Source organism: Chromobacterium sp. ATCC 53434 (assembly GCF_002848345.1).
In the GTDB taxonomy this organism is placed as follows: domain Bacteria; phylum Pseudomonadota; class Gammaproteobacteria; order Burkholderiales; family Chromobacteriaceae; genus Chromobacterium.
In genome coordinates, this window is sequence record NZ_CP025429.1 from 2,867,788 (window position 1) to 2,925,458 (window position 57,671).

44 protein-coding genes (2 of these 44 only partly in view) are annotated in these 57,671 nt (G+C 61.2%); 16 read left to right on the forward strand and 28 right to left on the reverse strand.

What is annotated here, in order from left to right:
• Nucleotides 1-877, forward strand: partial view of an N-acetylmuramoyl-L-alanine amidase-like domain-containing protein gene (locus CXB49_RS12925; RefSeq protein ID WP_199406682.1) — the 3' portion only. The gene continues 68 nt to the left of window position 1, outside the view; 877 of the gene's 945 nt are visible here — the last part of the coding sequence; the start codon falls outside the window, past its left edge; its stop codon occupies nt 875-877.
• A 166-nt stretch (nt 878-1,043) separates the two neighbouring features.
• On the opposite strand, the gene CXB49_RS12930 is transcribed toward CXB49_RS12925, so the two are convergent.
• A complete protein-coding gene (locus CXB49_RS12930) occupies nt 1,044-1,718 on the reverse strand; it encodes an OmpA family protein (protein WP_233492800.1) in 675 nt (224 codons plus the stop codon).
• Between the two features lie 373 nt (nt 1,719-2,091).
• On the opposite strand from CXB49_RS12930, the gene CXB49_RS12935 reads away from it, so the two are divergent.
• Nucleotides 2,092-2,565 (forward strand): single-stranded DNA-binding protein, encoded by a 474-nt coding sequence (locus tag CXB49_RS12935; protein WP_101708780.1) that lies wholly within the window; start codon nt 2,092-2,094, stop codon nt 2,563-2,565.
• 39 nt (nt 2,566-2,604) lie between these two features.
• Here CXB49_RS12935 and CXB49_RS23960 read toward each other — a convergent pair whose 3' ends face one another.
• Nucleotides 2,605-2,892, reverse strand: a complete 288-nt coding sequence (locus tag CXB49_RS23960) for a hypothetical protein (protein ID WP_199406920.1) — start codon at nt 2,890-2,892, stop codon at nt 2,605-2,607.
• On the opposite strand from CXB49_RS23960, the gene CXB49_RS12940 reads away from it, so the two are divergent.
• A complete protein-coding gene (locus CXB49_RS12940) occupies nt 2,800-3,708 on the forward strand; it encodes a LysR family transcriptional regulator (protein WP_158300821.1) in 909 nt (302 codons plus the stop codon). The genes CXB49_RS23960 and CXB49_RS12940 overlap by 93 nt on opposite strands.
• A gap of 6 nt (nt 3,709-3,714) precedes the next feature.
• Here the strand turns inward: CXB49_RS12940 and CXB49_RS12945 are convergent, their stop codons facing one another.
• Nucleotides 3,715-4,266 carry a heme-binding protein gene (locus CXB49_RS12945; RefSeq protein ID WP_158300822.1) on the reverse strand — a complete coding sequence of 184 codons (552 nt, stop codon included), beginning with the start codon at nt 4,264-4,266 and terminating at the stop codon, nt 3,715-3,717.
• A gap of 268 nt (nt 4,267-4,534) precedes the next feature.
• On the opposite strand from CXB49_RS12945, the gene CXB49_RS12950 reads away from it, so the two are divergent.
• Nucleotides 4,535-4,945 carry a hypothetical protein gene (locus CXB49_RS12950; protein ID WP_101708783.1) on the forward strand — a complete coding sequence of 137 codons (411 nt, stop codon included), beginning with the start codon at nt 4,535-4,537 and terminating at the stop codon, nt 4,943-4,945.
• Between the two features lie 181 nt (nt 4,946-5,126).
• On the opposite strand, the gene CXB49_RS12955 is transcribed toward CXB49_RS12950, so the two are convergent.
• From CXB49_RS12955 to CXB49_RS12970, 4 genes are all read right to left on the reverse strand, one after another.
• A complete protein-coding gene (locus CXB49_RS12955) occupies nt 5,127-6,239 on the reverse strand; it encodes a pyridoxal phosphate-dependent aminotransferase (protein ID WP_101708784.1) in 1,113 nt (370 codons plus the stop codon).
• A 473-nt stretch (nt 6,240-6,712) separates the two neighbouring features.
• Complete coding sequence (locus tag CXB49_RS12960) at nt 6,713-10,708, reverse strand: RHS repeat domain-containing protein (RefSeq protein WP_233492801.1); 3,996 nt, start codon at nt 10,706-10,708, stop codon at nt 6,713-6,715.
• Between the two features lie 228 nt (nt 10,709-10,936).
• A complete protein-coding gene (locus CXB49_RS12965; protein ID WP_101708786.1) occupies nt 10,937-12,208 on the reverse strand; it encodes a hypothetical protein in 1,272 nt (423 codons plus the stop codon).
• A gap of 359 nt (nt 12,209-12,567) precedes the next feature.
• Nucleotides 12,568-12,990, reverse strand: a complete 423-nt coding sequence (locus tag CXB49_RS12970; protein WP_101708787.1) for an Lrp/AsnC family transcriptional regulator — start codon at nt 12,988-12,990, stop codon at nt 12,568-12,570.
• A 185-nt stretch (nt 12,991-13,175) separates the two neighbouring features.
• Here CXB49_RS12970 and ctlX point away from each other — a divergent pair, with 185 nt between their 5' ends.
• The 5 genes from ctlX (at nt 13,176) to CXB49_RS23550 (ending at nt 15,866) form a co-directional block, all read left to right on the forward strand.
• Complete coding sequence (ctlX, locus tag CXB49_RS12975; RefSeq protein ID WP_101708788.1) at nt 13,176-14,120, forward strand: citrulline utilization hydrolase CtlX; 945 nt, start codon at nt 13,176-13,178, stop codon at nt 14,118-14,120.
• Nucleotides 14,121-14,625: 505 nt separating this feature from the next.
• A complete protein-coding gene (locus CXB49_RS12980) occupies nt 14,626-14,934 on the forward strand; it encodes a phage holin family protein (RefSeq protein WP_101708789.1) in 309 nt (102 codons plus the stop codon).
• A complete protein-coding gene (locus tag CXB49_RS12985; protein ID WP_101708790.1) occupies nt 14,934-15,323 on the forward strand; it encodes a M15 family metallopeptidase in 390 nt (129 codons plus the stop codon). The genes CXB49_RS12980 and CXB49_RS12985 overlap by 1 nt, the downstream gene beginning before the upstream one ends.
• Nucleotides 15,320-15,685: a hypothetical protein gene (locus CXB49_RS12990; RefSeq protein WP_101708791.1), complete on the forward strand. Its 366-nt coding sequence runs from the start codon at nt 15,320-15,322 to the stop codon at nt 15,683-15,685. Before CXB49_RS12985 ends, CXB49_RS12990 begins: the two co-directional genes overlap by 4 nt.
• Before the next feature lie 4 nt (nt 15,686-15,689).
• Nucleotides 15,690-15,866, forward strand: coding sequence for a hypothetical protein (locus CXB49_RS23550; RefSeq protein WP_158300825.1), 177 nt, complete (start codon nt 15,690-15,692; stop codon nt 15,864-15,866).
• Nucleotides 15,867-15,945: 79 nt separating this feature from the next.
• Here CXB49_RS23550 and CXB49_RS12995 read toward each other — a convergent pair whose 3' ends face one another.
• The 7 genes from CXB49_RS12995 to CXB49_RS13025 form a co-directional block, all read right to left on the reverse strand.
• Nucleotides 15,946-18,573 (reverse strand): reprolysin-like metallopeptidase, encoded by a 2,628-nt coding sequence (locus CXB49_RS12995; RefSeq protein ID WP_158300826.1) that lies wholly within the window; start codon nt 18,571-18,573, stop codon nt 15,946-15,948.
• 319 nt (nt 18,574-18,892) lie between these two features.
• On the reverse strand, nt 18,893-21,454 hold the full coding sequence (locus CXB49_RS13000) for an autotransporter outer membrane beta-barrel domain-containing protein (protein WP_158300827.1): 2,562 nt from the start codon (nt 21,452-21,454) through the stop codon (nt 18,893-18,895).
• 116 nt (nt 21,455-21,570) lie between these two features.
• On the reverse strand, nt 21,571-23,166 hold the full coding sequence (locus tag CXB49_RS13005; protein WP_101708794.1) for a hypothetical protein: 1,596 nt from the start codon (nt 23,164-23,166) through the stop codon (nt 21,571-21,573).
• 59 nt (nt 23,167-23,225) lie between these two features.
• Nucleotides 23,226-25,370 (reverse strand): hypothetical protein, encoded by a 2,145-nt coding sequence (locus CXB49_RS13010; protein WP_158300828.1) that lies wholly within the window; start codon nt 25,368-25,370, stop codon nt 23,226-23,228.
• 61 nt (nt 25,371-25,431) lie between these two features.
• Entirely contained in the window at nt 25,432-26,433 is a 1,002-nt protein-coding gene (locus CXB49_RS13015; RefSeq protein WP_101708796.1) for an Ig-like domain-containing protein, read from the reverse strand.
• Nucleotides 26,434-26,451: 18 nt separating this feature from the next.
• Nucleotides 26,452-28,974 carry a hypothetical protein gene (locus CXB49_RS13020; protein ID WP_158300829.1) on the reverse strand — a complete coding sequence of 841 codons (2,523 nt, stop codon included), beginning with the start codon at nt 28,972-28,974 and terminating at the stop codon, nt 26,452-26,454.
• Nucleotides 28,975-29,305: 331 nt separating this feature from the next.
• Nucleotides 29,306-31,900, reverse strand: a complete 2,595-nt coding sequence (locus tag CXB49_RS13025; RefSeq protein WP_158300830.1) for a hypothetical protein — start codon at nt 31,898-31,900, stop codon at nt 29,306-29,308.
• 439 nt (nt 31,901-32,339) lie between these two features.
• On the opposite strand from CXB49_RS13025, the gene CXB49_RS23555 reads away from it, so the two are divergent.
• Nucleotides 32,340-32,798 carry a hypothetical protein gene (locus tag CXB49_RS23555; protein WP_158300831.1) on the forward strand — a complete coding sequence of 153 codons (459 nt, stop codon included), beginning with the start codon at nt 32,340-32,342 and terminating at the stop codon, nt 32,796-32,798.
• A 236-nt stretch (nt 32,799-33,034) separates the two neighbouring features.
• On the opposite strand, the gene CXB49_RS13030 is transcribed toward CXB49_RS23555, so the two are convergent.
• Together CXB49_RS13030 and CXB49_RS13035 are read right to left on the reverse strand one after the other, a co-directional pair.
• The gene (locus tag CXB49_RS13030) at nt 33,035-36,058 is read right to left on the reverse strand and encodes an ATP-binding protein (protein WP_158300832.1); all 3,024 of its coding nucleotides are present in this window, start codon (nt 36,056-36,058) and stop codon (nt 33,035-33,037) included.
• Nucleotides 36,059-36,103: 45 nt separating this feature from the next.
• Nucleotides 36,104-36,772 carry a response regulator transcription factor gene (locus tag CXB49_RS13035; RefSeq protein WP_158300833.1) on the reverse strand — a complete coding sequence of 223 codons (669 nt, stop codon included), beginning with the start codon at nt 36,770-36,772 and terminating at the stop codon, nt 36,104-36,106.
• Nucleotides 36,773-37,691: 919 nt separating this feature from the next.
• On the opposite strand from CXB49_RS13035, the gene CXB49_RS13040 reads away from it, so the two are divergent.
• The 4 genes from CXB49_RS13040 to CXB49_RS23560 are packed head-to-tail and all read left to right on the forward strand — an operon-like array spanning nt 37,692 to nt 40,873.
• Entirely contained in the window at nt 37,692-38,198 is a 507-nt protein-coding gene (locus tag CXB49_RS13040) for a cupin domain-containing protein (RefSeq protein ID WP_158300834.1), read from the forward strand.
• A 6-nt stretch (nt 38,199-38,204) separates the two neighbouring features.
• Nucleotides 38,205-39,056: an alpha/beta hydrolase gene (locus CXB49_RS13045; protein WP_101708802.1), complete on the forward strand. Its 852-nt coding sequence runs from the start codon at nt 38,205-38,207 to the stop codon at nt 39,054-39,056.
• Between the two features lie 21 nt (nt 39,057-39,077).
• Entirely contained in the window at nt 39,078-40,190 is a 1,113-nt protein-coding gene (locus CXB49_RS13050; RefSeq protein WP_101708803.1) for an SDR family oxidoreductase, read from the forward strand.
• A gap of 44 nt (nt 40,191-40,234) precedes the next feature.
• A complete protein-coding gene (locus tag CXB49_RS23560; RefSeq protein WP_158300836.1) occupies nt 40,235-40,873 on the forward strand; it encodes a hypothetical protein in 639 nt (212 codons plus the stop codon).
• A gap of 50 nt (nt 40,874-40,923) precedes the next feature.
• On the opposite strand, the gene CXB49_RS23565 is transcribed toward CXB49_RS23560, so the two are convergent.
• A complete protein-coding gene (locus CXB49_RS23565; protein WP_158300837.1) occupies nt 40,924-41,253 on the reverse strand; it encodes an Hpt domain-containing protein in 330 nt (109 codons plus the stop codon).
• 176 nt (nt 41,254-41,429) lie between these two features.
• Between CXB49_RS23565 and CXB49_RS23570 the strand changes: the two genes are divergently transcribed.
• Complete coding sequence (locus CXB49_RS23570) at nt 41,430-41,807, forward strand: hypothetical protein (RefSeq protein WP_158300838.1); 378 nt, start codon at nt 41,430-41,432, stop codon at nt 41,805-41,807.
• A 217-nt stretch (nt 41,808-42,024) separates the two neighbouring features.
• On the opposite strand, the gene CXB49_RS13055 is transcribed toward CXB49_RS23570, so the two are convergent.
• The 8 genes from CXB49_RS13055 to CXB49_RS13090 all read right to left on the reverse strand — a co-directional run bounded on the left by CXB49_RS13055 (nt 42,025) and on the right by CXB49_RS13090 (nt 54,193).
• Complete coding sequence (locus CXB49_RS13055; protein ID WP_158300839.1) at nt 42,025-43,533, reverse strand: FGGY-family carbohydrate kinase; 1,509 nt, start codon at nt 43,531-43,533, stop codon at nt 42,025-42,027.
• A 519-nt stretch (nt 43,534-44,052) separates the two neighbouring features.
• Nucleotides 44,053-45,249, reverse strand: a complete 1,197-nt coding sequence (locus CXB49_RS13060; RefSeq protein ID WP_101708805.1) for an MFS transporter — start codon at nt 45,247-45,249, stop codon at nt 44,053-44,055.
• Nucleotides 45,250-45,451: 202 nt separating this feature from the next.
• The gene (locus CXB49_RS13065; RefSeq protein ID WP_101708806.1) at nt 45,452-48,691 is read right to left on the reverse strand and encodes a transglycosylase domain-containing protein; all 3,240 of its coding nucleotides are present in this window, start codon (nt 48,689-48,691) and stop codon (nt 45,452-45,454) included.
• Nucleotides 48,692-48,880: 189 nt separating this feature from the next.
• The gene (locus tag CXB49_RS13070) at nt 48,881-49,207 is read right to left on the reverse strand and encodes a hypothetical protein (RefSeq protein WP_101708807.1); all 327 of its coding nucleotides are present in this window, start codon (nt 49,205-49,207) and stop codon (nt 48,881-48,883) included.
• Between the two features lie 9 nt (nt 49,208-49,216).
• The gene (locus CXB49_RS13075) at nt 49,217-50,095 is read right to left on the reverse strand and encodes a hypothetical protein (RefSeq protein ID WP_101708808.1); all 879 of its coding nucleotides are present in this window, start codon (nt 50,093-50,095) and stop codon (nt 49,217-49,219) included.
• Nucleotides 50,096-50,304: 209 nt separating this feature from the next.
• Nucleotides 50,305-52,008, reverse strand: a complete 1,704-nt coding sequence (locus CXB49_RS13080) for a putative 2-aminoethylphosphonate ABC transporter permease subunit (protein ID WP_101708809.1) — start codon at nt 52,006-52,008, stop codon at nt 50,305-50,307.
• Nucleotides 52,002-53,102 carry a putative 2-aminoethylphosphonate ABC transporter ATP-binding protein gene (locus CXB49_RS13085; protein ID WP_101708810.1) on the reverse strand — a complete coding sequence of 367 codons (1,101 nt, stop codon included), beginning with the start codon at nt 53,100-53,102 and terminating at the stop codon, nt 52,002-52,004. The genes CXB49_RS13080 and CXB49_RS13085 overlap by 7 nt, the downstream gene beginning before the upstream one ends.
• A gap of 68 nt (nt 53,103-53,170) precedes the next feature.
• Nucleotides 53,171-54,193 carry a putative 2-aminoethylphosphonate ABC transporter substrate-binding protein gene (locus tag CXB49_RS13090; RefSeq protein ID WP_101708811.1) on the reverse strand — a complete coding sequence of 341 codons (1,023 nt, stop codon included), beginning with the start codon at nt 54,191-54,193 and terminating at the stop codon, nt 53,171-53,173.
• A 218-nt stretch (nt 54,194-54,411) separates the two neighbouring features.
• Here CXB49_RS13090 and CXB49_RS13095 point away from each other — a divergent pair, with 218 nt between their 5' ends.
• Nucleotides 54,412-56,019 carry a diguanylate cyclase domain-containing protein gene (locus tag CXB49_RS13095; protein ID WP_233492802.1) on the forward strand — a complete coding sequence of 536 codons (1,608 nt, stop codon included), beginning with the start codon at nt 54,412-54,414 and terminating at the stop codon, nt 56,017-56,019.
• On the opposite strand, the gene phnN is transcribed toward CXB49_RS13095, so the two are convergent.
• The 3 genes in view from phnN to phnF are tightly spaced (each overlapping or abutting the next) and all read right to left on the reverse strand, a layout consistent with a single transcriptional unit that may run on beyond the window.
• Complete coding sequence (phnN, locus tag CXB49_RS13100) at nt 56,009-56,551, reverse strand: phosphonate metabolism protein/1,5-bisphosphokinase (PRPP-forming) PhnN (RefSeq protein WP_101708813.1); 543 nt, start codon at nt 56,549-56,551, stop codon at nt 56,009-56,011. The genes CXB49_RS13095 and phnN overlap by 11 nt on opposite strands.
• Nucleotides 56,541-57,239: a DUF1045 domain-containing protein gene (locus tag CXB49_RS13105; RefSeq protein ID WP_101708814.1), complete on the reverse strand. Its 699-nt coding sequence runs from the start codon at nt 57,237-57,239 to the stop codon at nt 56,541-56,543. The genes phnN and CXB49_RS13105 overlap by 11 nt, the downstream gene beginning before the upstream one ends.
• On the reverse strand, nt 57,236-57,671 hold the 3' portion of the coding sequence (gene phnF / locus CXB49_RS13110) for a phosphonate metabolism transcriptional regulator PhnF (RefSeq protein ID WP_101708815.1). 287 nt of this gene lie beyond the right edge of the window; only the last 436 of its 723 coding nucleotides appear in the window; its start codon lies off the right edge, out of view; it ends in the stop codon at nt 57,236-57,238. Before phnF ends, CXB49_RS13105 begins: the two co-directional genes overlap by 4 nt.

Here is a 57,671-nt window from a genome sequence, read left to right on the forward strand (position 1 = left end):
GCGGCAACAACTGAACGAGAGCCCGATCATGAGAAAAACGCTATTGGCGGCATGGCTCCTCTTTCCTGGCGCGGCATATGCAGACAACAACATTGATTTTCACAATATAAAAGAGCAAAAACTGATTGAGATATTCCAGCAAAACGAAAAATCTCCGCCCGGCTGGAAGATAAAAATCTTTTCAAGCCTTTTCCTGGGAAACGCCTACTTCCCCAGCAGATTGATAGGCTCGAATCATGCCGATGAAAAACTGGTGGTGGACTTCGGCAGGTTGGACTGCTTCACTTATCTGGATTATGTCGAGTCGTTGCGGCGCTCCTCCAGCATCCATAATTTTGTCGAAAATGTGATGTTCACCCGCTACGTCGAAGGGAAAGTCAGTTATCTCTCCAGAAAGCACTTCTTCTCCGACTGGGTCAGCACCGAGCCGCGCTATGTGAAAGATGTGACGCAGTCCATCAGCAGCCTCGCCATAACCGTAGTCAAACAAATCAATCAAAGGGCAGACGGCAGCCCTTACATTGCCGGGCTGAAAACGAAGCGCCGAAACATCAGCTACATACCTGGCGAAAAAATAGACGACGACGCGCTGAAGAGATTAAAGGACGGGGACTACATCGGGATTTACGCTGAGGCCGCGGGACTGGATGTCACGCATACCGGCATTTTCGTCCGCCAGCCCGACGGCCCTATGTTTAGAAACGCCTCAGCGCTGTCCAGCAATATGAAGGTTGTGGACTCGCCCTTTCTCAACTACGTGAAAAAATGGCCCGGAATCATCGTCTATCGGGCCATCGATGCGCAGTCATCGCCAACGTCGGGCACGCCTGATGCCGAGCGGCAAACCGCCGGACTCAACGCGAAGCAAACGCTTTGACTCGCCGCGCCGGCTCGATGGCCAGTAGTCGTCGGCCAGGCAAACACGCCGCCGGCCGAACCGCAAGCAGGCCCGAGCCTCTTCACCGAGTTTGACATTTGAATGCGGCGGAGGCCGCGCCCCGCCATCGCGAAACGCAGCCTCCGCCGCCTATGCCTCCAACAACTTATTTTTGCGGCTGCGCCGGCTCGGCCACGTAGATCTCGACGCGACGGTTCATCGCGCGGCCGGACACGGTGCCGTTGTCGGCCACCGGCTCGCGCGAGCCGCGGCCATCGATGCCGATGCGGTTGACGTCCACGCCGCGCGACGCCAGATAACCCTGCGTCGCCTTGGCGCGGTTGACCGACAACGGGTTGTTGATCGCGTCGGTGCCGGTGTTGTCGGTATGGCCGATGATGTTGACCGAGGTCACCGGGTTCTGCTGCAGCGTCGTGGCCAGCTTGTCCAGCACCGGTTTCAGGCTGGGCTTCAGCGCGTAGCTGCCGGTATCGAAGGAGGCGTCGCTGGGGATATTGATCTTCAGCCGGTTGTCGGCGGTTTGGCTGACGCCTATGCCGGTTCCCTTGGTCGCCTGCTCCATCGCCTCTTTCTGCTTCTGCATGTGCTGCGACCACAGATAGCCGCCGCCTGCGCCCAACAGGCCGCCGATCGCCGCGCCGGTGGCCGCGCTGCGTCCGCCGTGGCCGCCCGCGGTCAAGGCGCCGATCGCCGCGCCCACGCCGGCGCCGATCGCCGCGCCGCCTCCGACGCCCTTCTGCGTGTCGCTCATATTGGCGCAGCCTCCAAGGCCCACCACGCTCGCCACCAGCATCGACACCACCGCGTTTTTCATCATCATGCTTGCATTCTCCTCACAAAGATTCAGGAAAGACCGCGCCCGACCTGGCCGGTTCCCGCCATGACTGGCGGCGCGCAAACCGGCGCCAGCCGCGCCAACGACGGAATGCTACAGCCTACGCCGAAACATCCGCCCCCGCACCCTCCGGTTTTCACGCGAGCCGCCCGCGATTGCCGTGTATAATGTCGCCCAATCGTTCGGCCCGCGCCCGGCCGCTCGGGTTCCGCCGCCCCGGCCTTTTCGGCAGGTGGCGGCCCGACGCGGCGCGCCGACTTGGATACCACGGGCAAATCCGACGGCGCCGGCAGCCGGCGCCCGACCGGGCCGCCGTCCCGGCGCAGGCCAAGCAGTATGAACTTATCCGGAGAATCGAATGAACAGCATCACCTTTGACGGCCGTCTGGCCGCCGACGCCGAACTGCGTTACACCCCGAGCGGCGAGCCCGTCCTGTCGTTCCGCGTGGCCAGCGACATCGGCTTCGGCGAGCGCAAGAGCACCAACTGGTTCAGCTGCCAGGTATGGGGCAAGCGCGGTGAATCGCTGAAGAACTACCTGGCCAAGGGCCAGCAGGTGACGGTCTACGGCCAGCTGACGCTGCGCGAATGGCAGGACAAGGACGGCAACAAGCGCGTGTCGCCGGACGTGCGCGTCAACGAACTGAGCCTGCAGGGCGGCCGCAACGAGATGGGCGGCGGCGCCTCCTCCGGCGGCATGGGCGGCGGCATGGACGATGGCTACGGCTACAACGCGCCGGCCCAGCGCCAGGAAGCGCCGGCCGCGCCGCGCCGCCAGGAGCCGAAGCCGGCTCCGCGCATGGACGACATGGACGACGACATCCCGTTCTGATGGTCACCTGACCTGACAATGTAAACAAAACAAGCCGAATCATTGATTTGATTCGGCTTTTTCTTTATTCACATTTAAAAACACCATTGGCATTGCCGATGACATGCGCCTGTCTTTAACATGCTTCTGCCCCGAATCGGCGCGCCCTTCCCCCGCGCGCCTCCTCTCTGCAAGCGGCTCCGGCCGGAATGAGGCCGGCCGGCCATCATGTGGAATTTTCGGCAACCAGGACTCATGACAAAATTCACCCTGCAGGATTTCCAGCTCTTTGTCCGGCTTGCCGAATCTCTGTCTGTCGCCGCGGTGGCGCGGGAGCGAGGCGAGCATCCGAGTCGGATATCGCGCATGCTGTCCCATATGGAGGCGGAATGCGGACTGCGCTTGTTTCACCGCAGCACCCACGGCTTGTCGCTGACCGACGACGGCTGCATTTTTCTCGAACACGCCAAGACCATCACTCGCGATGCGGACGCCCTGGCCGACGACCTGGCGGCGCGCAGCAATCGGGTCTTCGGCCTGGTCAGAATCAGCGCGCCATGCATCCTCGCCGAATACGTGCTGATTCCGCGTTTGCGCCAACTGGCCCACCGTCACGCCGACCTCAACATCAGCCTGCACATCTCCGACCGGCAGGTCGATATGTCGACCGAAGGCATAGACATCGCCGTCAGAGCGGGCATCTCGCCGCGCGACACCCATGTGGCGCGCAAGCTCGGATCGCACCGCAGGGCCTTGTACGCCTCGCCCGCCTATCTGGCGGCGCGCGGCATGCCAGAAACGCCGCGGGACCTGGCGCGGCACGATCTGATCGCCAATGCCGCGGTCAGCGCTCACAATCAATGGCCGTTCGACGAAGACGACGCCTTGTCCGTCCTGCCGGTGGCCGGGCGGATACAGGCCGACAATACCGCCGCCATCGTCTCGTTGGCGCAGGCGGGCCTGGGCATCGGCCGCATCAACAAGGTGATCGGCCAGGAACTGGCTGCGCGCGGGAGCCTGACACAAGTCCTGGCCGGCTACGAGGACCCGACCGAGTTCGAAATCTCGGCCGTGACCCTCGCGCCGCGCAACCGGGTGCCCAAGATATCGGCCTGCCTGGATTTTCTGGCGGAATGCTTCAGCGCGTTCAGAGAGCCTGCCTGACAAGCACTAGAGACGGCCCTTGATCTTGTCGATGCCGGCCTGCGCGCAGGCCTCGTCGTCCAGGCTTTTCGGCGCGCCGCTGACGCCGATCGCGGCAATCGCCTGTCCGTTCTGCTTCAGCAAGACGGCGCCCGGCAGCATCAACAGAATGGACGCGCCATTGCTCGCGGCGGGCGAGACCTTGCCGATCAGCGCGCTATTGCTGTCCACCCCCTGCATCGGCCCCATGCTCATCACGGTGTAAGCCTTGCGATAGGAAAACTCCTGGGAGTGGATAGGGCTGCCGTCGCCGCGCGCCTGCAGCTTGATCACGCCATCCGGATCGACGATCGTGACGGCGACTTTGAGCCCCTTGGCCTCGCACACCCGCACCGTCTCGCCGACGGCGTCCATCGCCAGCGACAGCGGCAAACCGCCCGGCGCCGGGAGCGTTTGCCCGCATGCGGAAACCGACAGCGTCGACGCGATGCCGAACCATGCCAGCCCCATCGTCGCTTTGCGCAAGAAACCGCGTTTCACCGCGCCATCGCATTCGATCTTCATCGTTCGCACACTCATCTCAAGCTCCATGACAGTACCGGCATCCGGATGGCATGACTATCGCAGTTCGCGCTTGCGGCAGAAACCGGACGAGGCGCAATTCGGTATTGCAGAACCGGCACGACGGAAAACGGTCCACCCTCTACCCACCACCGGCGACGCCGATAGGAAATATCCGACAGTACCCTCGGCATCGCCGTCGCCGGTCTCGCCCGGCGACAATGCGCGGCGCGCGGTTCCGGCTTCGGCATCCGGCGCGCCCTCTGTCACCTCATGGAGTCGAACAATGAAAACCCTGATCGCCATCGCGCTGGCAAGCACCAGCCTTTCCGCCATCGCATGCGCCGTCCCCGAACAACTGGACGGCAAGACCCTGATCAATGTCGCCGATCCGGCATACTCGCCCGGCAATCCGAATGCGGGGACCATCATGAAGCTGCGGTTCGGCAAAGACGGCTACGAAAACAAGATACTGAGCAAGGGCCTGCTCGTGCGCGGACAGTACCGGTATCGCAAGTTGCACGACACGGTCGGCCTGATGGAGGCCAACGAGCTGTACGACGGGCGGGCCACCCGCTATACCCTGGTGCTGACCTGCCTGAACGACAACTCCGGCACCGCGGTGTTCACCCAGACCCAGGGAGCCATCCCGCCCGACAACCGCCAGAACACGGTACGCTACACGATAGATCAATAAGCGTCGGGCGAGCCGGCCCCGCGCCGGCGGAACGCCGTCCGCGCTCCGCCGCAAGTCCCAGGCTCTTAGAGCCGTTAACAAAACCTCGCAGAATACCTGAGCCAAGGCGCGCCCGACGCAGGCAGTACAGAGAGTACGACAAGGAGGCGCAACGCAGGATCAGGGGTTTTGTTAGCGGGTCTTAGAGTTGCTCGCGAATGGCGGCGGAAATGCTTGCCAGACCATTCCGAAGCTCGCCCTCCTCAGGCCAGCCGAAGCCGATTCTCATATAATTCCTGGGCATTTCAAACCAGTCCCCCGCCCCAACATATGCATGGTGATTTTTCAGCAAGGAATCATAGAATTTATCCAGATTGAATCCAGCCGGAACCTTCAGCCGCGGAAAGCAGACCACGCCGGCCGAAGGCTCAACCCATTCGATATAAGCCTCGGATCGGACCCATTCCCGGACAATGGCGAGCCGGCTGAGATTCGTCTTATTACTGATGGCAAGCCAGTCGCTCCGCTCACGCAATACCGCATAGCCTATCGCCTCATCAACGACAGAGCCGCAGATTCCGATTTGCTCCTTGGCCGCCAAGAAAAGCTTATAAAGCTCGGCGCGGCGCGTGATCAACCACCCAAGACGAATGCCAGGCGTGCCATATGCCTTAGACAGAGATGAAACCGAGATGAATCGATCGCTGATGGCCGCCGCGGTGGGGTAAGGCGATGAATAGGCCAGATCACGATAGGTCTCATCGACCAATACCAGGCAGTCATGCTTCTCCGCAATCGCGCCCAGCCGCGCGAGGTCTGCCCAGGACATGACCGTGCCGGTAGGATTGTGTGGGCATGTGACGCTGATATAGACAGTATTCGGCCGAATGGCCTTTTCCACCTCGCCCAGGTCAATCCTGAACCCGTCATCGAACTTCAAATCAATATATGTTATCTCGCACCCGATTGCCCTCGGAGTCTCGATATTGGTCGCATAATTAGGCCTGATCACGACCAAGTGCGAATCCTTGTCGAGCAAGGAAGTGGCAATGATAAACAGCGCCCCGGCCGCTCCATTGCAAATCAAGACATCGTCTTCGACGACAGTTTGGCTATCACTCTGCTTGGCGATCAAACGGCGGAGGCGAGCCTCTCCACGATGCTCGCCATACAGCAGGGTCAGATCATCCAAATCCATATCAAAGTCTTTAAATTTCCGATCAGAGACGGAGCTCTCGGAAAGATTGAATTTGATTTTCCCGTAGCCAAGCTCTTCCGGGGACTCTGCCTCAATAAGCATGCGTGTATATTTCATCTTTAGCGTCCCATTGAAATTTAAAATCACGGCTTACATAACAGGCTCCCAACACGACGCGCCGACGACAGCCGGCCCGTTTTCCTCCCCCTCCTCGACCGTTCGGCCGACACCGCCCCAATCCCCGGGGATGCCCAAGGCAATCCTGGCTTGCCAGGGCGGACCGGCGCGACCGCATCCGGCAATGCGCGGCCATACCGTCGTATTCGGCAGAGGAATCGCACAGCGTCCGGCCGCGGTCCGCCAGGGAAAAGAGGAGAGGCCCAGCCTAGCCGACCGGCATCGCGGCAGGACCGGCGGGGCGGAATTTAAGAAAGATCCGACTTCATCCGGACCGCTGCGGACAAGACCGGCATGGCGCGGGAGCTTGACCGGGGAATCATCGGTCCATCAAAGCCGGGAATACCCGCTCATCCGCGAAGCCGGGCTGGCGCGCAGCCCAGAAAAGCCGGCGCCAGCCGGCACCGCGCGCATCAGCGCGACGACCGATAACCGTAGGGGGTATAGCAATAAGTTTTCGTCTGGCCGTCCTCCTGCTGCGAAACAATGCTGCCCTTGCCGTCCGCGCCGGTCAGCGATGTCGTCGAAGTTTTGCCGTCGTCGTTAACCTGGGCCGCGCAGCCGCCGGCCCCGTACACCAGCCGCACGCGGCTGTCGCCGTCCGCCGGCTTCTGTCCGGACCGGGTCATCCACTCGTTGACCAGCCTGTCGGCCTGGTAATAGAGACGGTGCTCCATCCCGGATTTTTCCACCGACTGGCAAACCAGGCGGTCGTGCGCGTCATAGCTGTAGCCGGCGTTGCCGGCGGGACCATCCACCCGCGACAACCTCCCCAGCGCGTCGTAATGCAATGTCCGGCCGGCCTCATCGCGCACCAAGCGGCCAGCCTTGTCGTATTTCAAATCGATAGCGGCCGGATAGTCGCTGGCGGTATGCGTCACCTTGCTCAGCTGACACGGGTCTGCCTTGTTCTCGAACAGATATTCCGCCACGTCCTCGCCGCCCCCATCCAATAAGGTCGTGCATTTGCGGATATTGCTGAACGCGTCGAACTCGAAGCGCTGCCCGAGCATCGCCTTGCCATAAGCGTCGCGCGGCAGCAGCGAACCCGACGCCGTATAGGTTTTCAGCCGATTGCGGGCATCGTAGGCAAAGGTCTCGTCGCACAACAACTTGCTTCCGCCAAAGCGCTGCCGCTGATGCAGCTGGCCATTCGGATACCAGAACTGCAGCAAGGTATCGATCTCTCCGGATTTGGCGGCCAGCGTTCGCTTGATTTCGCGCCCCAGGCTGTCCCGCTCCACGGTCGTGGTCAGCGCGTGCCCCTGCTTGTCTTTCGCCGTCCAGGCGGAAAGCTGCTGCAAGCCGTTGTACTCCAGCGTCACGGTGACGGCCTCGTCGGCGATCTCTATCAGCTTGCCGATATACGCCGCCGCGGTCTGGTAAGTGCGGGCCTGCGCTGCGCCGTCGATGCCGACGCCGCTCTGCAAACTGCCGGTCAGCGAATAACGGTAACTGGCCTTCTTCCGTCCGCCGGAGCGGATGTCCTGCCCCTCTTCGCGCAGCCGCCCCGACGGCCATCTATTCCATGTCGACTGGGCGCCGCCGGCCTCTTCCGCCGTCTGCAGCTGTCCCTGCGGCAGTCGATAGGAATAGGACTGCGTGATGGCCGGCACCGCGGGCTGCTGATCCGGGCAGGTCGCGGTGACCGACTTCAGCGCCTCGTTCAGCTTGTCGTCGACCGCGTGGACCCGGGCGCGGCCATCCGCGCCCGTCACCGTATGTGGCAGCGACGCGGCGTCGTTCGCATATTCGAACCGGGTCGGTCGTCCGCCGCTGACGGTCTCTTTCAAGCGCCCCAAACCATCGAAACGCTGCGTGCCGGCCACGGTCTCCACGTCGTGCTCGACGACGCCGATCCGCGTCGGCAGCGCCGTCTGGCTGAACGGGGCGTATTGCTTGCGCAGCGCGGAGCCGTCCGGCAGCACGGTTTCCACCATCCGCCCCCAGACGTCATAACGGTATTGCGTGTGGTTCCCCATCTCGTCGGTGCCGCGGCGCAGCCTGTGCGCGCCGTCCCAGACCGATACGGTGGCGCTGTACGGCTTGTCCTCGACGTCCCATGAACGGCTTTCCCGGTGGTAGGCCAAGACGATGCGGCGCGTCGGATCATGACTGGCCTTGCTGTAGAACTGCTTGCCCTTCGCGCTGCAGCGGTCCGTTCCGACCAGCCACGATGTGACGGTCAGGCCGATCGGGTCGACCTCGTGGTGCGATTCCAGGCCGGTTTCCAACACCCGCTCGACGCTGAGCTGCCCCCACTGGTCCCAGCCTCGCTCTACCGTCTTGCGCAGCGTCACCGGCTTGTTGGCCCGGTCATGCACGACGTCGGTCATCGTGACGCGCGCCGCTCGGCCGGCCTCGTCGTATTGATGAACCGCCACCGTCTGCCAGCCCAGGCCGTTGTCCCTGTCGCACACCTCCTCCCGGACCACCCGGCCCAGTCCGTCATGGCTGCTGCGGCTCTGGTTGCCCAGCGCGTCGGTATGGATCAGTTGCGCCGGCGCGTCGGCCGCGGGCCATCGATAATCCCAGCGCTCGGCGCTGCGATATTCCGCCAGATCCGGATGGACCGTCTGGGTCTGCAGCCGGCCCAGCCGGTCGTAATGGTACGACACCGTATTGCCCAGGGCGCTGGTTTCGGACAACAGACGCCCGGTCAATGCCGACTGGACCTGGATGGACGACACCGTCTGCGACCCGCCGGCCTGCTTGTCCAGCGGATCTTTCTTGACCGTCAGGCTGACGGTCTGCTTCAGCGCGATATCGTGGTTGCCGCTGTGCGTCGGCTCGAAAGTGAAATGCTGCGTCGCCTCGTAAGGCGTTTGATCGGGGCCGTAGGTGGTGACGGTCCGGGTCTTGATTCGCCCATGCTCGATCTGCTCGGGGGCATCGAAATAATCATAGCGTTCCTGCGCCATCCGCTGCGGACGGTACGCCGTCCACGCCGGCTTTCCTCGCTGCATCGCGTCGCGCGCCTCCGGACCCGGCGCCCCGACGTAATAGGTCGCCGTCTTTTGCAACGCCGCTTCCGGGTGCAGGCTGCCGGCGCGCGTCCTGGCCGCCTGGAAAACGTATTCGGTGCGGCTGGCCGTTTCGTCGCCGAACTCGGCGCTTATCGGAGGAAAGACCGTCTTGCTCTTGATATAGCGGCTGAATCCTTCCGGTTCCGCCGGACACCGCCCCGGCTCGCCGCCGCGCGGGTAGTACTCGATAACGGTGATCGAACCGTCCGCGGCGGTTTGCTTGACCAGTTGCCCGGCATCGTCGTACTCGAACGAAACCGACTCGGTTCTGGCCCGGCCGGCCGTCTCCCAGCTTGTCGTCTGCCGGATCGGCAGCTGGAACGTCGCCGGCTGCGCCTGGTACGACTGCCCCTCCAGCGCCGGATAAGCGGTCTCCTGCCGGAAAACGCAATTGCCCTCGCGAACCTCCTCCGAGATCAGCAAGTGGAAGTTATTGTACTTTCGGGTCGTGCTCCGGATGGCGCTGACCGGATTCAACGATTTGTCGAGCAACTTCTCGACAGACTGATAGTGGTACTGCACCTGGATATCGAACAATTCGTCCGCGCCGCCTTGCGAACCGTTGAAGCGGGCGCCATGACCCAGATAATTGGCGGCGGAGTACTCATAGTAGGTCTGAATCGCCGGCTGTTCCACGCCGGGGAGCAAGGTATGCATGACCACCGCCGGCAAGCCGATGCCGTCTCCCCCGTCTTGCAACTTCATCCGCAACGGCTCGTACTTGACGCGCTGGATCAGCCCGGTCGGCGCGCTCAGCTCGTTCAGCAACAGGCCGCCCACCGCCGCCGTGATCTTCTCATCCGCGTCATATCCCAAAGTCCAGACGATGCCGTCGCCGCCCAGGCTTTCATTGATGATCCGTCGCAGATAGCCATTTTCGAAATGGAGCGCCAACTCGACTTTCTCATCGGCAGAATCCGGCCATTGCGTTATCGCGACGCTCTCGCCGTCGACCGGCGGATAATCGATCCGCAACAGCGCGCGCTTTTCTTCGTCGAACACCTCCTTCAAGCGCAAATGCCCGGCGCCGGGAGATTCCCAGCGAAGGTGAAGCGCATGTCCCAGCGGAGATTCGATTTTTTCTGGCACGTAGACATCCGGCCCCCATGGCGCGACCAGATGATGAATCTCGCCGCTCTTCAACGCGACGCTGTATTTCCGGACGCCATCGGCTATCGTGCGATGCACTCGGACGGTATCCAGCTTCAATTGGCAGATGGTCACCGGCATCGTGTCTTCATCAATCAAGCGGTAGCGTTCTCCCGATGCCAGAATCAACAGACGCCGCAGCCGGTCGTACTTGACAAACCCGTTCAAGGAAAAGCCCTTGCCCAGGCCATCCGTCGCCTCCCCGGCGCCCAATGGAAAGTAGTTCAAGCGCAAGGGCAACGCCGGAGTCAGGCCATGATTACCTGACAGGATACCCAAGTCGAAACCAAAGGAAAAAAGACCTGTTCGCGGATCCACGCCGCCATTGACAGCGCTCTCGAAATTAAATGCTTGGGAATAAATTTCAGTCTTACCAACCATTTTCAATACTCTCCCCATAAATCTGGCTATCACAGGAACAATCCGCGAACAGGCCTCATCCCCTCAGCTCATGCTTGAAAATCAGCCCAAAACTGCCTCGCTGATAACCGATGGGATTTGCAACATGCCGCTATTCCCATAGACATCTTTTATATTCAGCTTCACCTCGACCTGACGATCACGCCACCCTTCCTGCTCGGTATTATCCATATCGAAATCCAGATTCCACACATAGATGGCAAAACCATCCGGCGGATTGCCATCGACAGGAATGTTTTGATCATGAAGCTGGATACGATAGCGATGATTGAAAGCTTGCAACGGAACGACTTGCGTTACACCAGACAAAAATCCGACATGACTGCCATATGGAGAAACAAAAACAGCATAGACATTTGATCTTCCACCACCCTTGAAATACACGGCCACGGCATCGGTCGCCAACGTTATATCCCCGGCAGTATATTCAACGTCAGAGTCAACCGGGATGGTGTTGAAATGATTCGAGAGATCGTACACACTCTCCAGTGCAAATCGGGAGTTCTTCTGGTACGGAATGCTTTTGACGATAAACTTGGCATACCGGGATTTGGCTTCATAGGAATGATCATGCAGCGGGCCGACCCAGCCCTTTTGCTTCGATTTGATCTCGACCGTGCTCTTTATATTCCAGTGAGTTTCGGATGAGCTGGTTGGAAATTGCCAGTTAGAAAGCACGCTGTAATCTATCGGCGGAACCACATCGACAGCCAAAATACTTTTCAATGCCGCATTCGTTTTTCCGGAAGTATCAAAAATAACGCCATTATGCGCAGGATCAGGCTGCCACACCGCATAGATTTCCCGGCTGCCCAGAGCCGCCCCTTTTTTGGCTTGAAAATAGATATTCATCCAAAAAATCCCTGACGCGGGATCGTTACCCCACTCGAGTTCGTCAGCATAATAAGTATCCGGCTGGCTGGCATAATTAGCGACAGGCATCGCCTCTTCCATGCTCTGCACTACGGATGTATCGTCAGCGACGAGGACTTCTTCCTGATAGAAAGCACTGACCGGCAGATCCCGATAATACTGCGTCTTGCTTTTATGCTGCACCAGCGGGCCGCTATAGTCAGTTCCCGGATCCTTGTCATATCCGAAAAACGGTATGCGCAAACCAGAGCCCAGATAGGCGAAGGTCAAGCCGCCAATCGTGTCTGGACGAAAGTCCTTGATCACCTTCCCGCTGCCGTCCACGCCGCGCAGTCGGACTGTGATGCCGACCTGATGCGCATCGTTGGCAAAGAGCCCTTTCTTACTGGTGCTGGAATCGTCTTTGAACTTGATTTCCAGAAAATTCGCCGTTATAGCCATTTCAACCTCCACTAGGTTTACAGTTAAAGAATCAATCAACCATGTGAAGAATTAAAATCCCTAGCGAATACATCCGCCTTAATCAAGCTGCAATTAAGACTTCTCCGACCAATTAATACCACAAAGTAAAATCCTAACAAGAACCAATTATCATTGATCGATTTCACGCACTAAGAAACGCTGACAAAATCCCGATGCCGGATCGAAGGGGAATACGGCCAGCGCGGCGGAATAGACAGTCCGGTCCGGATTGCCGCAATCGGATCGCGGCGGAGCAGCCGACCGGCGGCCAGGCCGAGGCGGCGGAAAGCATGGGAGGAGAGGATGTGCGGCGAGCGACGGCTAGGCGGCCGGCGGCGCTATGTCTTGTGCGTGGACAGCAGAATGCTGGTTTCGCTGGCGGCAATGCCTGGAATCAGGCGAACGCGCCCCAGCACCCGGTCGAATTGTTCCAGCGAGTCGGCGCGCAGTTCAGCCAGGATGTCCCAGCGGCCGTTGGTCGAGTGCAAGGTATGGACATTGGGATCGCCGCGCAGCGCCTGCATCACGGCCGCGGCCTTGTTGCCGTCGACGGCGATGCCCATCCAGGCCCGGATGCGGTGCGCCTCGGCTTCCGGCTTCAGGCGCACCGTGTAGCCGACGATGATGCCGCCCCCCTCCAGTCGCGCGATGCGGTTCTGAACCGTGGCCCGCGACACGCGCAGCTTCCGCGCCAAGGCGGTGACGGACATGCGCGCGTCGTCGCGCAGCAGCGCCAACAGCTGCCTGTCGGTATCGTTCATGTCAAAACGCCAAGTTGATCTAACATTTTGTAAAACAGTATAAAAAAATTGTAATGTTTGCCAGCTTTTTGATAAGTCGCCGGGCGTGCAAAATAGCGCTCACCATTGACACACATCAATACCGGTCCAGATGTCGCCGCGGACAGCGCCGCGGAAAGGTGCCGGATTAATCGAAAACGAAACGCATGCAAACCACCAGCCATGTACTGATGATCCGGCCCGTCCGCTTTCTGTCCAATCCCGAGACCGCCGCCAGCAACGCCTTCCAGCACCGGGAAACGGATGGCGGCGCCGCCCAGCGCGCCGCGCTCGAGGAATTCGACGCCTATGTCGACGCGCTGCGCGGCTGCGGCGTCGATGTCATGGTCGTCGACGACACCGTGGAACCGCACACCCCCGACTCCATCTTTCCCAACAACTGGCTCAGCCTGCACGCCGACGGCAAGGCCGTGCTCTACCCGATGGCGGCGCCGAACCGCCGGCTGGAACGTCGCGCCGACATCCTGGACGCCATAGGCAGCCGCTTTCGCCTGAGGCAAGTCGTCGACCTCTCCGCCTTCGAGAACGACGGTCATTTCCATGAAGGCACCGGCGTCATGGTGTTCGACCACACGCATCGAGTGGCCTATGTCTGCCGCTCCTCGCGCACCAGCCCGGCGGTGATGGAGGCGGTAGAGCGGGAAACCGGTTATCGGCCTTTCTGGTTCGGCGCGGCCGATCGCCGCGGCCGGCCGATCTTCCACACCAATGTGATGATGTGCATCGGCCAAACCCTGGCCGTGGTCTGTCTGGAGTCGGTGTGGGACGCCGGCGAGCGCGCGGCGCTGGTGGATACGCTGGAAGCCGGCGGAAAACGCATCATCGACATCGACTACGACCAGCTGGAACGCTTCGCCGGCAATGCGCTCGAACTGCGCTCGCGCGACGGCGAACCGGTATTCGCGCTGTCCAGACAAGCCTGGTCGGCGCTGACCGCGAAACAGCGCGAGCTGCTGTCCTCATACGCGCGAATCGCGCTGGCGCCGATAGACACCATCGAGCGCCTCGGCGGCGGCGGCGCCCGCTGCATGGTGGCGGAAATCTTCCTGCCTCGACACGTCCCCGCCGCGACGCCGCCGGACAATGACTGACGGCACGGCCATGCCCCCCACCCCTCATTCGCCCCTCCCCGCCCCCCATCTCCCCCCATCGGTCGGACAACTCTGATTTGCGCCGCGCGGCCCCGCCGCCGGCGCGCCGCCGCGACTAGCATGGCGCCCAATTCAGACCAGCAAGCGATATTCCAGATGAAACGCGTCGCCGATCGTTTCGCCCGGCTCGGGCCGCCAAGCGTGGCGGCCTCCACGAAACGCCGCGCCGCATTGCCATCCGACGCCCGATAGCCGCCGTGAAAATGCGGCGCCCGGCGCCGGCCAGGCGAATCATCGCCCGCCGGTTCCGCCCCGACGACGACGCCCGCACGCCCAAGCGGCGGCGGCTTCCGGAGCGGAAGCGTGGCGCCCGTTCGCCGATGACAGGAGACGATTCAATGCTGCACCCCAGTTGCACCCGCGCCCGGCCGAATACCGGCCGGCGCTGATCCAAAGCGCCACGCTGCTGGCATTTCACTTCGGCAAACACCGTTAAGGACACATCATGGCTTTCATCACGCCCAACAATGTACAAGTCGCCACCTGGGTGGTCATAGGCGGATTTTCAGCCTGGGGCGGCCTGGTTCGCTACATCATCGAGGTGCAGGGAAAAAACAAGGCCTGGGACATCGTCGGTCTGCTCAGCCAGATCGTCGTATCCGGTTTCACCGGACTGCTGGGAGGACTGCTCAGTTTCGAGAACGGCGGCAGCCACTACTTCACCCTCGCCATCGCCGGCCTGTTCGGCACCATGGGCAGCGCCGCCCTCGCCTACCTGTGGAACCGCTTCTTTTACACAAGGGAGGAAAAGTGATGTCGGCATTTTCTTTCAGCGAACGCAGCCTGCGCTTGATGGACGGCGTGCATCCGGACTTGGTCAAGGTGGTGCGCAGGGCCATGGAGAACACGCCAAGCGATTTTGTCGTTCTCGAAGGCGTGCGCAGTCCCGAGCGGCAACAACAGCTGTTTCAGAACGGCGCCAGCCGCACCTTGAACAGCCGGCACCTGACCGGCCATGCGATCGATCTGGCGCCATGGATCGATCAGCAGATTCCATGGCAGGACTGGCCGGCCTTCGCCGCGCTGGCGCAAACGATGAAGCTGGCGGCGCGCGAGCTGGGCATTCCGATCACCTGGGGCGGCGACTGGAAAAATCTGAAGGACGGCCCCCATTTTGAACTGCCGCGCGAATCCTACCCATGAGCTGGCTGCTGATGTTGAAAAAGCTGTCATGGCCAAGCGGAATCGGCCTGGCCATGCTGGCGGTCTGGTGGCTTCAGCACATGCAGGCCACGCAGGACGCCCTGCAGAAGGAAAACACGGCGCTGGGCCAACAGGTCCGGCAATACCGGGATCAATTGGAGAAACAACAGGCGCAATTCGCCAAGCTGTCGCAAACGCTCAGCCGCAACGAGGCCGCCAAACGCATTGCAGAAGGAGAAAGCCATGCCATCGAGAAAAAACTGCGCTCGCTCCAGACAATGGACCACTGCGCTCGTCAGCCTGTGCCTGCTGCCATTATCAGCCTGCAGCGAGATGCGATTCGAAAGGGCGCCGCCGATTGAGGCCGTGCCGGCTGCATTGCTGCAGCCGTCGGCCGCGCCGCCATTCAATGTGGTGCACTGGGGCGACTACCCGATCTATGTCGAACAATTGCATCTGGCGCTGAAACGCTGCAATGCCGACAAGGCCGCCATCGCCGCCCTGCTCAACATCAAGATCAGGATAGACCGGCTCGGAGAATGACGCGGCACGGATTCATCGGCATGTTCATCCTGGCGGCGCCGGCGATCATCAATCGCCGGCGCCGTTTCCCTGCCCCCGCTTATGACTCCCCGCCGGCCGGCTCCGCCTTGATCAGAATGGATAGCGGCGGGGCATCGGCGGCGCGGATGGTGAGCCGCGCGGTCCCCGGCGCGCGCGCCGGACTCAGCATGGCGAAACCGATGCCGGCGCCGAACAGGCCGGTCTCCGCCTCCAGCAAGCCGATGCCGGTCGTTCCGCCATCCAGTTCCAGCGTCGCCCGCACGCCGGCTAGTTCGGCTCCCAGGGGCTCGAGCAGGAATGGCAAGGGCGCGATACGCTCCCCCACCGTGACCGCGCGCTTGTCCTCACAACGTATCTGCAGGCTGCGCGGCAGCACCGCCAGTCTGGCCGACGCCGACACCCGCGGCCCGCCCGGCAAGGTCGCCCTGGCCCGCAACCGCGCCAGCCCGGCGCCGCGCGCCTGACCGATGAAGTCCGCGACGGCGACGCCATCGGAATCGGTGGTCAAGCGCGCATGCCGCAGCGCCAGTCCGGTCTTGTCGTTGTCCTCCAGCGTCAGTTCGATATCGATGCCGCGGACCGGCACGCCCGACTGCCGCAACTGGAACGCCACCGCCCCCGGCGTCTTGCCCTCGACCAGACCGTCATTGGGATGGGTCTTCACTCTCAGGCACTCGGACTGGAGCAGGCCGTAGACGACCGCCCCCACGCCCGGCTGCTCGGTAGACGAGACCTTCACCACCACTTCGCCGGCCAGATTGCCGGCGTGGATGGGCAGGCGGGCGCGGCCGGCAAAATCGGTCGTCGCCCGCGCCGAGGCCAGCCGGGTGCCGTCCGGCGCGCTGATCAGCGCGAAATTCAATCCGAAACGGGGCAGGCCGCCATACCGATCCGACACGGTCAGATTCAGCTGGCCATCGACGCCGGTCTCCAGCACGCCGGCCAGCCTGTCCACCTCGATCGCGACGGCCGATTCCTGCTCGATGGCGATTCGCGCCGCGCCGGGAATCACGCCGACCGTGTGGTCCTGTTCGATGATGAAATTGAGCGGCGTCAGGGCCGGGCCCAGCAAATGGCCGTCCACCACCCAGGTATGGATGGTTCGCGGCGCCACGGCCGGGCCGGGATGCCAGGAGACGACGACTTCGGAGCCGGAGGCGAACTGCGGGCCGGCCGGACTGGACAGGATGACGCCGTCGGGTCGCGCCTTGCCAAGGCCGTTCAGCGACGGCTGCGGCCCCGGCACCGGCGCGAAGACCGCCGTCAGGCTGCGGGGCCGGTCCATCGTCACCGACAGGGCGCGCGCCGTCGTTTCGGTCTTGCCGTCCACGACCCAGTGGGCGAAGGAGAACCCGGCTCGCGCCTGGCCGACGACGGAAACGACAGCCCCCTGCGGATAGGGGCCCAGCCCGTTGACGACGATGCTGCCGCCGGTTTCGGGACGGCATTCGGTCGCCAACGCCACCGGCGGCCAGCGCGGGGTATTGCCGCCGCGATAAGCGGCGACCACGCGGGTGCTGAGCCGGAACAGGCGGGCGACGTCGGAGGCGCCCGGCTGCCCCAACGGAATGCCTAGCGGCTGCCCGTTCCAGGTTTTGTCGGCGCTGGAGAACGCCGGCACGCGCCGGTGGTCTCCCTGCTCGTAACCCATCACCGTCACGAACGGCGGCGTCTCGGAAACATAGCCATGGGCATAATCGTATGCCGGACTCAGCCCCCCTCTCGTCGGGCTGGTCCTCCTGTCATGCTTGCCGCCCAGCAGATGTCCCAGCTCATGGGCAAACACAAAGCCATCGGTGGCGAACATGCTGAACACCGCGACGTCCAGCGCCGACGAGTCGTAGCGCGCCGGCTCGGGAATGCAGCTGGCCTGGCCGGCCACCCTGGCGAAGGGATTGTCGGGAACCTGCGTCCCCATGGCCGCCAGCAGCACCACCACATCGGCCCCGGCCTCGTCGCGGGCCGCCCGCACCGCCTCCCAGGCCGGGCCGCGCGCGAAGCTCCATTGATGCGTCGCCGGGTCCAGGCTGGACTGCACCACCTCGTACAGCAGGCCGGTGACGTCCTCCCGGGTCAGGGCCGGACACTCTCTCACATCGACGATATCGACGCGCGCGGCGATGCCGCTGTTGCGGAAGATGTCGTTGGTGGCCGCCCGCTCACGGGCGATGAAGGCGCGGACCGCCGCGACGTCGCCGCTGAAACCCCGCTTGACGGTAGCCGTCGGATACAACACCAGCACATCGATGCCGACCATTTCGCCGGCGGGCGCCTCCTCGTCGTACCAGGCGTCCACATCCGCGCTGGCCGGCGCGTCGGCTTCGGGGTTACCGCAGCCGGCCGCCAGGAGGCCTACCGCCTGAACCCTAACCCGGTTCCTGCCGGCCGGCTGCAGACTGTATTGCTGGCCGTTGATCGACAACAGGCCGGACAGGGCCACGCCCGCCTCGTCGCCCAGCCCGGTCACCCCCAGATAAGCGCGCACATCGGCCAACTCGGCGCAGCTTCCGTTCCAGGTCGCGCCGTCCGCGCCGAAAGTTTCGACATAATCGGCGCGCAGCATCGGCGCCACGCCCTGGCACAGATTGAAGACCAGCGCCGGCGTGCCGGCGTCTCCGGCATGCAAGGCGGCATGCAATACCTCGACATCGATGGCGCAAACCCGCCCATCCGGCGGCAATGCCATTGCGTCTTCGCCGTTGTCGGCCAAAAACAAACGGGAACGGGTCAAACAAGTCATGACTAGGCTCTCCTCAGTGGTCCCGGCCGGGCGCGGACCATCGATCCGCCCCAGGCGCGGCTCCGCCATTTCGCGCTCGCCAACCGGGTCCGAAATCGTAGTGGGCATCGCCGTTCCATCCCAGCCGGCGCCGCCGCATTTAAGAGGGCTCTTAGAGCCTGTTTACGATCTTTTTACGAGCATCGCAGCCCAGCCGTCATGCCCGGCCGATAAAAAAATCCGGCAGCACGCTACCGGACCAAGGGAGCTCCACCAGAAGAGCGACTTACCACTGATAACGCAGGCCCGCGTCTATCATGAACGGCTTTTCCAGCCGGGGTCCGGTCGCATAGGCGTAGTCGAGATGCGCGCTCAGCCGCTTTCCCAACTCGCCGGACACGCCGACGCCGACCTCCAGCCGCGAGCCGTCCAAGTCGGCGTCGAAGGCCTGCCCGTTGACCATCACATTATTGTTGCGGATAAACTCGTGACTGACGGCCAGCCTCAGATAGGGTTCCAGCGCGCCGCCGCCCGCTGTGTGCAGCGTCTTGCCCAGACTGGCGCCCAAGCTGCCCTGGATCGAGGCCACGTGGTTGGCCTCGGCGCGCAGGCCATTGTCCAGCGCGACGCTGGCGCCGTTCATCCTGACACCGGCCAGTTGCGCATACGGCTGGACGAACCAGTCGCGCGGCAAGGCGACCCGGCGGCCCGCCTCCAGCGAGACGCCGACGCCGTTCTGATGGTAGCTTCCCGACGCGCGCACGCCGTTGCTCATCACCGCCTGGCCTTGATCGCGGAACTGGTTCAGGTTGGCCAGACCATGCAGATAGAAGCCGCTTGGGGCCAGCCATACGCCGTACATGCCCACGGAATAGGCATCGACGCTGCCGCTGGCGCCGACGCCGTTGTTCAGCGACGCGCTGCTGTAATTGAACACGCCGCCGAGGTAGGCCTTGCCGCCGCCGAAGGCGAAGCCCTTGTCCGCCCCGAGCGCGATGCCGTTCTGCCTTTGCTCGACCGTGCCGCCGGTCACGCTCTTGATCCGGTAATCGCTGGCGTAGGGCCTGGCCCAGGCGCCGCCCTGATCCCGCTCGAAGCGCAGCTCGCCCAGCCGGGACTGCAAGGTGCGGACCTGCCCGTACCAGATGGTCGGGGTCGTGGAAACCAGGTTCAGCACCGATGTGGCCGACGCGCTGTAAGGCTGTGTCGTCAGCGGTTCCAGATTCCAGTTGGCGCCGTCCCGCTTCAGACCGTATCGGTAGGCGCCCAAGTCCACCGTGCCGTTGACCAGCGTGAAGTCGGCGCCGCCGCCGCCGGTTTTCACCACTTGCAGACGCCGCGGGTCGGCGATCGCCCGGCCGGTATCGGCGACCATCAGCCTATGGTCGCCGGTCGCCTGCCCGCTCACCACCACCTTGTCCCCGGCCTGACCGGCCAGATCGGTGTTCAACGCGAAGTTGCCATGGCCGGAAAGCGTCTGCGCGGTCAGCGTATGCGTGCGGCTGCCGCCGTTCAAACCGACGGTGCCGCCGTTCAGGGCCAGCCGTCCGATCTCGGAGGAGTCGTCCATCGTCCATCTTGCGCCGTCGTTGACGGTGACGGCGCTGACGCCGTGCATGTCTCCGTTCCAAGCGCCATGCTCGCCCAGCGTGATATCGGTCGAACCGCCATTGTTCTGCGCGCGGCCGTTGATCACGGTGTTCTCCACCGTCAGCGCGGTGCGGCTGCCCCTTTCCGTCTGCAGCGCCACGCCGTTGCCGGCATGGAGCGTGGTGCCCCGGCTCAAGACAATGTCGGCCTGGACGTCGCGGTCGACGCGGATCGCGGCGCCGCTGCCGCCGACGACTTGCGTGCCAGCCAACTTCAACGTGGCCAACTGAGACGGATCGGAATAGACCGAATACCGATTGACGACGATGCCGTCCCGGTCCCCCCGGATGACGGAGTCGCGCACCGACACGTCGAGCGGCGCCCTGGCGGCTTCGACCAGCAGACCGGCGCTGCGCGCGCCCCGCGCCTGGATCAGCGCATGATTGGATATATCGACCAGCAGCGACGCCTCGCCGCTTACGTCGGCCAGCGCGAAAAGACCGCTGTTGTCGACGTCGCCGTGTGCGTCCGCATGCGTCCCCAGCGAAGTGATCTGCCCGCCGGACACCATCACCAGGCTGTTTTGCGACGCGGTCAGGCCATGCACGCCGCCGGCCACATCGGCCCCGTTCAGCAGCAGCTGCGACGAGCCGGCCGTTTGCACGCCCGACCGATAGCCCTCGATATGGGAGCCGTCCACCACCGCGGAAGACCGGTGGAGCAAATCCATACCGTCTCCCCACGGCTCAATGGACTTGACGCTCGTGTTGGCGGTCATCGTCACCGCGGCATTGTCCTGCAGATGCAGCGCCTCGCTGCCTTCCTGCGCCGAACTGCGCACCTGGATATTGTCCAGCCGCGCCACCGCGTTCTGTCCCATCGCCAGCCGGTAGCTCTGCGCCTGCGGCCCGGGACCTTCGCCGAAGCGGCCGACGGCCCCGTCCGTCATTTCAATCCCGCCCAACAGCCGCGCGCCGCTGCCCACCGTGGAGAAACCGTTGTTCTGCCGTAGCGAAATGCCCAGCGCGTCCTTCCCCAGCACCGTGCCGGGCACGATCGTCGCCGTTCCGCCGCCGATCTCCACGCTGTCCCCCGAACGGTCGCCGTTGACCACCTGATGCTGCCCCTCCGGCATATACAGCACGGCGCCGGCGGCGCCGGCGCTGCACAGCCCAACCGCGACGCCGCCCCACAAGGCCGAAACCAGAACGCTGCTCAGCTTGGGCTGGAACGACTCAACCATGGTAAAAATAGACATTAGAATACATCCTCCACTATTACAGACGCGGATGGCGGCCCGATTGCCGCAGCCCTGTCCCATGCGGCGCACAACCCGATCCCGATCTCGGGAAGGCCTGAAACCGACGCTCCGCCTCACGGCTCATAAGCAATGCGGTCGTGCGCGAAATCGACAGCCACGGCGGGCGCGTCCTTGCCCGTCAGCTTCTTGTATTGATCGACATACCCCCTCGCCAGGTTTTTCGCCCCGGCATCGCCCTGGAAATAAAAGAAGGCCTCGATTTCCGGCACCGCCGCCTCTCCCCCCCACGGCTTCAGCAGCAACTCGTTCCAGTCCATCCGATCAAACATCTTGTGGTTGTATGCCGTCGCCAGAATCCCGGCATAAAACTGCGCCGCGTCCCGCGTGCTGAATGAACACTGCGCCGCCACGTCGCGGTCGTATTTGGCGTGAAAGCGATCGGCCATTTCATTGCCGGACAAGCTCGAATTGGCGACACCGGCGGCGTGGCATGAGCTGTAGTCGCCATCAGAGGCTTGGTAGGGGGTCAGGCTGGGGATATTGCAGTAGTAATGCTCGGGGACGCGGCCATGCGCATTGACGCTATCGGCATCCATCGGATACAGGCAGGCCATCGTTGCGCCCAGCCCGAGCACCGGCTTCAATACGATGCCCTGGCTTTTAAACAGATTCTGGCTGCCGGCGTCCTTGCGCAAATAGGAAAACGAGGCAACCGGATTATTCGGCGGCACCGTGAACGGATGGCCGGCGGTCGCTCGCATGATCAGGCCGGAACACTGCCAGGCCGGCCCGCCGCCGGGGCAGTGGGCGGAAACATCGTCGAAGCGGCGCTGCAAGCGGGCGGCGACCCGATCGCCGCGCGAGCCGCTGCGCTCGCCCTCCGGATTGTCCTGCCTATTGAAGACGAAAGCCTGCGATGCGCCCTTGTCGAAGGCCAGCACCGGCAGCAAGTGCCCGGTTTCCGCCGCGAACTCGTCGCGGTCGTCGATGGCCGCCACCTTGCCCGACGCGCTGAAATAGACAAAGGCCGCGACCGGCAACTTGGCCGCCGCCGGCCAGCCGCGAAACCACAGCTGCGGCGCCCGTTGACCGGCGCCATGGCTGTTGATGTGGAGCGCGTCGGCAAAACGGCCGGCCACCAGCGCGCTCAGCGAACAAGGCTGCTGCTGCGAATCCTCGCCCTTGTAGCACCTCAGCCACTGCTTGCCGTCGCGCACGCCGATCCCGTTGCAGGAACTGGAGTCGCTGGCGGCGGTTTGGGTCGGCTCGGCGGCCAGCGTGCCGCAACCGTAATCGTTGCGCGCCTTGCTCACGCTGACCGCATAGGGCCAGACGCAGGCGCTGGTCAGCCCCGACGCCTGGCCGATATCGGCCAGACTGGGCAAGGCCACGCCGTAGGAAAGCTCGGACAGATGCAGGTCGCGCCGCAGATACAGCACGCCGACGCCGCGCATCCGCGACTCCTCCGCGCCCGGCAACCAGCTTGGCAGGCCGGCCGCGCCGGCCGGCCTCAACAGCACGCCGGCGCAGGCCGGCGCGGCATATTCGCCGCCGTTGCAGCTATCGACCACCTGGTTGTAACGCTGACTCAGCGCCGCGGCGGCCCTCGGCCCGCTCTCGCTCAACAGCGGCGCGGCGGCGGCAGGCAGCGCCCCCAGGGCGATAATGGCGATCCAGACGCCGCGGCACAGCTTGGCAAATGAATTCATGAATGGCTCCCCGCCTGACGGCGCTCCAAGGCCGGCGGCGGCGGCCGCCGGCCGCCTCGCTAGGAGGCGATGACTATGATCGGCTGGCTCGCCCTGACCTCGGTGGTGAAATCCCCCCTCAGATCCACCGCCGCCTGGAACTCCAGCACCAGCGTGCCGACCGAGCCGGGAATCACCATTTCCTCCGGCGGCAAGCTGGCAATTCCACTGTCATCAGACATGATGAGCCGCTCCTTCGTGCCATTCGTTAGCGTGTTGTCCGGAAACCGGACGCCTTGTTTGAACGACTCGTCGCCGATCAAGACTCGGATCCGCCAGTTGGTGATCAACACGTGTTCGGAGTCGGGCTTGTCGAGTTCCTTGTAGCCGCGAACCCCGAAAGTGATCTTGCCCAGCTGCGACGCCAGATGGGTGTTGTGGAGGGTGCCGGTGAAATTGCAGCCGATGGACCGGGGCACCGGCACCACCTCGACCTCCAGCTTGCCGACGGCCTTGTCGCTGGTCGCTGTGACCATCACCTTGCCTGCGATCTTGCCGGCGGTGATGTCGGGCAACAGCGCGCCGTCCTTCACCGAGCGCTTCGCTTCCGGGTGCGTTTCGGTACCGAAGAAGGCGCCGTCGCCGATGGCGACGTCGACCATCCGACCATCGTTCAGATCAGTGGACAGCCTGACTCGCTCCGACGAGGAAATGGAGTCGCCCTGCAGCACCCGCAGCGGTCCCGGCGGATCAAACTTGATGCTGGTGGTGGCGACATGGGTGGTGCCGATGAACACCGCCTTGTCGTCCAGACCGCGACCGCCGGCGATCAGCTTCAGCTCATTGGGCTTGTCGCCGGCCGTCAGGTCGGTCAACATATAGCCGGCGACCGGAATGGCGGCGTTGCGGTGCAGGCCGTCGCCGCCCATGTGGCCGCCGGAATCGTCCGGTTCCACCCGCAGATGAACGCCCGCCGCGACCGGCGCATTGCCCGTCTGCGTCGACTTGGCCTGCAGCTTGATGCCGCCCGGCGCGACGAACACGCCGCCCGGCGCGGCGGTGCCGGTGTCCGGCGTGGCGGAAACGGTGTAATTGGCCTTGCCGTCCGGACCGATAGGCCCGAGCGGCCCGCCGTCCATCGCCACCTGCATCACCCGGCCGTTGTCGTCGCCATCGACCACCAGAATCGAGTCGTCCTTGGCATACCAGACCAGCGCGCCCGGGCGCACCTCGGTGCTGCCCTTGCTCAGACTGAAGGCGGCCGCGACCTCGCCCTTCGGCGTCAACGCGTACAACAGACCCTTGGCCTGGCTGTCGGCGGCCCATAGATAACCGCCGCCGTCGACGGCCAGGTGCAGAATCGACGCCGGCGTCTCCAGCGTGGCGAACGCTTGCGGCGCGCGGGTGGCCGAGCCGGCGTCTATGGTCCGGATCGTGCCGAGCATGTCCCCGGCATACAAAGTGTTGTTCCGGATCGCCAGCGACTGCGCATACGGCAACGCCGACGATTTGCACTCCTCCGGCTTGACGCCGGCTTTCGCCGGCACGCTGATCAGCATAGTCGCCCCGCCGGTCTTCCCGCCGATCACCGTCTGATAGTCGACCAACAACAACCACAGCGTCGGATTGGCGCCCTGCTGCAGCACCGGCGCCATCAGCGCTTTCACCTTGCCCTGTCCCAGCGACAGCTGGACCAGCGGCGCGGCGCCCAGCTCCGCCGCGGCATCGAAGGCGTACACCATGCCCCGGTTATGCTCGCTGACCCAGATCAGATCCTTCCCGCCGGTGGCGGCCGACTTGGGCTGAAACGCCAGGCCGCCGAACTGGAAAGGCGAGCCGCCCTCGACATGGCCGTTCACGCCCTGATAAAAAATTTCCGCCTGTCCCTTGCTGCCGGACAGCTTGCTCGGATCGATGCGATAGACGATGCCGTAGAAGCTCTCGGCGACCCAGAGCTTGCCGGAGGCGTCGGCGCAGATGGCCTTCGGCCACGGCGCGGGATTGTTCTTGTCCGGCGTCTTGATATAGGACGGATAAGGCAGCAGCACCGTATTCTTGGTGCCGGCGGCCTCCACCTGATACACCTCGCCAGGCAAGCCTTGCGCCTGCCCCTCCCGACCGACCCAGACCGAGCCGTCCGGCATAGAACATAGCGAGATCAGCGCGGCCGTGTTGGCAGGCAACTTCCAATCGGTCTGCTTGGCGGCAATAGGTACGATAGCCATGATGAATCCTTTGCAAATGAATCAAGGGGGAAAACGTCAAGGTCTCCAGCAGCCCCCTCCGCTAGTTGGCGACAACGGTCAGATTGACGACGTCGGTCAGAACCTTGCCGTCCAGCTCCACTCGAAACTCGACGCGGCAGCTGCCGAAACTGGTATCACGGCTGGTCACCGCCTGTGTCGGCGGCAGCAGCATCCCGTCGGCATCGCTCAGCCGCTCCGCCCCCGGCGGCGACAGCGACAGACAGGCGTCCTGCGCCCGCACCTGGCCGCGCGCATACGCCCAGCCCTGCGGCGGATCGCTGTCCCGGGTGCGCAACTGGGCATAGCAGAACACTGAACCGCCGCGGACGATGCTGGCCTCCCGCGGCCACGCCACCAGTTCCAGGCTGGCCGTCTTGGGCGCCAGCGTCAGGTTGAAGATGACGGGCGCGGCCCCGCCGCACTGGGCCGTCACCGCGATCGGTCCCGGCGTCCTGCCCGCCAACAGCTGCGCCGAGGCCACGCCGTCGGCTCCGGCCGGCGCCGGATCGCCGGCCAGCACAGAGCCGGTGCCGGGAGACACCGAGAACCTCACTCGCGCACCGGGCACCGGCTGCGTGTTGCCGTCCAGCGCCTTCACCCGCAGGGCGGCGAAAGCGCCGCCGATCACGACCAACTGCTGGTCGCCTCCCGCCTTGATCAGCCTGACCGCGCCATGCGTCTCAACGCCATCCTTCGGCTGCACCGGCAGCGAGATCCGCTCGTTGCCGTTATGGCCGCCATCGATGACGATGTTCAGCCTGGCCTTGTCCCGGCTGCTGCCTGCCACGATCCAGACCGCCGCGTAGCCGTCGTCGTCGGTATCCATCCCCAGCGTCCCGTCGCCGGCTCCCCCATCGGTACTGGCGCGCAGCAGCCCCGGCGACACCCCCTGCTGGTAGCCGGGAATGTAGAACCCCACCCGATGGCGCGGCACGCCCTTGCCGTTTGTCAGGTCGGTCACCTTGATCTGCAGCCGCGAAGGTCCGCCGGCGTCGAACTCGTAGACATCGCCGACCCCGACGACCGAAAGACTGTTTGCCATGCCCAACTCCTCTCCCGGCTAAAAGCTGGCGATGGTGTAGTTTTTGGATTGGACGAGCAGCACGATGCCCTGCGTCGACACCGTCGCCGTCACCGAGAAGCCGCCGGGACTCCCGCCCAGCCGGATGTCCGGCAGCAGCGCCCGCCCATACGGGCTGATAGACGCCGTCGCCTGCAAGGCCGGCTTGCCGCCGGCCTGCACGAAACGGCTACCGGTCTTGCCCGAGTCGTCCAGCACGAATTGCACCGTGCCGCCATGCAGCGTCTGGCTGCGCGGCAGGTCGGCGTACACCGTCACGTAGTCGGCCTTGAAGGCCTGGCCCGGCGACAAATGGCCGTACTGGTCGTCGCCGAAGACCAGCAACTGCGCGGCCAGCGGCTGTTCGACGCTGAAATGGAAAGTGCCCAGGATGTGGGGATTGCCGGCCAGATAGACATCGACACGAAACTTGCCGGGCATGGCGCCGGTCTGGATGTCGGGCAGCGCCGCCCGACCGGCGGCCCCGGTCTTGACCGTGCGGCTGCTCCTTTCCGCCGCCGTGCCGGCATCGGCGAACTCGGCCAGCGCCTCCCTGTCTCCGATCAGGTGGAAGCTCACCGGGACGCCCGCCTGTTGGCCGTCGACCAACACGTAGCAGCCGCTCAGGGTGATGGCGGCGCTCCAGTCGACGACCAGCGGCACCGCCTGGGTCGCCACGCCATCCGGCAATAGCTTGGCCGACACCGCCCGCTCCTTGACCTTCACATTCAGAATGCAAGGCCGCGCGCCCGCGGCGCCGGCGCTGAAACGGATATGCAATACCTTGCCGCCAGATTCCGCGCCCAATTGCAAGGCCGACAGCACCGCCTCGCCGTTGCCGCCAATTTTCAAACTGCCGGCCAGTTGCTGCAGATTCCCCTGCCTCACCCGCAGCGAACTCTCGCGCTCCTGAACCTCGAAATCGATGGCCTCCGGCACCGTCTCCGGGACCGGATCGAAGAACACGTGGACCGCTTGCTTGTCGTCCAGGCTGTCCGGCAGCAACTCCACCTCTTCAGGCGCAACCCTCAGCTGCGGCACGCTGACGCTGGTCTGCGCGGTCAGCGCCACCGGCAACGGCGCGGCCTGCGCCGCGGGGTCGGTCTGGAACACCACATTGGACGTGCCAAGCACGGTCGCCGTCGCCAGAAACTCGGCCATGCCGCTGCTGGCCAGCGCCTCTTTGGCGTGGAACATCATCTTGGCGCCGTCATGCTGGGCATCGATCCTGGCCGTGACTTTGACCTCGGCGGCGGTCGGCGTCTTGCGCACGGCGTCCAGCACCCGGATCTGAACCAGCTCCTGCCGGTTGACCGCCAACTTCCCGCCGCCCGGCCGAGCCAGTTCCAGCTGGTATTTGCGAGCATTCGCCGCGACCACCTCCAGCTTCAGCGCCACTTGCGCATTGGAGGCGGCATGCGTGATCGTGATCGTCGACGAGCCCGACCTCGCCGCGACCAGCGGCAACTGCGCCTGACCATTCGCCAGCGTGGCGATCTCGACCGGCACCGTTTCGAACGGCGAGCGGGCATCGACAGTCTTCTCCGCCACCAGCAAGGTCTGATGGCTCTGCGGATCGCCGTGGTATGTCAACGTGAACACGAATAGGAATGATCCGCCGACATCCAGCGCCGTCTCGGGCTCGCCCGCCGTCAACGCCAGTTTCCAACCGGCCTTGGCCGTTCCGCCGGCGACCGTGATCGGAAACGTTCTGGACGCGGCGCCGACGTTCACGCTCAGCGAAAGCGCGCCGCCATTGCCGCGCGACAACACCGTTCCCGGCGCCAACTCCACCTGGCCCAGCTTGATGACGGCCTGCCAGGATTCGCCCGGCGCCTTGCCGGCGAAATGGATGTTGTCGCCATTCAAGCGAAAATTCGCGGCGCGGCCATCCGGAGACTCGCCATCGCCGCTGACCCGGAACATCCAGGCGTCCACGGACCGCGCCAGCCCGGTCTGGCCATCGTAAACAAGCTGCAAGGACTGGTTCAGCTGTTGGATATCGTTTTCGGAAGACGGCGCCGACGCCAGCAGCGAGACATTCGAAACAACCGACCCGTGCTTGGTTTCAGGTTTTTTCTCGGTGAAGGAAACATAATATTCCGCCGTCGTCTTTGGCTTGAAAATCAGCGCATTCCCTCTCCAAGCGGATTCGGCGATATAAATTTTTTCAAGCCCGGAATTCGACAATTCACCCCGAAATCCAATATCGATACGAACCGCGTAGGAATCCGGCTCCGTACTACCATCGTGATGATCCGCGATATCGCACCATCGGAGCACGCATTGCTGGCCGGCATTCAATGTTCCCAATGCATGGTAAATCTGACCGGGTGCCGAATCGACGCATAAGCGAACACCACCAGCCACTTCGATTCCATCAGGGAAGTTGGCATCGCTTGGAACGGCATGATTAAATATATTGAAAACCCATACACCACGCCCCATCTCCCCCACTACCCAGCCATCCACCTTCTCGCCAGGCTTGACATTGAATCGGTATTCATTCTTCTCGCTCAGCAAGTAATGATCATGAACGCTATTCAAGCTGGCATTCGCCAATAAATTCCGCTCGCCCATCCCGCCCCCTACTGCTTTAAATTTGCAGACGGTCGAAGCTTTACACTTTCATTGCGATATGGCAGCCGGCGTGATTTAAAATAAGAACAATCCTAGCCCGGCTGACGCTGGATAATTTCAAAGACGAATATCGAATGGATGGGCTAGCGATAATGCGGAAGGAAAAAGGGAAATACCGGCCGCAGTCAATGGCGCCATCGGCATTGAAATGCCGACGGCGCCGGTCAAAACCGCGAGATGACGGCGGCAAGCGCCGCCGACGCGCGCATACCCGCTAGGAGGTGGCGATGGTATAAGGCTTGAGCTGGGTGATCAGCGGGTTGCCGTTCATCGACACCGTCGCCTTCACCGAGAAACTGCCGGCGGTCTCGCCCAGGCGGATCTCCGGCAGCAAGGCCTGACCGTGCAGATCGATGGGCGCCGTCGCCTGCAAGACCAGTTTCTCGCCGTCCAGAATGAAATGGCTGCCGGTCTTGCCGGTATCGTCCAGATCGAACTGCACCGTGCCGCCATGCAGCGGCTGGCGCCCCTTCAAATCGGCATACACCGTCACATAGTCGGCCTTGAAGGGCTTGCCCGGCAGCAGATGGCTGAACAAATCGTCGCTGAACGTCACCAACTGCGCCTTCAGCGGCTGCTCGATGCTGAAATGAAAGCTGCCCAGAATATGGGCATTGCCGTCCAGATAGACATCGACCTGGAAGCCGCCCGGCTGATTGCCGGTCTGGATGTCCGGCAGCGCCGACCGACCGCCGGACTTGGTCTTGACGATGCGCCGGCTCTTTTCCGAGACATCGCGGGCATGGGCGAATTCGGCCAGCCCCGCCTTGTCCTCGATCAGGTGAAACTCTACCGGGACACCCGCCTGCTGGCTGTCGACCAGCACATAGCAGCCGCTCAGCGTAATCAACGCATTCCAATCGACGATCAGCGGCGCCATCTTGGTGGCCACGCCGCTCGGCAGCAATTTGACCGATGCCGCCCCCCCGCCGATTTTCACGTTCAGGGTACAAGGCCGCACGCCCGCGGCATCGTTGTCGACGCTGAACTTGATACTCAGGGTCTTGCCCGGAGACTCCGCCCCCACCTGAAAACCGGTCAACACGGTCCCGCCGCCGTCACCGACTTTCAGCTGGCCTGCCAGTTTCTGCAGATTACCCTGCCGCACTCGCAGCGAGCTGCTAGTGTCCACCACCGCGAAATCGATGAACGGCGGTATCTCCGGAGGCACCGGCTCGAAAAATACATGGACCTGCTGCTTGTCGTCGAAGCTGTCGGGCAGCAGCTCCAACTGCTCCGGCGAAACCCGAAGCTGCGTTTCGCTGACGCCGGCCTGCGAGGTGAATGCCACCGGCAACGACGCGGCCTGCGACGTCGGATCGGTCTGAAACACCACATTGGAAGTGCCCAACGCCGTCGCCGTGGCCAGAAATGACGCGATGCCGTCCTGGGTCACCGCGTCCTTGGCGTGGAACGTCATCTTGGCGCTGTCGTGCCCGACATCGACCTTGGCCGTGACTTTGACCGCCGTGGCGACCGGCGTCCTGTGCAAGGCGTCCAGCACCCGGATCTGCACCAGATCCTGCCGATTGATCGCCAGCTTTCTGTTGACGGGCTTGGTCAGTTCCAACAGATACTTGCGCGCGCCGGCCTCGAGGACCTCCAGCTTCAGCACCACTTGCGCATTGGAGTTGACATGCGTGATCGTGATCGTCGCCATACCCGGCCTCGCCGCCACCAGCGACAAGGACGCCTGGCCATCACTCTGCGTGGTGATCTCGGTCGGCACCGCGACGAACAGCGACTGATTATCGGCAGTTTTCTCCACCACCTGCAGCGTCTGCTTGTCCGAGGCCTGGCCCTTATAGCTCAGCGCCAATACGAAGGGCAGCGAGCCGCCCACTTCCGCAACCGAGTCGGCATCGCCTTGCGCCAATCCAAGTTTCCAATCGGCATTCGCCACTCCGCCGGTGATCGTGATCGGAAATGGCAGTGGTGTGGAAAAGGTTCCGACCTGCACGCTCAGCGAATGCGCGCCGCCATTGCCGCGCAGCAACACCGCCCCCGTCTCCAGCTCTACCTGCTCTCCGCGGATAGGCGCCTGCCAGGACTCCCCCGGCTTCATGCCGGCGAAATGGATATTGTCGCCGTTCAACCGAAAAATCGCGGTTTGCCCCTCCAAGGACTCGCCACCGCTGTTCAGCACGCGAAATACCCAGGCGACGGTCGATTGCGCCAGCCCGGTCCCGCTGTCGTAAACCAGTTGCAGCGGTTTCGTCACCTGCCGGATATCGGTCGCCGACAGCGCACTGGCCACCATGGCCGACACATTCGAAATCATCGCGCCGCGTTTCAGCGGAGAATTTTTCCCAAGAAAGGAAACGAAATACTCCGCCGTCCTGGACGACGTAAACTCTATCGTATGATCCCGCCAGACGGACTGTGTCAGGTATGACTCCTCCCGCCCCACATCCGACAAGGTGCCGCGCGCATTGACATCGATACGAATCGTATAAGAATCCGGTGTGGAATTATTATGGAAATGATCCAGTATATCTGACCATTTGATGGTGCATTTCTGACCTACGCTCAGCGTCCCCAGCGTATGATAAATCTGGCCTCCTGTCGAATCAACGCACAGCCGTACACCACCTATCACACTGCTTTGGTCCTGAAATATTTTGAAATCCTTCACTCCAGAATTGGCGGAGGAAAAAACAAAAACCCCAACCCCAGTCGTCCCGACCATCCAGCCGTCCACTCTCACGCCAGGCGAGACCTGTACCTGATAATCATTGCCTTGCGCAAAGGCATAACCATGCTCAAAACCGTTCAGGCTGGCATTCGCCAGCAGATTACGTTCCGCCATCACACTCTCCAGTTTTCTGCTATTTCCAATAGCGACGAGAGCAGACCCGAAGCTGCCAACTCGACACTGAAGTCCCGTCATGCAATCCAGCGCAACCACTCCCCTGTTCGGAACAGTGGCGATTATCGCGACTTGGCTTCGAGACCTGGGGAATCACACCTTTTTATCTGCATGGCGATAGTTTTAGCAATTTAAAATAAGAGCAGTCTTAGGCCTTCACTGCTGGCTTCATCGTCATGAATTAAAAGCATACGACTTAGCTTATCGATTCTGGCACGTCATTATCCATTAATTCAATAGCGGACAATCATCATCAGATCAATCTTAATATTTCGTATCGCAGTTCCACCTCGTGGGAAATTGCCTCACGCTGAGCATGAGATATGCCTATCTCTTCAGCCATAAATAGAAGCTGAAAATCAACCCAAAGGAAAGAGACATGGGAAAAAACAAACTTCTCTACATTGCCATTTTCTCGATGGCATGCAGTCAATATGTTTCCGCGCAAAATGAGGACAAGCCCGATCACTTTCTAGACCAGTGCTATTACACTTATGGCGGCGGAAAGATAGTAGAGTCGCATTGCACAACAGAACCGCTTGCGGCAGGATCCACCGAGGAAAAGCGCTATCCTTTAGCGTATAACGCGGCCCCAGGAGCGGCAACAAAGACAGCCAACCCTAAATCCATCTCACTGGAAGTCGCACATTGGAAACTCGCCGGGCAGCAGCATTGCCATGTATTGAATACCGTGGGTAACCGTCAGGCGTTATTGGGCTTTCTCGAGAGTGAAACCTCTCTACGTGCTACCAACCTGACAGTGGGAGAAGGCAGCATACGCCTGAATGCTCAAGGAGAGAAATGTGATATGATTTTTCTAAACTTTAAACCGAACTGATCGCACCCAACCGATCAAGTCTACACATAGTGTCCCAATTCGCCGACAGCGCATAAATCGAAAGCGAAGTGGGACACATTCGTTTGTACTCTACCCAAATACTGAAAATGGTTGTAAAACCAATCCGCATGACAGACGCTTAGAGAGCGCTCTTTTATCAAGCAAATCCCTCGGCACAAATCAGGCTGCGGTGTCATCGAACCCAAACAAGCTGCAAGCGAAACAAGTGATAATCATCATCTCCTCTTGTCAACTTCGATACCCAATAGATCAGCCAGTTTTTCCGCAGTGCAAGGCTTTTGCACAAATCCGGCAAATCCTTCCGCCACATAACGCTCACGCTCATTTATTTCCGAACAGGCCGACAATATCCAGAATGGACTGGGGTGGCGCAACCAGGTATCGACCTCTCGGATTTGTTGCGCCAATTGATAGCCACTCATATCAGTCAGCCTCAAGTCCATCAAGGTCAAATCAAAACACTCCGTTCGCCAGGCAGAAATTGCGGCTTTACCATTAGCGACTGCGACAACGGTAAATCCTATTAAATTCAACTGTTCCCGGATGATTTCACGGCAAATATCGTCATCGTCAATCAAAAGCAACGTTCTACCCGTTCCAGCCTGCTTAAATGCCTCAGACCCGCTAGATACTGGCTTTTTATCAAGCATGCCGATGCTACATGCGATCGCCTCAACCAGCCTGGTGCAGTTGAACTCGGATTTTGGAATCAGCGTAGCCCTCTTGCCCATGATCACAATATCGGACACATCGCTCACTGCGACATCTGCCGGTGGCGACATCATGATTTCCGCTTGAAAATGGCGAAGCCATCGCTGTACGTAATCACGCAAGACTTCATGCTGGATATCCAGCCACACCCGCTTTCCAGACATGGACAGGAATGGTTTTTCAATACAATCCTCATTCGAAGTCGCTGATGGCAACTGCAATTCAACACTGAATCGCGTCCCCATACCCGGTTGGCTACTAACCTCTATACTTCCCCCCATTTTACTTACCAACTTTTTAGTGATGGCCAACCCCAATCCTAAGCCGCTCCCAGATTCTGGATTTTCCTGGCTATAGAAAGTAAATAGCCTGGTCTGAAAAGCTTCAGTCATGCCCCTGCCAGTATCGGTTACAACTATCTTGAACCGCCCAGCAGCAAGCATTGAAGTTATAACAACCACCTCACCTTCAGCGGTAAATTTTATCGCATTGCTGACCAAATTCGAGACCATTTGCATAATGCAGGCCTCATCGCCATAACAAAAATAATTCTTCGCTGGTTCACTAAGCGAAAACAAACTAAGCTGTTTTTTCTTGCCTTCGGCACAAAACAAGACAACAGCTCTGTCAACCACCCGCGCCAAATTGATCAATCCTACATTTAACACCATCGTTCCGGATTCCAGCTTTGAAAAATCGAGCAACTCATTTAACTTATCTTGCAACAATTCAGTAGAACGTGTCGCGATATCCAGTTGTCGATCTTGCTCCGATGTCAATACAGAATGCTTGAGTAAGTTCAATGCACCCAAGACCCCAGTCATCGGTGTTCTCACCTCATGTCCAATTGTCGCCAGAAAATCTGTTTTATTTCGGCTCTCCAACTCGGCAAGTGTATATTGCCGCATTGCCTGAACGGCATCCCGCTTGGCTTTATCTCGAAAACCAGCCACACGATAATTTATCCATAGTAAAAATAAAACAACAATGGCCGTCAGAAAAACCGGCCCGGACAAGTACAATAAAATATCACCCAACTCATAACCTTGCTTTACATATATCAAGTGCTGATATTTATGTAGCCTATCCATAAAGTCCGCAGGCTGAGATGAAATATAGTGATTCAATGCGCCAGCCAGAGCCTTGGCACTTGGGGAGATAATCAGCACTAGCTTCTCCTCCCCTTTTACATGCCTATCCAAATACAATTTACCAGCATATGTCGAAAGCAGATCGTTCGATACTGCCTCGACACTGACGGCTGCCGCATCTGCCTTTCCTGACACGACGGCTTGCAGACTTTGCTCTATCGAGTCCATCGCCAAAATTTTCTTGGCTGCCGGAAAGTCATGATAACGGACAGATTTAAAATGATTTAATTGCGCCGCGACCACATTACTGCTTGCATTTCTAGTAGATCTTACCAAACCCCAAGAAATGGTATCATAAGGAATATTTATAATACCGCCACCAAACAGCTGAGGTTGATAAGGTGTCGCCACTACAACATCTAAATCCGAAGCATACATGGCATGAACAGAATCGATATTGGGCGGCAGCAGAATGATTTCATAAGGAATTTTCAAGCTGTCAAAAAACGGCTTAAGCAGAGAGGCGCCAACCCCTACCCATTTCCCTTGAGCATCGATTCTGTCATATGGCAAGGGTTCACTTTTCAGTCCAACTCGGATCGGGCCATGTTGCTGAAGCCACTGCCTGTCAATACTGGACAGCCCTCCACTCTTTCTATCCTCCGTCAGCCATCGCGATTGTATTTCTGTCAGCCTGGCAGCGGAGATCATGTCCAAACCATGCTGGACCGTATTTTGTAACCGTGTACACCTAGGTTCTACCGCAAAACGAATTGGTATTGAGTAACGCTCACCGAGCAAATCCGGCACCAATAAAGAATGAATATAAAGCTCGCCATGTCTGGACAATAAATCATCTCGAGCGCTTTGTGCCATGCTCTCAAATGTAATCAGTGCTACCAACTTTCCTGAGGCGACTGCCTGCTCGCCTTGTAATACGCTTTCAAAATATTTCAATCTTGCCTTAGGAAAGAACTTCGTAAAATAATCCATCAAGAATGGAGAGCCCGACACACCAATTTCATTGCCACTGTTGACAAAATCGATCAAGCCCTTATATTTCTCCTTGGATACCAGATCAATCCGTTGGTAGGCATATGGTGATGAAAGCCAGGCTTTGGATGAGGTCATGTGAGAAGCAACATGCGTGATGACATTTATCTCACCAGATGCAAACGCCGCTCTTAGTTCTTGTAAGGTTGGATAGATTTTAAACTGAATCGAAACATCACTACCAAGCAATGCCTCATTCAATACATCCATATCCAGCCCCACTGGAATACCATTACTGCCTATCGTACAAAATGGACGGTTACAGCTTTTCAGAATACCTACCACGGCTTGATGACAAGGTGCCACTTCAGCATGCGCCATAAAAGCCGATGCCATTGATGCCGTCATGCAAAAAAATAGCATGATTTTTTTAATACTCTGCATACACCATACCCACATTAAACTACCAAAACTGATCAATGATTCAAGTCACCGGGACTCTTTCTTTATTTTGGTGACTCCCTCCAACTCCAAATAACTCATCAAACCAAAATCATTTTTTATACCCAACTTCCTCATTACTGATCGCTTCTGCGTACTAATTGTCTTTATACTGCGCTGCTTTTTTCCTGCGATTTCACTAACACTCATTCCTTCTGCCAGCCACAGTAATACTTCCCATTCTTTCTTAGTCAGCTTTTTTGAATCCCTATCCCAGCTGGCCATATCAGCCATAGAACATGCTTCAATATCAGCGGCATTTCTAATTGCTTCCAACAACACTTGCTGAGAATCACCTTTGTAAACAATCTCACTGACACCGACATTTTTTCCATGACAAATTTTTGTCAAATATAACTGACTAGTAAACAGAATGATTTTGGCATCCCTTGCTGTTTCTTGTGCCACCCTCAACCAGGCAAAACCATCTTTTGCCTCATCTGGCATAGAAAAATCGATTACCAGCACATCACATGGCGCCGCTTCCTTTACGTTAAGCAAATATTCTTGGATCGTCGTTGCAGTAAAAACCAGCTCGACATCCATTTGCTGAGATAAAAACTGCTCCAATCCCAGCAAAATAATAGGATGATCATCGACCAGCCCAACTCGGATACGACGACCATTCTTGAAGATTAGCGATTTACTTGTTCTCATACTGGTCCCAACCATCAACCCTATGGGTATGCCGCCACTTTTAAAGTGCAGCCAACTGATGCTTCACCCCCGCTGCACCGCTTATACCACCTGTCTTGATATGCCATCATCATGCTCACTGAAGCATTGGCCGCCATTACCAGGCAATCGAACAAGCAGCAAACTTCATTGAAATGCGATTGCGACGATGCGGCTCTCCGATGCCGCCTCCTCTGTTCGCTCTTTCCCACAGCGCTCATCCTCCTTGCTGAGCGAGCTTGCCTCGCGCAATTAAACAGCGTGCCACGACATACGGCCATGCCCTGGGAGCGAGTCCTTCCACCCGCTACCGATATACGCCGGATAGCGGCATCGCATGGGGAAATATCAGCCTCAATAGCTTAACCACTTTGCTGAAATGTCCTGAATCGTCATTCAAAGTGCTTTGAATCCTGAATTCCGCTCTCTTCCCATATGCTTGCCAAGAATTGTGGCGATACGGCCTGGCGCACGAGGCTCCTGGCCCACGCTGTATGGCAAACCTCAGCTTGCCCGAGTTCTATCGACGAGCAATATAAATTCACGGATAGCGGGACAATTCCTAAAATCAGCAGGCAAATTTTAAATAAGTCGTTAAATTTGAAATAAAATATCACAATCAATTAGATGGCAAGTCATTTATGCCAAGCAAAAAAAGCATTTGGCATACATCAGTTAAATTAAAAACCTATATCGCCTATTCTTTATGGCATTAACCCCTCATTGTCCATCCTAAGTTAACGCATCGCGAACGGTTTGTAGCCATTCGTAATATTTTTCAGATTAATCTGAAATTGGCTCAAACAGTTGGCAATTGATCCAAGGGAAGGTTATATCAATGGATTCAGACAATTCTTAAAATATTCTCATCTCAAATTAATTACAAATAACAGCCATTAATTTGAACATCGTTATCAAACAAAAAATATTATCTTTGTTCAAAGTCGAGGCAAACATGATTTCAAGGCTTATCTCGATGGCCATTATCGCCATCGCCTGCCTGGTACAAACCAACAGCGCGCGTTCTGAAAATACACCAACCGCTTCCACTGAAGTGCTAGCACAAAGTAGTAAATCATGGGATGGCAAATCATACCGAGCTTATCCAATCGGAATTCCCGAACTTGCGGTTATGAAAATATATATCCCCCCCAAAACAAAACTACCGTGGCACTTTCATCCGGCGCCCAGTGCTGCTTATCTATTATCTGGGAAATTGACCGTAGAAAAACAAAACCGGGAAACCATCACAATATACCCTGGGCAAGCTTTGCTTGAAACGGTTAAAACTTGGCACCGAGGTGTCACTTACGACAAGCCGGCAGTATTGATCGCGTTCTATGCCGGCTCATTTGGAATGCCTTTATCTGAAGGCTATGTAAATGCTCATTTGGAGAGTGGGAAATAGCCACTAATGGTATCCATCATGACAAAAATATCACTACTGCTTTTTATCGCTCTCACATTGATCGGCGCCCTTTTTTTTGACCATTGGCAAAGGTTGAAAATATTCAGCCCATCTCACCAATTGCTCCCCACACCGGAAGAAAGAGGTATTCCATTCCAAAATGTATGGATTACTGTCAGAAATCAACAGAATGAGGACAAAGGGATCTTGCATGCATGGTGGCTACCCAACCAGGAAGCCAGCATATTGTATTTACATGGAAGCGACAGCTCTATCTCCACAGATATCGATAAAATTCTGCAGCTATGGAACGCTGGATATTCGGTTCTGGCTGTTGATTATCGCGGATTCGGCCAAAGCACCAAAATACTGCCAAGCGAGAATAGTGTTACGGAAGACGCTCTCGCAGCTTGGCAATATTTAAAATGGATTTCAGCTACTAAAGAAGGTATTCGCGCCATCTATGGCCATTCACTAGGCAGTGCGATAGCAATAAACATTGGCCAACAACACCCAGAAATAGATTACTTGATATTAGAAGGTAGCTTCACATCGATCGCAGACATCCTGAAAGAAACTGGAAAATATCAATGGCTGCCATCTTTCTTACTGACCCAAAAATTCGAATCCTTCAAAAAAATAAGAGAGATGGCAATACCAAAATTATTCATCCATTGCGATAAGGATCCTGTAATTCCCTTATCACTTGGTGAAAAGCTTTATGACTATTCTGCCGAACCCAAAAACAAACTAATTATCAATGGAAACGATCATGACACCTGCAGTTACACCGCAGAATCCGATTGGAAGATATATATGCAGAAAATATTAAAAACTAAAAACACCATCTCACAATAAGCCGCACCCAGGATAAGCACAATGAGATCTCGCATGTTTATAACAGGAGCGACAGGCTTCCTTGGCGGCGAATTGGCTGCCCAACTGATCAAAAGTCCACAATGGGATGAAGCATTATTTTTAGTTAGAGCCTGCAGCCCTGCTCATGGGAGGCTTCGCTTGGCTGACACGCTACTGAAGCATGGCGTCGAGTTCAAATTAATTCCCAGACTACGTCTCGATCAGATTATTTGCGGTGATTTGAACACCGCTTTTGAATGGGGAAAAGACCTACATAAGCTGGCGGATCAATTGGATATCATTAATTTAGCAGCAGTGACATCTTTAAGCCATCAGCCGTCTTTATGGACTAGCAATGTTACTGCTGTGGTCAATATGGCCGGACTATTGCAAGGCTTGTGCGCAGTACGGCGCTTTATTCAGGTTGGCATCGCCACATCTTGCGGTCAACAAGCGATTTCTCCAGTGCTAGAAAGCTACGATGCCAGAGAGCATACGCAGCATTTTTTAAAATATACTGCGAGTAAATATGCCGCAGAGTCTCAGTTAAGGAAAAAATTCCCCACCCTCCCATTGATCGCTGTTCGCCCCTCCACCATTATTGGCCATTCCCAGCATGGCTGTACAACATCCGGCAGCATGTATTGGCCATTCCGCATTGCTCGCGCCTTGGGATGCTTTCCTTTCAAACCACAACAGGCCATGGATATCGTGCCAGTTGATTATTGCGCTCAAGCTTTGCTTTTTTTAAGCAATAAACGCAAGCTTGCAGACCGGATATATCACATTTCTTCCGGCTTGATAGATTCATGCACCTTTGCCGAAATCAATGCCAGCATCACCCAAGCCGTAGCCAATTCTCCAGTACAAAACTACCAATATAAATCAACCACCGAGATCTCAAAGCTACAGAGCCAATTTCCCGAACTACTGGGGGCTTGTGACACGAAGTTGGTCATGCGAGCCATCAGAACGTACGCCCTGTTTTCTTTGTCTGGCCTGACTTTCAGCAATCAGAGCTTACTAGATGAAGGCATGCCGCCGCCACCGCCATTCTCAAGCTATGCCGGCCTATGCGAAATCACCAGTCAGACTAGCTCCATTATTGAACAAATGCAGCACGACTATTCGTAATCGTCAGCCATCTTGCTCTGGCAGCTTTATCCAAGGAATTGACTATGCGTGGGAAGTGGCCTCTACTCCGGCCAAGTAAAAATATATCGGAAGATGTCTGGCTTTACCCAGGTTGGGAAGATACTGCATTAATTCGTTTAAAAGCATTTTTATTGTTGCAAGGATTCAACTCTATTTTGTTATCGACTCCTTGCCTGACGGATGCCTTACAAGCATGGTGCAGAAACTTTCGTATCGTTCCACAACCAAGAGTCATCTTAAAACATGACAAGACGGCATTTCGCCCGGCGCCAACCTTTACCAAAGAACAATTGAGATTAAAGGATGGAGAAGTAATACATCATTGCAGGGCAGTCATCACTTGCGCAAATTTGACACTGGCAAGCATTGATCACTGGTATCCACCCAATCGCATCAGCAATCATCAAGCAAAATCAGAACTGGCGATGATCTTGCAAGCCAGCCTGCGCAGAGAGCTTCTAGAATCAAAAATCCTTTGGACCATGCTGCCCAGCCATCTTGATCCAATCAAAAAAAATCATTCCCTTAGACGGTTAAGAATACCGAGAAGGGTTTTACAACATTACTCCATCTTATATGGCTCGGACAATCACCCTTACTGCCTGGCTCTTGAGAATTACATGAATGGAATTTTTGCATTTCCGCTCAATAGCTTTTCTTAAAACTGGCTTTTACCTCGCCCTGAGCATCGCGCTCGAGGGCGAGGGTCTTATTAACCCCTTGATTCGGTATTGGTAATCCTATTATCCATTTTACTGATAGATCCTCTCACTACATCTCTCAAATTTTCCATCTCGATCTTCATCTTTTCAATATCCTTCTGCAAAGAAACTGATTCAATCTCAGAGCAACATGCAGCCAGGTCATTCAAATCCAAGTAAAGAGACAAACCTGCCAGCGAGTGAGAAACACCGACCATTTCGTCATAACTTCCCGATTCGAAAAGTAAAATCAGCCGCAAAAAATCCGCCTGAATTCTTTCTCTCGCCATGCACAAAACGGAACGACTTACAATATTCTTACCACCATCATACTCAGTCATCACCTTACTCCTCCATAGGCAAGCATCACCAAGGATGTGACTAGTACACCTCAATCACAATAAACACAGTTCTTTTATATTATTTTAGGACAACTCTTAAAATTTATTCCAAATCTCCCATCGAGTTAGAATACAAACTACCATCCAACAAGAAAATAATACAAGGAACTATCTAGATGGAAAAAAAACTTGAAATAACAGCAAGCCATGTCGCCAACCGAATTCTAATAGCCATCCACATCGACCGCATCAGAAGCTTTTTATTGGAAGTCGAGATTCAGCTACGAAAGCAAGACATATGTCGAGCGGCATGCTTTTCTGAAAGAGCTCGTTTAACTCCTTGTCGAAAACCAGAAAAAGAAATTGATGAAATCATCAATAATGAAATAATGAACGCACTGCAAGAAATAGACTTCTTGGCACAGAATACCGGTTTAGCTACGATCATGCAGGAAAGTAGAAAATCGATGATTGCCTGCCGGGAAAACAATCCCAAAGCAATCAGACAAGCACTGCTTAATTTGATCATGGCCCTGGAAAGAGAAATTTCATGACGCCACACCTAAAAACAGTGCCAGGACCGCATCGACAGCGACGATTCGCGATACGACATGCAGTCTGCCCCGATACGGTCGAATGCCCTCGCGGTGCCCGGCATTGCCTGATGCGCGGCCACCCCTACCACGTCTGAGCCGCTTGGCTTGCGAGCCACGCGTGCACGGCATCAGCGATGCGGCAGGCTCCCCTCCGCCCGCTGCAGCTGCGTCGCCATCAATCGGCCATCGCCGGCAAGGCCGCGGCATAGCGTTTGAACGTGTCAAACTTGGCGCCAATGCGATGCCTGTCGCCGTTGCGCGGCCGCCATAGCGTCGGCGTGGACATCGTTCCATCGATGCATTCGAGAAACGCCTCTGCGCTGCGGCTCCAGCCCAGCTCCACCGCGGCCAGGGCCGCCAGCCCGCGCAATGGAAGCATCTGAGCATCGGGCTTGGCCAACAACTCGAACTCCAGGGTATCGGCAATGGCCTGCAGCCAGGCTTCGCATCTGACACCTCCGCCGACCACCGTCAACGGGGCGGTGGCTTGCATGCCCAACAACTCGGCGCACCAGCGCAACGACAAGGCGGTGCCCTGCAACACCGCTTGAAGAATCTGGCCGCGGGTGGTCGCGGCCGTAATGCCCAACAGCGCTCCGCTCGGCGCAGGCAAGACAATCGGACACCGTTCCGCGTGCAGGTAAGGAACGAACAATAAGGAAGCGGGCACCTCGACGTCCCGTACCTCGGCGGCAAACTGCCGGAAGAAGTCGGCGGCGCCATCCCCGTGCTGATGGCCAATCAGGGTGAGCGCCCAGCGCAGAATATTGCCGGCGTTCAGCGTCGGTGCCACCCGCAGCGACAGGCCGTCGGCAATCCCGGCTAGCCTGAACACCGAGCGGCAAGGCATGGCCGCCGCCGTATCGGGAGGCGCCAGATGCGCAAGCCAAGCCGTCGTGCCCAGGTATAGATACGCCTCGCCCGCCCGGCATACCCCAGCGCCCAGCGTCGCGGCCCCGGCATCGCCCATTCCGCACAGCACCGGGGTGCCGGCGGCAAAGCCTGTCTGGCTGGCGGCTAACGCGGAAACGACGCCGGCCAGCTCCCCCGGACGGCGCAGCTCGGGCATCAGTTCCAGCGGAAAACCATAATCGGCGAGCAAGCCGGCATGCCAGGCATCGGCCTTGGGCAAATACAGCCCGGTAGTCGAGGCATTGGTGCGATCGGTGATGTGGCTTCCCGTCAGGCACAGCACGACATAATCCTTGGCGCCCAGCACGATGCGCCTCAGCCGTTGGCAATCCCGGGAAAATTCGCTGCGCCAGCGCAGCAGCTTGGGAAGAATGGACGCCGCCGTCAGCGGATTGTCGAGCTCGCGCGACAAGATGTCGGCGCCATAACGCGCATTGACTTCCCGCGCCTCCGGCAAAGGACGCTGATCGGCATAAAGCACGGCCCGATGCAATGGCGCCTGATCGCGGTCCAAAGGCAGGAAATTCTGCATTTGTCCGCTGATGGCTATCATCGCTATCTGGCTCGGCGCGATGCCGGAACGCCACCAATCGGCGGCGATGCGCCGTACCGCGTCGAACCAGTCGCGCGCCTCCTGTTCGACCGCGCCGTCGCCATCGCAGAAAGTCGTCAGCGCGATCGAATGCTCCAGACTCGATCCGCCATGCCGGCCGAGCAGTGCGGCCTTCACCTCTGAAGTGCCGATATCGAAGCTTGCAATATAAGACTGCACCCACCGCCCCCGTGTGTTGCCGCGCCGGCATGGCGCCATGCGTTTCAATCTAGAACATTTATCCATCAGACTGATGCGCCGCGCAGTATTTCGGATTTGTCTTAAAAATGGCGGCGCGGCGGGCATTCAAGCCGGCATGGCCGGCATCGGACCGGCAGCGCTGACGCGGGCTCGCACCCGGCGGTGGTGGCCATCGACGGCGTCTTGGGGACGGAGGGAAGTTCGGCCAGGTTTTGGCGACAGGCAGAAAAAAAGCCGCATGGCGCGGCTGCAAAGGGGTAGATCGATTGAACGCAAGCAATATTGTTCAATCGCAGACCAATTTAACACAGATAAGCCACTCGGCAAAATTCATTTGGCAAGCGTTAATCGCCAAAATTGGCACATATGAGAAAAAACAATGGCACCGGCGGGCCGGCCTGCGCCTCTCCCGCCCGGCGCCAAACGCCGTCGAGCCTGTTCAACGTCTTTTGCGGCAGCGGCCGTTTTCTGCCGGAGGCTCTCGCAAGCAAGCGGCCGCTACACAGCGGCGCCGTCGGTCTCCGGCGCTTGCCCGACCCGCAGCGACGCCGCCGCCGCCATGCCCAGCAAGGCGCACGCCATGCCGGCCAGGAATACCGCGCCGTAACCGAAGCGGTCCGCGAACAGGCCCGCGATCGGACCGGTCAGGCCATAGGCCAGGTCCTGGCAGGCGGCGAAACCGCCCAGGGCCGAGCCGCGCAGATGCGCGGGCACCCGACGCACCACTTCGACGCCCATGGCAGGAAACACCATCGAGCAGCCGATGCCAGTCAGCAAGGCGCCGGCCAGCGCGCCGGCCGGGTTTGGCGACAGCCAGATCAGCGCCTGGCCGCAAGCCTCTATCGCCAGCGACAGCATCGCCACCCGCGCGCCGCCGATGCGATCGGGCAGATGGCCGAAACCCAATCGCACCAGCACGAAGCCGGCGCCGAAACCGGTCAGTCCCAAACCGCCCCAGGCCCAGCCCCGGCTGGAAAAATACAGCGCGAAAAACGCGCCCAGGCCGGCGAAACCGACCCCTTGCAGGAATACCGCCGCGCCGGGCAGACCGATGCGGCCGACAATGCGCAGGAACGGCTCTCGCTTGCCGACCGGCGGCGCGACCGGCGCGAAACGATGCACCAGCGCCAGCCCGGCCAACGGCAACAAAATGCAAACCAGCATCAGGACTTCGAAACCGGCATGACGGTACAGCAGCAGGCCGAGCGGGCCGCCGGCGGCGAAGGCGCCGTACATGCCGATGCCGACCAGCGACATCACCCGGCCGGAATGGGCCGGCCCCATCAGGCCTATGCTCCACGCCGCCATGCCGACGATGGCCAGACTCTCGCCCAGGCCCAGCAGCAGGCGGCCAGCCAGCAGGATGCCCAGGCCAAGACCCGGCTGCGCCGCGAACCGCGCCGACACCAGACAGACCAGGCCGGCCAGCGCGTACCAGCACAAACCGCGCTGCATGCAGGCCTTGCCGCCGCGCAGATCGGACAGGCGACCGGCGTAACCCCGGGTCAGGATGGTGGACAAGAAGGCGATGCCGACCGCCAGGCCGCCGGCGGCATTGCCGAAATGCAGCGTGTCGATCACATGGATGGAGGTCGCCGGCAGCGACATCGCCACGGCGAGATAGGACAGGAACAAGGCGGCGGTCTTCGCCAGCAGGCGACGATAGGCGACGGGAAAAGCGACGACTTCGGACATGAAACAATCTCCGCACCGCGGGCGGGGGCGGCAGGCGTCTCGACGCGGATGCCACGCACCCAGCCACCCGGCGGTGGACAAAAGCGCGTGGATTGACGTAAGCGCTTAGAGCCCGCGAACAGGCCCTTACGGTTACGGGCGGCTGCCCGCAGCGCATGGCGGGGCAAGATAGCAGCAAGCCGCCCGGCCGGCAAGCGCCGGCCTAGCCTTCGTCGCGCCGGCCGGTGATCAGCGCGTCCTTCTCGCGGCGCGGCAGCGCCTCCATCGCCGGCGGCTTCAACAGCTGGCACATGCCGTCCAGGCTGGGCACCAGGCATAACGGCGTGCCGCGCTGCACGCCCACGTCGGGCGTGCCTTCGGCCACGCTGTCGGCGCCGTGGCTGGTCTCGCGGGCGCTCAGGTCCAGCCGCGGCATCAGCGTAGGCGCCAACACTTTCAGCACCTGCACCGGCAAGGCGCTGGTGAATTTGTAGTCGGCCGCCTTCGGCCCAGCCACATAGGCGACGATAGTGCCGAAATAATGGTCGCCGATGTAGAACACGAAGGCGCCGGAGCGGCTGACCACGCGGGCCGAGGTCAGGCCGCCGCCGCGCGAGAAGGTCTTGAAGCGGTTGTCGCCGGTGCCGGTCTTGCCGCCGATCAGCGTGTGCTCGCCCTTCTTGCGGTCGAAGGCGCCCGAAACGCGGTGGGCGGTGCCCTTGTCGACCACTTCGGACAGCACCTGGCGCACCAGTTGCGGAATTTCCGGCGGCAGCACGCGCACGCCGCGCGTCGGCGCTTCGGTCAACGTGGAGTCGTAAGGCGTGTCGGAGGCGAAATGCAGCTTGTCGATGTACACCGTCGGCAGACGCACGCCGTCATTGGACAGAATGCCCATCAGCTCGGCCAGCGCCGCCGGCCGGTCGGCGGAGGCCCCCAGCGCGGTGGCGTAGGACGGCACCAGCGAGTCGAACGGGTAGCCCATGCGCTTCCACGCCGCGTGGATCTGGCGGAAGGCGTCTATCTCCTGGATCTGGCGGATGCGGTTGTCCTGGCCGCCTTTGTGCTTGCTGTTGAACAGCCACTGGTAGACTTCCTGGCGCTGGGCGGCGCTGGCGTTCACCATTTCGCTCCAGCCGGCCTGCGGATGCGCGTGCAGATAGGCCACCATCCACAATTCCAGCGGGTGGATGCCGGCCAGATAGCCGCGGTCGGCCAGGTTGAAGCGGTCCGGCCCCAGTTCGTCGTACAGCTTGCCGATCGCGGCCGAATCGAGCTTGGTCGGCGTCGTCAGGTATTTGGCGATGAAGGCCGCCATCTCGGTCTGGCCGGCTTGCGGATGGACGCTGCGGAAGATCACCGCCAGCCGCTTGGCGCTGCGGCGCGCCTTCTCTACCAGGATGGCGTCGATCTCGCTCGAGCTCTTGCCGTGGTACTTGCGGTAGAAGCCGGCCATGAAGGTGCGCCCCTCGCGGTCGGCGAAGCGCTGCAGATAGGCGCGCCGGCGCGGATCGTCCTTGTCGCCCATCACCTCGCGGTCATAGCCCACCGGATACATGTAGTAGCGGGAGATGTCGCGCATCAGCCGGATGTACACCAGGTTGACCGAATGCTGGGTGGCGTCGCGCAGCGTCATGATGCGGCCGTTGTCGCTCTTCTCGAAGTTCTCGAAGGTATGGCGTCCGCCGCCGGTGAAGAAGCTTTCGCCGGGGCTGGCGCTGTATTTTCGCTCCATCGCCGCCGCCAGCATCGTCGACAGGCTGCGGTCGTCGCTCTGGCGCAGATAGTCTATCGCCCAGCGCCGCAGCACCGGCTCGTGCTCGGTCGGCCGGATCTTGGCCAGCTCGTCGCGACCGACGGCGGCATATTGCCGGTGCAGGTCGGCGATCACTTCCAGATAGGTCACCAGCGTGCGCAGCTTGGCGGTAGAGCCCAAATCCAGCTTGGTGCCCTCGTTGATGTCGAAGGGCTGGTCGAAGTTGTCGGCCTGCACTCTGACCTTGTTGCCGTTCGGCGTGCGCTCGATCAGCGTGAAGCTGTAGGTGACGCCGCCGGGCGAGCCCTGCTGCAACAGGAATTTGTCGCCCAGCCCGACCGACTTGGCGTAGTCCGGGTCGCGCAGCTTCAGCAGCTGGTCGGTGACGCTCTGCTGCAGCCCGGAGTCCAGCGTGCTGTTGACGGTCAGGTCGAGGTGGTCCAGATCATACATCCGGGACACGCCGAGCATGCCCGCGAGCTTGACCCGCACCGCGTTGGCGCCCTTGCGCTCGACCAGCGACTTGGGCGTCAGGCTGGCGCGCTCCCGCTGCTGACGCAGCGAAACCTGCAGCGCGGCGTCGCGCAGTTCCGGCGTGATCACCTTGTCGCGCGCCATCAGGCGCAGATAGGAGTCGGTCAGTTCCTCCAGCACCTTCATGTCGCCGTTCAGATAGAACGACGGACTGCGCTGCGAAATCATCAGGCTGAACGCCTCCTTGAACACCGTGGCCTGTTCCTGCACCGACTGCGGACGCGTGCTGGCCAGCGTGTCGTTGACCTCCTTGAACGAGCGGCCGTACCACGCCCACATGCCGTCGCCGATGCCGGAAATCTCGCCGAAGCCGGCGCGCGCCGCCAGCGGCACGGTGTTCAGGTAGGCGACCACCAGTTGCCGCCGCGAACCGGTGGTGTCCTCGCCGTTCTGGTAGGCGCGCACCGAGGCCGACAGCATCTGGCGCAGCTTCTCCTTCGGCGAGCCGGTGCGGCCGCCCGGCGAATGGCGGAATTTCTCGATCTGCGTCGCCAGCGTGCTGGCGCCGGCGGAATGGTAGCCCGGCCGGAACAGGTGCAGGCCTTCGTCGACCAGCGCCTTGCCGAAACGCGACCATTCCACCGCCGGATTCAGCTGCGGATTGCTGTCGTCGAGCAGGGTGTGGTTTTCGATGTACAACAGGCCGGACACCAGCAGGCGCGGCAGCGAGTCGAAATCGGGATAGATGCGCTGTGGATACGGCGTCTGGTAGATCGCGCGGCCATAGCCGTCGTAAAGCCGCAGACCGCCCTGGTCCTTCTCCTTGTAGGGCAGGAACAGACCCAGCGGCAGCAGCGGACCGGTGACGCCGCTGTCGGCCAGCTTGATCAGCTCCGGCGACTGCCGCGCCTGCTCCGACACCGCGAAGCCGCGCTGCTGCAGCCGCGCCAGGTAGCCTGGCAGGCTGGAGTAACCCAGCCGCTGATCGTAGGGGCCGCCGGCAACGGGAAAGCGCATGTCCCGGCTCTTGCCCGGCTCCACCTTGAACGTCGCGTGGCGGCTGGCATGGCTGAAGAACAATGCTTGGAAGCGCGAAGTGTGGACTTCGTTGAGGAATAGCGATACGGCCAGCCCGCACAGCGCGAGGAACAAGCCGGCCAGCGCCCACCATGTGGCGGACGAGGACGGCTTGCCTTTGCCCAATCCGAGTTTGGCTTCCGGAGTATCTATCATGATCTGTCGGCCCCGGAGGGGCGCCCCCCTGCTGCATGAACTGGAGAAAACCGCTTGCTGCACCGGATCGCACTGCCAGGCCGTCAGGATCGCCTGAGGCTCTCCTCAATATCGGACAGCCGGCACGCTTTAGAAAGGTGGGAAAAGCTTGTTAAAGAATGTTCGGTGTTTTCACCAGTCCCACCGCCGTCAAGCAAGCAAGGCGGCGGCCTGGCCGGAGGCCTGCGCGGCCAGTTTCAGCGCCTTGGCGACGAATTCTATCGAGTTCGCGGTCTGGGCCAGCCGCCGCTCGGCGTCGTCGGCGGCCGAGCAGGCGGACTGCAGCGTCGCCACCGCATCGGCATACTGGCTGGTGGTCTGGTCCAGGCTGCGGGCGATGGCGGCCATCGCCTGCCCGCTCAGCTCGCTCTGCAAGTCTTGGAAACGGCGGCTGTCGTCGCCGGTGGTCGCCACCATCAGATCGTTCATCCGCGAGGCCAGACCAGTCAGGCTTTCAGCCAGGTCGTGATTGTCCATTCCGTCCTCCTATTGGCCGGGCAGCGCGCGGTAGAAGCCCCGCAGACGCCGGGCCTCGGCGATGAAGTCGCGCAGCCGCTCCAGCCGCTCGCCCGGATCGTCCAGGCTGCGGCGCAATTGGCGGTGCGTGTCGGGAAACGCCTGCAAGGCTCGGTCGGCGGAGCCCAGCGCCTGGTCCAGCCTGTCGTATTGCGCCAGCTGCCCGGCCGCCCCCTGGTCGAACTGGTAGCGCGCCCAGCTGCCGTATCGCGGCCGCACGCCGTCGGCGTCGACAAAGCCCAGATAGCGCAGCTTGATGTTCTGCAGATACAGCCTCAATTCCGGCAGCGCCTGCCGCATCTCCTCGGCCAGCCTGTCCAGTCCCGGCTGGGCCCTATCCATGGTCCGGCGCAGGCCGTCCTTGCGCGCGCTGGCCAGCAGCGCCTGGCCATAGGCGTCGACGGCGGTGGACAGACCGTTGGCGGTGGCGGCGCTGATCCCGCTGCCCTGCAACGACCGCAGGCTGGCGGCCAGATCCTGCGCCGAATGGTCGACGTCGGCGGCGTTGCCGGCGCCGGCCAGCTTGGCCAGCGCATCGGCGTAGCGGCACAACATGTCGAGCGAGGCGCGCAGCCGGCCCAGCGGCGTCGCCAGATCGTACGACTCGCCCTGGGCGTTGAGCAGCGGGAAGCCTTCGCGGCCTATCTTGCGGTCCGGCGCCGTCAGCACCGCGCTGTCGCGGGCGTCCCGCTCCAGCGCGTCGAAGCTGGCATCGGCGCCGGACTCCACCTGGCGCGCCGCTTCGCTCCACGCCGAAAACTTGCCGGCGTCGACGCTGCCGCAGCCGGCCGGCAGCAGGCAGGCGGCCAGCAGCGCGATGCGGACATAAATAGGTGACTGGCGATGCATACGGCCTCCCCGGCTGCGCCTGCGCTCGAAATCGCTTCCTCATGCTTTACAGATATAGGCCGCCGTCATGACAATTCAACAGAATTGCAAACCGCGGCGTCGCGCCGCGGCGCCAAGCGCCCGCTCAATGGCGTGAACAGGCTCCTGGAATGGGACGCCGCCGATCCGGATCCGTGAATCGGCGGCGGACGCGGCCGGGGAGCGCCGCGTCAGCGTTTCGCTTCGCCGCCGCGCCGCCAGCGCTGGTGGCGCCGCGCCAACGCCCGTTCCAGTCCCAGCGCCAGCAGCCAGGCCGCGCCGGAGGTCAGCGCGATCAGCGTCGCCATCGCCGCCGCCGCCGCGGTGTCGCCGGCATCGTCCATCGTCACGATGGCCACCGCCGCCAGGCCCTTGCCCGGGCTGATGATGAAGATCAGCGCCGACAGCGTGGTCATCGCCGACACGAAGAGGAAGCGCGCGACGTCCAGCAGGGCCGGCAGGCAGACCGGCAGCGTCACCCGACGCAGCGTGGTCCAGAACGGCACCTTCAGCGAGGCCGCCACCGCCTCGAACTCGCCGTCCAGCTGGCCCAGCGACGCGGCGACGGTCAGGTGCGCCGTGGTGTAGAAGTGGGCGATGGTGCAGGCCACCATCAGCGCCATGCCGCCATACAGCGCGTTCAGCGGATTGGCCGGATGATTGAAGAAAAACACATAGCCCAGGCCCAGCACCAGGCCCGGCACCGCCATCGGCAGCATCGCCAGGAAACGCAGCAACGCGCGGCCCAGCGGCGCCGCCTTCAGCTTGTCGCAGGCATAGGCGCCGAGAAAGACCAGCGCGCTGCCGATCACCGCGGTCGCAGCCGCCATGCCCAGGCTGTTGAAATAAGAACCCCAGCCGCCGCCGTCGACATCGTCGAAGCGGTAGTGCGCCAGCGTGAACGACAGATCGTACGGCCAGTACTGGATGAAGGAGGCGGCCACGCCCATGCCCAGCAGCGCCAACAGCGGCAGCGAGATCAGCGCCAGCAGCGCGGTGGCCGCCGCGTCGCGCCGCCAGTCCGGCGCCGGCACATACCACACCGCCCTGGCGGTCAGCGCCGCCTGCTGGCGCCGGGCCATCGCGCGCTCGATGAAGAAGGACAGCACCGCTGGCAGCAACAGCATCAGCCCTACCACCCCGCCGCGCGGGAAGTTCTGCTGCCCCACCACCTGCTTGTACGCCTCCACCGCCAGCACATTGCAATCGCCGCCGACCACCTTGGGCACGCCGAAATCGGTGATCACCACGGTGAACACCACCAGCGCCGACGACACCAGGCCGTAACGCGCCCCCGGCAGCGTGACGGTCAGGAACTGGCGCAAGGGACCGGCGCCCAGCGTCCTGGCCGCCTCGTACAGGCGGGCGTCGGCGGCCGACAGCGCCACCGACAGTATCATCAGCGCGTACGGGAAGGTGTAGAAGGCCTCGCCCAGCGCCACGCCCCAGAAGCCGTAGACGCTGCCGCCGTGCAGCCAGTCCTTCAGCAGGCCCTGATTGCCGAACAGATAGACCAGCGAGATCGCCGGCATCAGCGACGGCGCCAGCAGCGGCGCCAGCGCGATCTGGCGAAACAGGCCGCGCCCCCAGGCCCGGCTGCGGCGCAGCGCCCAGGCGAAGGCGAAGGCCAGCGGCACCACCAGCGCCGACACCGTCGTCGCCAGCAGCAGGCTGTTGCCTGCCGCGCGCATCAGACCGGGGGAATCCAGCACCGAGGCGAAGTTGGCGAGGCCGGCGAAGTCGCCGTCCGTCGTCAACACCGACTTGCCCAGGATGGACAGCAAGGGCAGGCCCAACGCCAGCGCCAACGCGGCCACCAGCGTCCACACCAGCGCCGTCGCCGCCGATGACTCCCGATTGGCGGATCGCGCCATTTTCCATGCCAGGCTCAGCATGCGGCCTCCCGCGGATAGGCGCGCAGCAAGGCTGCAGGCAGTTCCACCGGCACGATCTCTCCCGGCAGCAACGGCTGCCGGTTCAGCATCGACGGACACACTTCGGCGCGCAGCGTCACGCCGGGCATGCCCTCCGGCCGCAACCGGACATCGGTCATCGCGCCGCCGAAAGCCACGTCCTCGACCCGCGCCAGCAAGGTGTTCGGCGCCGGCTCCCAGCGCGGTTTGACGATGATGTCCTCCGGCCGCAGAAACAAGGTCAGCGCGCCACAATCCGGCAAATCCTGTTCCAGCCCCAGCACGCAGCCGCCTATCCCCGCCTCGCGCGCGCCGAGCCGGGTCGCCGGCAGCCAGTTGGCGTCGCCGACGAATTCGGCGACGAAGCGGCTGGCCGGACGGCGGTAGATCTCGGACGGCGTGCCCACCTGCTCGATCCGGCCGGCGTTCATCACCACCACCCGGTCGGCGATGGCCAGCGCCTCTTCCTGATCGTGCGTCACCATCAGCGTCGTCACGCCGAGACGCCGCTGCAGGCCTTTCAACTCCTCGCGCAGCTTGTCGCGCACCCGCGCGTCCAGCGCCGACAGCGGCTCGTCCAGCAACAGCAGGCCCGGCGAGGTGGCCAGCGCGCGCGCCAGCGCCACCCGCTGCTGCTGGCCGCCGGACAGCTGCGACGGGTATCTGCCGTCGGCGCCGGCCAGGCCGACGATGTCCAGCAGCTCGCGCACGCGCCTGGCGTGGCCTTCCCGGTCCCGCCGCGGCCGCAGGCCGTAGCTGATGTTGTCGGCCACCGTCAGATTGGGAAACAGCGCGTAGCTCTGGAACACGATGCCGTAGTCGCGGCTGGCCGGCGCCGCGCGGGTGATGTCGCGCCCGGACAGATGGATGGCGCCGGCGTCCGGCAGATCCAGTCCGGCGATCAGGCGCAGCAGCGTGGTCTTGCCGCAGCCGGACGGTCCGAGCAGGCAGACGAACTCGCCCTTGCGGATGGAAAGGGACACCGCGTCCAGCGCGGTGAAGGCGCCGAAGCGGCGGGTCAGCGCGTGCGCGGACAAATGTTCGGACAAGCCGGACAGGCTATCGACCGGTTTCATCGGATACTCCCGTGCCTGGTGATGGAAACAAGCCGCCCCCGGACGGGGGCGGCCGGCGCGGCGGTCGCTCACTCCTTCGGCGCGGCCTTGCTTTCATAGCGGCGCGACCATTCCTTCAGGATGGCTTCGCGGTTCTTCGCGGCCCAGTCGAAGTTGTTGCGGGACAGCCGCTGCGTGTAGTCGACCGGAATGAACGGGTTGCGCGTGGCCACGCCCGGCATCGCCAGCACCGCGTAGTTCTGGTCGTACAGCTTCATCGCCGGCAGGCTGACCGAGAAGTCGGACAACCGCTTCGCGGCTTCGAGATTCTTGCTGCCCTTGATGATGGCGGTGGCCTCCAGCTCCCAGCCCAGGCCCTCCTTCGGATAGACCAGATCGATCGGCGCGCCCTTGCGCTTCAGTTCGGCGCCGCGGTACTCGAAGGAGATGCCGATCGGATACTCGCCGGCGGCGGCCATCTTGCAAGGCTTGGAGCCGGAGTGGACGTACTGCGCCATATTGGCGTGCAGCTTGTCCATATAGGCCCAGCCCTTCTGCTCGCCCATCATCTGCAGCCAGGCCGAGACGTCGAGATAGCCGGTGCCCGACGAGGCCGGGTGCGGCATCACGATCTGGCCCTTGTACACGGGCTTGGTCAGATCGGCCCAGCTCTCCGGCTTCGGCAGATGTTTCTTCGCGGCCTCGACGGTGTTGAAACAGATGGTGGCGGCCCACACATTCATGCCGGTCCATTGCGGCGGCCTGGCCTTGTCGACGAACTGCGGGCTCAGCTTCTCCACGCCCTTGGGCGCGTACGGCTGCAACATGCCCTGCTGGTCCAGGATCATCAGGCTGGTGGCGGCCAGGCCCCATACCACGTCGGCCTGCGGGTGGTTCTTCTCCGACAGCAGCTTGGCCGTGATGATACCGGTGGAATCGCGCACCCAGCGGATTTCGATATCCGGATTGGCCTGCTCGAACGCGCGCTGGTAGTCCTTGACCTGGTCGGCCTCCAGCGCGGTGTACACCGTCAACGTGGTTTTGGCGTAAGCCAGCGGGGACAAGAGTCCGGACACGGCCAGACCGACTGTGACTGCCATCTGCTTCTTCATCGACGATGCTCCTCTGTTTAGACGTATAGACAAATTTGCCTGCACGCCGCGCTGCTGAAAAATTTCAGCCGCCACGATAAAGGGACGCGATGACTGGCCGGTGAAAGCCCGATGAAGTTTGTCTTGCGGCGCTAGACGTCCCCGCCCGGCAAGCCGCCGATGCGCACAAAACAGGCGCATCAACTACGATGACAGTGTGGACACCAATTGAAGAAAACATGATCTTGCGCCGCGTCTTTGACAGCATAGTCACCCGCCTGCTGGTGTTGGCGCTGTTGATCGTCGCTGCCGGTTCCGTGTCCCGCTACTACGCGCTGACCAATTTCCTCCATGAAGACCTGAGCAAGGTGGTCGAGGCCCAGCAACTGGCGCTGGCCAACTATGTCGCGCGCGACATCAACGACAAGGTGGCGCAACGCGAGGATTTGCTGATCCATCTGGCCGCCGTGCTGCCTCCCAGCCTGCTGCGGCAGCCGTCGCGGCTGCAGGATTGGCTGCAGGAACACTATCAGTACCAGCCGCTGTTTTCCGTCGGTCTGTTCGTCGTCGGACCGGACGGCCGCGCCATCGCCGACTATCCGCCCAGAGCCCCGCGACAGCTGGTGCGGTACGGCGACCGCGACTACGTCCGCATGGCCTTTCAAGGCCATGCCTATATCGGCCGCGCCGCGATCGGCCGCGTCACCCGGGCCCCGGTGCTGCCGATCAGCGCGCCGGTGCGCGGCGCCGACGGCAAGATCGCCGCCGTGCTGGTCGGCGTCACCGCGCTGGCGGCGCCGAACTTCCTCGACCTGATGCAGCACACCCGTATCGGCGACTATCGCGACAGCTTCCTGCTGATCTCGCCGCGCGACCGGCAGTTCGTCTCCTCGTCGCAGCCGGACATGATTCTGCAGCCGCTGCCGCCGCCGGGCGTCAATCCGCTGCACGACAGGGCGATGGCCGGTTTCCGCGGCGCCGGCATCACCGTCAACGCCAAGGGCGTGGAAGAGGTCAGCGCCATCGCCTCGGTGCCGCGCGCCGGCTGGTTCGTCGTGGCGCGCCTGCCCAGCAGCGAAGCCTTCGCCACCGTCGAGCGCGTCAAGCGATTCACCGTGCGCAATACGCTGACCGCGCTGGCCGTGTTCACGCTGTTCTCCAGCCTGGGGCTCTACATCGTGCTGCGGCCGCTGTTCCAGGCCGCCTGTCACGCCGACAAGATGACGCGCGGCGAATTGCCGCTGGAGCCGATACCGATACGCCGCAACGACGAGGTCGGCCATCTGATCGCCGCCTTCAACCGCCTGCTGCACAAGTTGAACGACCAGCAGGAAGAGTTGGCGCGCATGGCCCATCACGACTCGTTGACCGGCCTACCCAACCGCTCGCTGCTGTCCGACCGCCTGCACATGGCGCTGGCGCAGGCGCAGCGCAAGCATGCCCGGCTGGCGCTGCTGTTCATGGACCTGGACGGCTTCAAGACCATCAACGACAACCTGGGCCACCGGGCCGGCGACAAGGTGCTGTGGCAGGTGGCCCAGCGGCTGGCCGGCATCGTCCGCCAAACCGACACGCTGGCGCGCATCGGCGGCGACGAGTTCGTGCTGCTGCTCAGCGATCTGGACGACAACGCCGCCGAAATCGCGCAGACCGTCGCCGAAAAATGCCTGGAAGCCTTCGACACGCCGTTCCTGGTCGCCGGTAGCGCCTGTAAGCTGGGCATCTCGATCGGCATCGCGCTCGGCGACGGCCTGAGCACCTCGGACAGCCTGCTGCAGGCCGCCGACCAGGCGATGTACCGGGTCAAGAAAACCGGTCACAGCGGCAGCGAGATCATCAGTCTGTAAGCAGGCTCAGCAGCCGCTCGCCGGCGTCGGCCAGCGCCCCGTCGTTCCACAGCACCTTGCAACCGTCCGGCGGCGCGAAGCTGCCCGCCTCGCGCAGGCGCCGCGCGATCTCGGCCGCCGGCTCGCGGCCGCGGCCGGCCAGCCGCGCCGCCAGCACCTCGGGGCTGGCGGTGATCCACAACGGACGCAGGCCGGGGAAACGCTCGGCCGCCAGCGGCAAGCTGGAACGCGAGCCGTTGGCCACCACGTCCATTCCCTGCTCCAGCCACAGGTCCACCTCCACGCCCAGCCCGTAGGCCAGGCCATGCCGGCGCCAGCTCAACGCGAAACAGCCGCCGGCCTCGCGCGCGTCGAACTCGGCCTGGCTCAGCGCCACATGGTTCTCCCCGCCGGCGTCGGCCGCCCGCGTGATGTAGCGGTGGGCGAACATCACGCCGCCGGGCAGCCGTTGCCGCGCGTAGGCCAGCAGGCTGTCCTTGCCGGCGCCGGACGGGCCGATCACATACCAGAGCACGCCGGGCCTAGTCGCCATGACGCCGCACCTCGCCGTCGAAGCCGCAATAAGCCAGACAGCGGAACGGCCCCCCCGCCTCCGGCTCGACGAACAGCGCGATGCCGTCGACGACGACATCGTCGAGCAGGCCGTCGAAATGGCGGCGCGCGCCCAGCTCCAGCGCCCGCGCCGTCGCGGAATCCCGCTCCACATCGGCGGACAGCGTCAGATGGAAGCGGAACTGCTCGAACACATAGGGATAGCCCCAGCGCCGGTACAAGGCCCGCTGTCGCGCGTCCAGCCCGTCGCGCGCCTTGATCGGCTCGCCGCGGTCGGCCAGCGGCGCCAACGCCACCGTACAGGCGGCGGCCAGCTCGGCCAGCTCCGGCGGCGGCGCCGCCGGCCGCAACGCCAGGAAGCGGTCCAGCCAGTCCACCCGCAGCGGCAGCGCGAACCGCTCGAAACCGGCGGCCAGTTCCGCCGTCCGCCGCAGCAGCGCGTCCTCGCCGACGTCCGGCCCCGGCGCGAACGGCGCCTTCAGCGTCGCGTGCCAGCCGTAGCGGGCGGCCGCGCCGGTCAGCGCGGCGAACTCGACGGCGCCGACGCCGTCCACCTCAGGCCTAGGCGGCAAGCCGCCGCTTGCCGCGTCCCGTCCCAGCCAGCGACAACCGGCGGACCACAAGGCCGAATCGGGCCGCGGCGCGTAATACAGCGCGTAGCGCATCATTCCTGCTCCATCACCAATTGCACCAGGTCGCCGTTGAAGCTGGTGACGCCGTACTGGACCGGCAGGCCGGCCGCGTCGACGTTCAGCGACTTCACCCGCAGCACCGGCCGGTTCTTCGGAATGCCCAGATAGTCCACCGTCTCGGCGTCCGGCAGCCGCGCGGTGACGCGGGTGAAGCGGCGGGTGTAGTCCGGCACGCCGCACTCCTGCAGTGCGCGCGTCACCGAGCGGTGGCGGCGGTAGGCGTCCGGCAGGCCGGGCAGTCTGGCCGCCGGAAAGAACATCGTCGCGTAGTCGACCACCCGGCCTTCGGCCTTGCTCAGCACCTGGATGCGGAACAGCGCGTCGCCGACCGCCACCCGCAGCAGCTCGGCCAGCTCGGCGTTGGCCGGCACCGTGTCGCTGTTCAGGATGTCGACGTCGGCGCTGAGA

Excerpts from the sequence above, each read along its gene's own strand:
- CXB49_RS13005 (WP_101708794.1), bottom strand. The coding sequence starts at position 23,166 with ATGAATTCATTTGCCAAGCTGTGCCGCGGCGTCTGGATCGCCATTATC.
- CXB49_RS13045 (WP_101708802.1), top strand. The coding sequence starts at position 38,205 with ATGGTATCCATCATGACAAAAATATCACTACTGCTTTTTATCGCTCTC.
- CXB49_RS12940 (WP_158300821.1), top strand. The coding sequence starts at position 2,800 with ATGACAAAATTCACCCTGCAGGATTTCCAGCTCTTTGTCCGGCTTGCC.
- CXB49_RS12950 (WP_101708783.1), top strand. The coding sequence starts at position 4,535 with ATGAAAACCCTGATCGCCATCGCGCTGGCAAGCACCAGCCTTTCCGCC.
- CXB49_RS13105 (WP_101708814.1), bottom strand. The coding sequence starts at position 57,239 with ATGATGCGCTACGCGCTGTATTACGCGCCGCGGCCCGATTCGGCCTTG.
- CXB49_RS13050 (WP_101708803.1), top strand. The coding sequence starts at position 39,078 with ATGAGATCTCGCATGTTTATAACAGGAGCGACAGGCTTCCTTGGCGGC.
- CXB49_RS12965 (WP_101708786.1), bottom strand. The coding sequence starts at position 12,208 with ATGGCTATAACGGCGAATTTTCTGGAAATCAAGTTCAAAGACGATTCC.
- CXB49_RS13035 (WP_158300833.1), bottom strand. The coding sequence starts at position 36,772 with ATGAGAACAAGTAAATCGCTAATCTTCAAGAATGGTCGTCGTATCCGA.
- CXB49_RS12955 (WP_101708784.1), bottom strand. The coding sequence starts at position 6,239 with ATGAAATATACACGCATGCTTATTGAGGCAGAGTCCCCGGAAGAGCTT.
- CXB49_RS12980 (WP_101708789.1), top strand. The coding sequence starts at position 14,626 with ATGGCTTTCATCACGCCCAACAATGTACAAGTCGCCACCTGGGTGGTC.
- CXB49_RS12985 (WP_101708790.1), top strand. The coding sequence starts at position 14,934 with ATGTCGGCATTTTCTTTCAGCGAACGCAGCCTGCGCTTGATGGACGGC.
- CXB49_RS23560 (WP_158300836.1), top strand. The coding sequence starts at position 40,235 with ATGCGTGGGAAGTGGCCTCTACTCCGGCCAAGTAAAAATATATCGGAA.
- CXB49_RS13090 (WP_101708811.1), bottom strand. The coding sequence starts at position 54,193 with ATGAAGAAGCAGATGGCAGTCACAGTCGGTCTGGCCGTGTCCGGACTC.
- CXB49_RS13075 (WP_101708808.1), bottom strand. The coding sequence starts at position 50,095 with ATGCATCGCCAGTCACCTATTTATGTCCGCATCGCGCTGCTGGCCGCC.
- phnN (WP_101708813.1), bottom strand. The coding sequence starts at position 56,551 with ATGGCGACTAGGCCCGGCGTGCTCTGGTATGTGATCGGCCCGTCCGGC.
- CXB49_RS12935 (WP_101708780.1), top strand. The coding sequence starts at position 2,092 with ATGAACAGCATCACCTTTGACGGCCGTCTGGCCGCCGACGCCGAACTG.
- CXB49_RS12995 (WP_158300826.1), bottom strand. The coding sequence starts at position 18,573 with ATGGCATTGCCGCCGGATGGGCGGGTTTGCGCCATCGATGTCGAGGTA.
- CXB49_RS13015 (WP_101708796.1), bottom strand. The coding sequence starts at position 26,433 with ATGGCAAACAGTCTTTCGGTCGTCGGGGTCGGCGATGTCTACGAGTTC.
- CXB49_RS13080 (WP_101708809.1), bottom strand. The coding sequence starts at position 52,008 with ATGCTGAGCCTGGCATGGAAAATGGCGCGATCCGCCAATCGGGAGTCA.
- CXB49_RS23570 (WP_158300838.1), top strand. The coding sequence starts at position 41,430 with ATGGAAAAAAAACTTGAAATAACAGCAAGCCATGTCGCCAACCGAATT.
- CXB49_RS13025 (WP_158300830.1), bottom strand. The coding sequence starts at position 31,900 with ATGGCGGAACGTAATCTGCTGGCGAATGCCAGCCTGAACGGTTTTGAG.
- CXB49_RS13085 (WP_101708810.1), bottom strand. The coding sequence starts at position 53,102 with ATGAAACCGGTCGATAGCCTGTCCGGCTTGTCCGAACATTTGTCCGCG.
- CXB49_RS13095 (WP_233492802.1), top strand. The coding sequence starts at position 54,412 with ATGATCTTGCGCCGCGTCTTTGACAGCATAGTCACCCGCCTGCTGGTG.
- CXB49_RS13010 (WP_158300828.1), bottom strand. The coding sequence starts at position 25,370 with ATGGCTATCGTACCTATTGCCGCCAAGCAGACCGATTGGAAGTTGCCT.
- CXB49_RS23960 (WP_199406920.1), bottom strand. The coding sequence starts at position 2,892 with ATGCTCGCCTCGCTCCCGCGCCACCGCGGCGACAGACAGAGATTCGGC.
- CXB49_RS13030 (WP_158300832.1), bottom strand. The coding sequence starts at position 36,058 with ATGCAGAGTATTAAAAAAATCATGCTATTTTTTTGCATGACGGCATCA.
- CXB49_RS23555 (WP_158300831.1), top strand. The coding sequence starts at position 32,340 with ATGGGAAAAAACAAACTTCTCTACATTGCCATTTTCTCGATGGCATGC.
- CXB49_RS13000 (WP_158300827.1), bottom strand. The coding sequence starts at position 21,454 with ATGTCTATTTTTACCATGGTTGAGTCGTTCCAGCCCAAGCTGAGCAGC.
- CXB49_RS12930 (WP_233492800.1), bottom strand. The coding sequence starts at position 1,718 with ATGATGATGAAAAACGCGGTGGTGTCGATGCTGGTGGCGAGCGTGGTG.
- CXB49_RS12970 (WP_101708787.1), bottom strand. The coding sequence starts at position 12,990 with ATGAACGATACCGACAGGCAGCTGTTGGCGCTGCTGCGCGACGACGCG.
- CXB49_RS13070 (WP_101708807.1), bottom strand. The coding sequence starts at position 49,207 with ATGGACAATCACGACCTGGCTGAAAGCCTGACTGGTCTGGCCTCGCGG.
- CXB49_RS12945 (WP_158300822.1), bottom strand. The coding sequence starts at position 4,266 with ATGAGTGTGCGAACGATGAAGATCGAATGCGATGGCGCGGTGAAACGC.
- CXB49_RS23565 (WP_158300837.1), bottom strand. The coding sequence starts at position 41,253 with ATGACTGAGTATGATGGTGGTAAGAATATTGTAAGTCGTTCCGTTTTG.
- ctlX (WP_101708788.1), top strand. The coding sequence starts at position 13,176 with ATGCAAACCACCAGCCATGTACTGATGATCCGGCCCGTCCGCTTTCTG.
- CXB49_RS13065 (WP_101708806.1), bottom strand. The coding sequence starts at position 48,691 with ATGATAGATACTCCGGAAGCCAAACTCGGATTGGGCAAAGGCAAGCCG.
- CXB49_RS12990 (WP_101708791.1), top strand. The coding sequence starts at position 15,320 with ATGAGCTGGCTGCTGATGTTGAAAAAGCTGTCATGGCCAAGCGGAATC.
- CXB49_RS13060 (WP_101708805.1), bottom strand. The coding sequence starts at position 45,249 with ATGTCCGAAGTCGTCGCTTTTCCCGTCGCCTATCGTCGCCTGCTGGCG.